This is a genomic window from Saccharomonospora cyanea NA-134, assembly GCF_000244975.1.
Classification (GTDB): Bacteria; Actinomycetota; Actinomycetes; order Mycobacteriales; family Pseudonocardiaceae; genus Saccharomonospora; species Saccharomonospora cyanea.
The window spans coordinates 3,100,374-3,156,983 of sequence record NZ_CM001440.1 but is presented as its reverse complement, the minus strand read 5'-3'; the positions used below and the strand labels follow the sequence as shown (position 1 = coordinate 3,156,983).

At 69.6% G+C, this 56,610-nt stretch carries 51 protein-coding genes and 1 pseudogene (2 of these 52 running past the window's edge); 27 read left to right on the top strand and 25 right to left on the bottom strand.

The genetic code is table 11. From position 1 onward, the window contains the following. The 11 genes from SACCYDRAFT_RS14810 to SACCYDRAFT_RS14760 form a co-directional block, all read right to left on the bottom strand. Positions 1-242: the start of an NAD(P)/FAD-dependent oxidoreductase gene (locus tag SACCYDRAFT_RS14810; RefSeq protein WP_005457291.1), read on the bottom strand. The gene continues 949 nt to the left of window position 1, outside the view; 242 of the gene's 1,191 nt are visible here — the first part of the coding sequence; the start codon lies at positions 240-242; its stop codon lies beyond the left edge, outside the window. Beyond that, positions 239-436: a ferredoxin gene (locus SACCYDRAFT_RS14805; protein ID WP_005457290.1), complete on the bottom strand. Its 198-nt coding sequence runs from the start codon at positions 434-436 to the stop codon at positions 239-241. The genes SACCYDRAFT_RS14810 and SACCYDRAFT_RS14805 overlap by 4 nt, the downstream gene beginning before the upstream one ends. 14 nt (positions 437-450) lie before the next feature. Continuing rightward, positions 451-1,119, bottom strand: a complete 669-nt coding sequence (locus SACCYDRAFT_RS14800) for a TetR/AcrR family transcriptional regulator (protein WP_005457288.1) — start codon at positions 1,117-1,119, stop codon at positions 451-453. 10 nt (positions 1,120-1,129) lie between these two features. Beyond that, positions 1,130-2,341, bottom strand: a complete 1,212-nt coding sequence (locus tag SACCYDRAFT_RS14795; protein WP_005457286.1) for a cytochrome P450 — start codon at positions 2,339-2,341, stop codon at positions 1,130-1,132. 217 nt (positions 2,342-2,558) lie between these two features. Next, positions 2,559-3,584 (bottom strand): L-glyceraldehyde 3-phosphate reductase, encoded by a 1,026-nt coding sequence (gene mgrA, locus SACCYDRAFT_RS14790; protein ID WP_005457283.1) that lies wholly within the window; start codon positions 3,582-3,584, stop codon positions 2,559-2,561. A 29-nt stretch (positions 3,585-3,613) separates the two neighbouring features. Beyond that, on the bottom strand, positions 3,614-4,645 hold the full coding sequence (locus SACCYDRAFT_RS14785; RefSeq protein WP_005457282.1) for an iron-siderophore ABC transporter substrate-binding protein: 1,032 nt from the start codon (positions 4,643-4,645) through the stop codon (positions 3,614-3,616). Positions 4,646-4,821: 176 nt separating this feature from the next. Continuing rightward, the gene (locus tag SACCYDRAFT_RS14780) at positions 4,822-5,946 is read right to left on the bottom strand and encodes an NAD(P)/FAD-dependent oxidoreductase (protein ID WP_043537307.1); all 1,125 of its coding nucleotides are present in this window, start codon (positions 5,944-5,946) and stop codon (positions 4,822-4,824) included. A gap of 29 nt (positions 5,947-5,975) precedes the next feature. Continuing rightward, positions 5,976-7,025 carry a Gfo/Idh/MocA family protein gene (locus tag SACCYDRAFT_RS14775; protein ID WP_005457280.1) on the bottom strand — a complete coding sequence of 350 codons (1,050 nt, stop codon included), beginning with the start codon at positions 7,023-7,025 and terminating at the stop codon, positions 5,976-5,978. Between the two features lie 35 nt (positions 7,026-7,060). Continuing rightward, positions 7,061-8,332, bottom strand: coding sequence for an MFS transporter (locus tag SACCYDRAFT_RS14770; protein ID WP_005457279.1), 1,272 nt, complete (start codon positions 8,330-8,332; stop codon positions 7,061-7,063). Continuing rightward, complete coding sequence (locus SACCYDRAFT_RS14765) at positions 8,329-10,035, bottom strand: hydantoinase B/oxoprolinase family protein (protein WP_005457277.1); 1,707 nt, start codon at positions 10,033-10,035, stop codon at positions 8,329-8,331. Before SACCYDRAFT_RS14765 ends, SACCYDRAFT_RS14770 begins: the two co-directional genes overlap by 4 nt. Then, positions 10,032-12,098, bottom strand: a complete 2,067-nt coding sequence (locus tag SACCYDRAFT_RS14760) for a hydantoinase/oxoprolinase family protein (RefSeq protein ID WP_005457275.1) — start codon at positions 12,096-12,098, stop codon at positions 10,032-10,034. Before SACCYDRAFT_RS14760 ends, SACCYDRAFT_RS14765 begins: the two co-directional genes overlap by 4 nt. 132 nt (positions 12,099-12,230) lie before the next feature. On the opposite strand from SACCYDRAFT_RS14760, the gene SACCYDRAFT_RS14755 reads away from it, so the two are divergent. Continuing rightward, positions 12,231-13,307, top strand: coding sequence for a LacI family DNA-binding transcriptional regulator (locus tag SACCYDRAFT_RS14755; protein ID WP_005457273.1), 1,077 nt, complete (start codon positions 12,231-12,233; stop codon positions 13,305-13,307). A gap of 132 nt (positions 13,308-13,439) precedes the next feature. On the opposite strand, the gene yjfF is transcribed toward SACCYDRAFT_RS14755, so the two are convergent. From yjfF to SACCYDRAFT_RS14735, 4 genes are all read right to left on the bottom strand, one after another. Continuing rightward, on the bottom strand, positions 13,440-14,462 hold the full coding sequence (gene yjfF, locus SACCYDRAFT_RS14750) for a galactofuranose ABC transporter, permease protein YjfF (protein ID WP_005457272.1): 1,023 nt from the start codon (positions 14,460-14,462) through the stop codon (positions 13,440-13,442). Next, positions 14,459-15,568 (bottom strand): ABC transporter permease, encoded by a 1,110-nt coding sequence (locus tag SACCYDRAFT_RS14745; RefSeq protein ID WP_005457271.1) that lies wholly within the window; start codon positions 15,566-15,568, stop codon positions 14,459-14,461. The genes yjfF and SACCYDRAFT_RS14745 overlap by 4 nt, the downstream gene beginning before the upstream one ends. Then, positions 15,565-17,139: a sugar ABC transporter ATP-binding protein gene (locus SACCYDRAFT_RS14740; protein ID WP_005457269.1), complete on the bottom strand. Its 1,575-nt coding sequence runs from the start codon at positions 17,137-17,139 to the stop codon at positions 15,565-15,567. Before SACCYDRAFT_RS14740 ends, SACCYDRAFT_RS14745 begins: the two co-directional genes overlap by 4 nt. Before the next feature lie 90 nt (positions 17,140-17,229). Beyond that, positions 17,230-18,198 (bottom strand): ABC transporter substrate-binding protein, encoded by a 969-nt coding sequence (locus SACCYDRAFT_RS14735; RefSeq protein ID WP_005457268.1) that lies wholly within the window; start codon positions 18,196-18,198, stop codon positions 17,230-17,232. Positions 18,199-18,503: 305 nt separating this feature from the next. On the opposite strand from SACCYDRAFT_RS14735, the gene SACCYDRAFT_RS14730 reads away from it, so the two are divergent. The 3 genes from SACCYDRAFT_RS14730 (at position 18,504) to SACCYDRAFT_RS14720 (ending at position 24,198) form a co-directional block, all read left to right on the top strand. Further along, complete coding sequence (locus SACCYDRAFT_RS14730; RefSeq protein ID WP_005457266.1) at positions 18,504-20,054, top strand: glycoside hydrolase family 43 protein; 1,551 nt, start codon at positions 18,504-18,506, stop codon at positions 20,052-20,054. Between the two features lie 65 nt (positions 20,055-20,119). Then, entirely contained in the window at positions 20,120-22,675 is a 2,556-nt protein-coding gene (locus SACCYDRAFT_RS14725; RefSeq protein ID WP_005457264.1) for an alpha-L-arabinofuranosidase C-terminal domain-containing protein, read from the top strand. Between the two features lie 29 nt (positions 22,676-22,704). Beyond that, the gene (locus SACCYDRAFT_RS14720; protein WP_005457262.1) at positions 22,705-24,198 is read left to right on the top strand and encodes a family 43 glycosylhydrolase; all 1,494 of its coding nucleotides are present in this window, start codon (positions 22,705-22,707) and stop codon (positions 24,196-24,198) included. A 62-nt stretch (positions 24,199-24,260) separates the two neighbouring features. Here the strand turns inward: SACCYDRAFT_RS14720 and SACCYDRAFT_RS14715 are convergent, their stop codons facing one another. Further along, on the bottom strand, positions 24,261-25,328 hold the full coding sequence (locus SACCYDRAFT_RS14715) for a LacI family DNA-binding transcriptional regulator (RefSeq protein ID WP_005457260.1): 1,068 nt from the start codon (positions 25,326-25,328) through the stop codon (positions 24,261-24,263). A 271-nt stretch (positions 25,329-25,599) separates the two neighbouring features. Between SACCYDRAFT_RS14715 and SACCYDRAFT_RS14710 the strand changes: the two genes are divergently transcribed. From SACCYDRAFT_RS14710 to SACCYDRAFT_RS14700, 3 genes are read left to right on the top strand one after another with little or no spacing between them, the layout of a single operon-like run. Next, on the top strand, positions 25,600-26,460 hold the full coding sequence (locus SACCYDRAFT_RS14710; protein WP_005457259.1) for an SMP-30/gluconolactonase/LRE family protein: 861 nt from the start codon (positions 25,600-25,602) through the stop codon (positions 26,458-26,460). Positions 26,461-26,493: 33 nt separating this feature from the next. Beyond that, positions 26,494-27,552 (top strand): zinc-dependent alcohol dehydrogenase, encoded by a 1,059-nt coding sequence (locus SACCYDRAFT_RS14705; protein WP_005457257.1) that lies wholly within the window; start codon positions 26,494-26,496, stop codon positions 27,550-27,552. A gap of 17 nt (positions 27,553-27,569) precedes the next feature. After that, positions 27,570-28,478: an aldose 1-epimerase family protein gene (locus SACCYDRAFT_RS14700; RefSeq protein ID WP_005457255.1), complete on the top strand. Its 909-nt coding sequence runs from the start codon at positions 27,570-27,572 to the stop codon at positions 28,476-28,478. A 289-nt stretch (positions 28,479-28,767) separates the two neighbouring features. Here the strand turns inward: SACCYDRAFT_RS14700 and SACCYDRAFT_RS14690 are convergent. Then, positions 28,768-29,412, bottom strand: a pseudogene (locus tag SACCYDRAFT_RS14690) (alpha/beta fold hydrolase); the annotation flags it as partial. 312 nt (positions 29,413-29,724) lie between these two features. Here SACCYDRAFT_RS14690 and SACCYDRAFT_RS14685 point away from each other — a divergent pair. From SACCYDRAFT_RS14685 to SACCYDRAFT_RS14665, 5 genes are read left to right on the top strand one after another with little or no spacing between them, the layout of a single operon-like run. After that, a complete protein-coding gene (locus SACCYDRAFT_RS14685; RefSeq protein WP_005457253.1) occupies positions 29,725-31,038 on the top strand; it encodes an ABC transporter substrate-binding protein in 1,314 nt (437 codons plus the stop codon). A gap of 56 nt (positions 31,039-31,094) precedes the next feature. Next, on the top strand, positions 31,095-32,057 hold the full coding sequence (locus SACCYDRAFT_RS14680; RefSeq protein WP_232283855.1) for a carbohydrate ABC transporter permease: 963 nt from the start codon (positions 31,095-31,097) through the stop codon (positions 32,055-32,057). Then, the gene (locus SACCYDRAFT_RS14675) at positions 32,054-32,920 is read left to right on the top strand and encodes a carbohydrate ABC transporter permease (RefSeq protein WP_005457251.1); all 867 of its coding nucleotides are present in this window, start codon (positions 32,054-32,056) and stop codon (positions 32,918-32,920) included. The genes SACCYDRAFT_RS14680 and SACCYDRAFT_RS14675 overlap by 4 nt, the downstream gene beginning before the upstream one ends. Positions 32,921-32,975: 55 nt before the next feature. Continuing rightward, positions 32,976-34,346 (top strand): GH1 family beta-glucosidase, encoded by a 1,371-nt coding sequence (locus SACCYDRAFT_RS14670; protein ID WP_005457249.1) that lies wholly within the window; start codon positions 32,976-32,978, stop codon positions 34,344-34,346. Then, positions 34,343-35,377 carry a LacI family DNA-binding transcriptional regulator gene (locus SACCYDRAFT_RS14665; RefSeq protein ID WP_005457247.1) on the top strand — a complete coding sequence of 345 codons (1,035 nt, stop codon included), beginning with the start codon at positions 34,343-34,345 and terminating at the stop codon, positions 35,375-35,377. Before SACCYDRAFT_RS14670 ends, SACCYDRAFT_RS14665 begins: the two co-directional genes overlap by 4 nt. Here SACCYDRAFT_RS14665 and SACCYDRAFT_RS14660 read toward each other — a convergent pair. Further along, on the bottom strand, positions 35,302-36,573 hold the full coding sequence (locus tag SACCYDRAFT_RS14660; protein ID WP_005457244.1) for an ROK family transcriptional regulator: 1,272 nt from the start codon (positions 36,571-36,573) through the stop codon (positions 35,302-35,304). The two genes, SACCYDRAFT_RS14665 and SACCYDRAFT_RS14660, sit on opposite strands and share 76 nt — an antisense overlap. Positions 36,574-36,692: 119 nt before the next feature. On the opposite strand from SACCYDRAFT_RS14660, the gene xylA reads away from it, so the two are divergent. Beyond that, positions 36,693-37,862: a xylose isomerase gene (gene xylA / locus SACCYDRAFT_RS14655; RefSeq protein ID WP_005457236.1), complete on the top strand. Its 1,170-nt coding sequence runs from the start codon at positions 36,693-36,695 to the stop codon at positions 37,860-37,862. A gap of 72 nt (positions 37,863-37,934) precedes the next feature. On the opposite strand, the gene SACCYDRAFT_RS14650 is transcribed toward xylA, so the two are convergent. Next, entirely contained in the window at positions 37,935-38,543 is a 609-nt protein-coding gene (locus SACCYDRAFT_RS14650; protein ID WP_005457234.1) for a TetR/AcrR family transcriptional regulator, read from the bottom strand. A 77-nt stretch (positions 38,544-38,620) separates the two neighbouring features. Then, on the bottom strand, positions 38,621-39,565 hold the full coding sequence (locus SACCYDRAFT_RS14645; protein ID WP_043536511.1) for a helix-turn-helix transcriptional regulator: 945 nt from the start codon (positions 39,563-39,565) through the stop codon (positions 38,621-38,623). 64 nt (positions 39,566-39,629) lie between these two features. Here SACCYDRAFT_RS14645 and SACCYDRAFT_RS14640 point away from each other — a divergent pair, with 64 nt between their 5' ends. The 11 genes from SACCYDRAFT_RS14640 to SACCYDRAFT_RS14590 all read left to right on the top strand — a co-directional run bounded on the left by SACCYDRAFT_RS14640 (position 39,630) and on the right by SACCYDRAFT_RS14590 (position 50,002). After that, on the top strand, positions 39,630-41,894 hold the full coding sequence (locus SACCYDRAFT_RS14640) for an excinuclease ABC subunit UvrA (protein WP_005457231.1): 2,265 nt from the start codon (positions 39,630-39,632) through the stop codon (positions 41,892-41,894). Positions 41,895-41,966: 72 nt separating this feature from the next. Beyond that, complete coding sequence (locus SACCYDRAFT_RS14635) at positions 41,967-42,377, top strand: ankyrin repeat domain-containing protein (protein WP_005457229.1); 411 nt, start codon at positions 41,967-41,969, stop codon at positions 42,375-42,377. A 76-nt stretch (positions 42,378-42,453) separates the two neighbouring features. Next, the gene (gene cobA, locus SACCYDRAFT_RS14630) at positions 42,454-43,695 is read left to right on the top strand and encodes a uroporphyrinogen-III C-methyltransferase (RefSeq protein ID WP_005457227.1); all 1,242 of its coding nucleotides are present in this window, start codon (positions 42,454-42,456) and stop codon (positions 43,693-43,695) included. A 103-nt stretch (positions 43,696-43,798) separates the two neighbouring features. After that, positions 43,799-44,647 (top strand): crotonase/enoyl-CoA hydratase family protein, encoded by an 849-nt coding sequence (locus tag SACCYDRAFT_RS14625; RefSeq protein WP_005457225.1) that lies wholly within the window; start codon positions 43,799-43,801, stop codon positions 44,645-44,647. 15 nt (positions 44,648-44,662) lie between these two features. Continuing rightward, the gene (locus SACCYDRAFT_RS14620; protein WP_005457223.1) at positions 44,663-46,399 is read left to right on the top strand and encodes an AMP-binding protein; all 1,737 of its coding nucleotides are present in this window, start codon (positions 44,663-44,665) and stop codon (positions 46,397-46,399) included. Positions 46,400-46,567: 168 nt separating this feature from the next. Then, on the top strand, positions 46,568-46,840 hold the full coding sequence (locus SACCYDRAFT_RS14615) for a hypothetical protein (RefSeq protein WP_083844762.1): 273 nt from the start codon (positions 46,568-46,570) through the stop codon (positions 46,838-46,840). 33 nt (positions 46,841-46,873) lie between these two features. After that, entirely contained in the window at positions 46,874-47,494 is a 621-nt protein-coding gene (locus SACCYDRAFT_RS14610) for a CDP-alcohol phosphatidyltransferase family protein (RefSeq protein ID WP_005457221.1), read from the top strand. Between the two features lie 96 nt (positions 47,495-47,590). Further along, positions 47,591-47,974: a glycine cleavage system protein GcvH gene (gcvH, locus tag SACCYDRAFT_RS14605; RefSeq protein WP_005457219.1), complete on the top strand. Its 384-nt coding sequence runs from the start codon at positions 47,591-47,593 to the stop codon at positions 47,972-47,974. Between the two features lie 95 nt (positions 47,975-48,069). Next, positions 48,070-48,534: a glycogen accumulation regulator GarA gene (gene garA, locus SACCYDRAFT_RS14600; protein ID WP_005457218.1), complete on the top strand. Its 465-nt coding sequence runs from the start codon at positions 48,070-48,072 to the stop codon at positions 48,532-48,534. Then, positions 48,531-49,292, top strand: coding sequence for a transcriptional regulator FtsR (ftsR, locus tag SACCYDRAFT_RS14595; protein WP_005457216.1), 762 nt, complete (start codon positions 48,531-48,533; stop codon positions 49,290-49,292). Before garA ends, ftsR begins: the two co-directional genes overlap by 4 nt. Positions 49,293-49,528: 236 nt before the next feature. After that, positions 49,529-50,002, top strand: a complete 474-nt coding sequence (locus SACCYDRAFT_RS14590) for a bifunctional nuclease family protein (RefSeq protein ID WP_005439071.1) — start codon at positions 49,529-49,531, stop codon at positions 50,000-50,002. A gap of 4 nt (positions 50,003-50,006) precedes the next feature. Here SACCYDRAFT_RS14590 and SACCYDRAFT_RS14585 read toward each other — a convergent pair whose 3' ends face one another. Further along, entirely contained in the window at positions 50,007-50,633 is a 627-nt protein-coding gene (locus tag SACCYDRAFT_RS14585) for a TetR/AcrR family transcriptional regulator (RefSeq protein ID WP_005457215.1), read from the bottom strand. A gap of 248 nt (positions 50,634-50,881) precedes the next feature. Between SACCYDRAFT_RS14585 and SACCYDRAFT_RS14580 the strand changes: the two genes are divergently transcribed. Further along, a complete protein-coding gene (locus SACCYDRAFT_RS14580; protein ID WP_005457213.1) occupies positions 50,882-51,448 on the top strand; it encodes a MerR family transcriptional regulator in 567 nt (188 codons plus the stop codon). 58 nt (positions 51,449-51,506) lie between these two features. Here SACCYDRAFT_RS14580 and SACCYDRAFT_RS14575 read toward each other — a convergent pair whose 3' ends face one another. Both SACCYDRAFT_RS14575 and SACCYDRAFT_RS14570 read right to left on the bottom strand, forming a co-directional pair. Continuing rightward, complete coding sequence (locus tag SACCYDRAFT_RS14575; RefSeq protein ID WP_005457211.1) at positions 51,507-52,667, bottom strand: FAD-dependent monooxygenase; 1,161 nt, start codon at positions 52,665-52,667, stop codon at positions 51,507-51,509. Between the two features lies 1 nt (position 52,668). Next, on the bottom strand, positions 52,669-53,289 hold the full coding sequence (locus tag SACCYDRAFT_RS14570; protein ID WP_005457210.1) for a TetR/AcrR family transcriptional regulator: 621 nt from the start codon (positions 53,287-53,289) through the stop codon (positions 52,669-52,671). Between the two features lie 289 nt (positions 53,290-53,578). Here SACCYDRAFT_RS14570 and SACCYDRAFT_RS14565 point away from each other — a divergent pair, with 289 nt between their 5' ends. Both SACCYDRAFT_RS14565 and SACCYDRAFT_RS14560 read left to right on the top strand, forming a co-directional pair. After that, positions 53,579-54,877, top strand: coding sequence for a TrkH family potassium uptake protein (locus SACCYDRAFT_RS14565; RefSeq protein WP_456300055.1), 1,299 nt, complete (start codon positions 53,579-53,581; stop codon positions 54,875-54,877). Beyond that, a complete protein-coding gene (locus tag SACCYDRAFT_RS14560; RefSeq protein ID WP_005457206.1) occupies positions 54,870-55,535 on the top strand; it encodes a potassium channel family protein in 666 nt (221 codons plus the stop codon). The genes SACCYDRAFT_RS14565 and SACCYDRAFT_RS14560 overlap by 8 nt, the downstream gene beginning before the upstream one ends. Before the next feature lie 87 nt (positions 55,536-55,622). On the opposite strand, the gene SACCYDRAFT_RS14555 is transcribed toward SACCYDRAFT_RS14560, so the two are convergent. Next, complete coding sequence (locus SACCYDRAFT_RS14555; RefSeq protein ID WP_005457205.1) at positions 55,623-56,507, bottom strand: cytochrome c biogenesis CcdA family protein; 885 nt, start codon at positions 56,505-56,507, stop codon at positions 55,623-55,625. Next, positions 56,504-56,610, bottom strand: partial view of a DsbA family protein gene (locus SACCYDRAFT_RS14550; RefSeq protein ID WP_005457204.1) — the 3' end only. 625 nt of this gene lie beyond the right edge of the window; only the last 107 of its 732 coding nucleotides appear in the window; its start codon lies beyond the right edge, outside the window; it ends in the stop codon at positions 56,504-56,506. Before SACCYDRAFT_RS14550 ends, SACCYDRAFT_RS14555 begins: the two co-directional genes overlap by 4 nt.

The following is a 56,610-nucleotide window of genomic DNA, read 5'->3' as shown; positions in this document are numbered from 1 at the left end:
TCGCCGAGTAGCAGTTCGGCATCCAATTCGGACAGTGCTTGGTCGCTTCGCAGCCTGGTCCGTTCCGGCTCCCACGTTCCGGCCAGCACCTGTTTCGACAGCGGTGGCCGGTCGTAGGGCGGGTGGGACTCGGCTCCCAGCAGGGTGAGCCGTCCGGCGAACCCCTGCCGTCGCAGTGCGTCGGCCGTCGACAGACCCGCGGCCGACGCGCCGACCACCAGAACGCTGGATGCCGCGCTCATTCCTCGCTCACGGTGATCGCGGCGGCGGGGCAGACACTGGCCGCTTCGCGGGTCACGTCATGCAGTTCCTCACCGGGCTCGGGGTCGAGGAGCACGACGATGCCGTCATCCTCACGCTGGTCGAAAACCTCCGGCGCGAGCAGTACGCACTGTCCCGCGCCGCAGCACTTGTCCTCGTCCACGCTGATCTTCATGTCAATCCTCCGGATCACCGGTTGTCCTTGGGGCGTTGTCGGGGTGTGGCCGGTGCGACCCACAGCCCCACGATGGCGTCGACCAGTCCGGTGGCGGCGTCGCACCAGCTGGCTCGGGGAGTGGTGGTCAGCTCCGCCAGCGCGCGCTCCCGTTCGGCGAACATGTGCACGATCAACTGCCGGGTCATGTCGCCGCGTTCGAGACGGACCTCGACCGGGAGTTCGGGAAGGCAGCGCTGGAGTTCCTCCAGGGTGCGCAACAGGGAGGGGGAGCTCAGCGTCTCCTCGTACATGATCGGCCGGAGCGACGGGTCGGTCATCACCTGCGCGCCGAAGCGCGCGAACCAGGTGGGACTGCCCGACTCGGCGAGGTGCTCGGCGACCGGGCGCACCAGGCACGCGACCCAGTCCCGCGGGTCGGTGGAGCCCGCGGCGTGCGCGACCATGTCGAGCCGCCGCCGCTCGATGTGCTCGTTGTGCCTGCGCACGATGGCGCGGACCAGGTCGACCTTCGTGCCGAAGTGGTACCCGACCGCGGTGTTGTTGCCCTGGCCCGCCGCCTCGCTGATCTGCCGGTTGGACACCGCGGTGACACCGTGTTCGGCGAACAGGCGTTCCGCGGTGTCCAGGATGCGTCGACGGGTGGCGTTCGCCCGTTCGCTCCGGACCGTCCTCACTGCCATGGAGGAATCATCACCAACGTACGGGGAGCGTGGCCAACCCTCCCACCGCGAGACCCTCCACACGCTCCAGGTCGGACGACTCGACGGCGAGCTCCAGCGTGGGGAGGCGGCGCAGCAGTACCTCCAGCGTGGTCTGCAGTTCCGTCCTGGCGAGTGCCTGGCCCAGGCAGGAGTGCGCGCCCGAGCCGAACGTCAGGTGCGGGTTGGGGCTGCGGGAGAGGTCCATCTCGTCCGCGTCGGTGAACGCGTTCTCGTCGCGGTTGGCGGCGCCCATGTTGCACATCACCGTGCTGCCGGTCGGCACGACGGTTCCCGAGATCTCGACGTCCTCACTGATGAAGCGGGGGAGTCCGATGCCGGGGTTGGCGTCGAACCGCAGCGACTCCTCCACCGCCGTGCGCACGAGAGCGGGGTTCGCCACCAGCTGTTCCCAGCGCCGCCGGTCGGCCAGCAGCATGCCCACCATCTTGCTGATCATGTTGGCCGTGGTCTCGTGTCCCGCGACGAGGAGCCCTCGCCCGGTGGCGACCAGTTCGGCGTCGGACATCGGGTCCTCGACGTCCTCGGTGATGAGCGAGCTCAGCAGGTCCTCGCCGGGTTCGGCGCGCCGGGCGGCCACGTGCGCGCTCATGTACTTCACGAACTCGGTCTGCGCGGCGTCGATCTCGGCCTGGCCGTACTTCGTGAGGTTCAGCAGCGTGTCGGACCAGTAGGAGAAGCGGTCGCGGTCGGAGTCGGACACGCCGAGGAGGTCGCAGATCACCCACACCGGCAGCGGGAAGCCCAGACTCGCCTTGAGGTCGGCGGGTTGGCCCCGTTCGAGCATCTCGTCGACGAGCTGGTCGGCCATCGCCTCGATACGGGGCCGCAGGGCGGCCATCCGCTTGGCGGTGAACCAGCGGCCGACCCGGGTGCGCCAGCGCCGGTGTCCCGGGCCGGACTGCGGGATGGTGGAGGCCATCGAGCTGTTGAACACGCCGCCGGACTCGTTCGCCGCGATGCGCGCGGCACCGGCCCGCGTGTCGAGCTGACGCGTGAACCGTGGGTCCGCCAGCACCTTCTTGACGTCGTCGTAGCGCGTGAGAAGCGCTGCTTCGTCCCCGCTCGGGAGTCTGACCTTGGCGACCGGGCATTCCTGTCGCAATCGCGCCCACTCGGCGGGCGGCTCCAGCGCCGTGGGGTTGGGCATCGGGTAGTCCAGCACGGATTCACTGTCAGCCACTGTGCGAGTCCTCTCCGTAGCGACCTCGATACAACGTCAGTGAACCGTGACCGCCGACTTGAGTCAAGCAGTTGACTTAATCAGTGGAGAGAATCGGTACCTCCCGTCACGGACGTCCCCGCCCCCTCACCGCGTCGGCGGTCGCCGCCGCCTCCTGGGGGAGAAGGAGGCGGCGGCTTCCACTGGGACGTGTGCCCGCGGCGGTGGGCGGGTCCGGTCAGTGTGCGCTGGAGGCCGCCCAGAGGTTGATGTCCGACTCGGTGGCGTAGCGGTCGATCTCGGCGAGCTCCTCCCGCGTGAACTCGAGTCCTCCGAGCGCGGCCACGTTGGTCTCCAACTGCTCGACACTGCTCGCGCCCAGCACGACCGACGTCATACGCGGATCCCGCAACGTCCACGCGATGGCGAGCTGTGCCAGCGACTGCCCGCGCCGTGCCGCGATCTCGTTCAGTGCCCGCACCTTCGCGAGGTTGGCATCGGAAAGGAACTCGCCCGGCAGCGAGCTGTCCCGGCTCGCGCGTGATCCCTCGGGCACCCCTCGCAGGTAGCGGTCGGTGAGCAGGCCCTGTGCCAACGGGGAGAACCCGATGCAGCCGGCTCCCTCCTGCTCCAGCACGTCCAGCAGACCGCCCTCGATCCAGCGGTTGAGCATCGAGTACGACGGCTGGTGGATGCGCAGCGGGGTGCCCAGCTCCTTCAGGATCGCCGCGGCCTCGGCCGTCTTCCGGGCGGAGTACGAGGAGATGCCGACGTAGAGCGCCTTGCCCTGCCGCACGGCGGTGTCGAGCGCACCCATGGTCTCCTCGAGCGGGGTGTCGGGGTCGAACCGGTGCGAGTAGAAGATGTCCACGTAGTCCACGCCCAGCCGCTTCAGGCTCGCGTCCAGGCTCGCCAGGAGGTACTTGCGCGAGCCCCAGTCGCCGTAGGGCCCCGGCCACATGTCGTAGCCCGCCTTCGTGGAGATGATCATCTCGTCGCGGTAGGGGCGGAAGTCGGTGGCGAGTACGCGGCCGAAGTTCTCCTCGGCGGAGCCGTAGGGCGGTCCGTAGTTGTTCGCGAGGTCGAAGTGGGTGATCCCGAGATCGAAGGCACGGCGCAGGATCGCGCGCTGGGTCTCCAGCGGCCGGTCGCCGCCGAAGTTGTGCCACAGGCCGAGAGAGATCGCGGGCAGCTTCAACCCCGAACGGCCGGAGCGCCGGTAGGGCATGGAGTCGTAACGCGTGGGGGCGGCAAGGTAGGTCATGGCCGCATCCTCGCACGCGCCGCCGGTGGTCAGCCGGTGGTCGACGGATCGCCGTCCACGGCGGCGGCCAGTCGCGGCACGAGCCGGTCGAGCACGTACGGCAGGCTGAGCACGGACACCTGCGAGAAGGCGTTGCCGAAGTCGTCGTTGTTGTCGACGAGCACCTCCCGCTTCTCCTTCGCGACCCGCAGGGTGCCGTAGAGGGGATCGCGACGCAGCTCCGCGCCCCCGTCGTCCGTGAGCCACACGACGACGTCGTTGTCGAGCACCTCGGCGTTCTCGCTGCCGACACTGGCTCCGAACCGCTCGCCCACGAGAGTGTCCAGATCGGACGGAAGCTCGAAGCCGAGGTCGGTCAGAAGGCGCGTGCGCGGGTCGTCGGCGCCGTAGAGGAAGTACCCCTCCGACAACGCCGCCACGACCGCCGTGGCGTCCTCGAACTCGGGATGCGCGTCGCGGGCCCGTGCCAGCTCCTGATCCACGCCGTCCACGAGCCGTCGTGCTTCGGCGGGCCTGCCCACGGCCTTGCCGACCGTCGTGGTGACCTCCCGCCACGGCGTGCCGAAGTCGGGCCGGTCCGGCGGGGGCGCGATCGTGGGGGCGATCTGGGACAGCACGTCGTAGTCGGCGCGCGAGAGGTCCGAGTACAGGCCGACGATGAGGTCGGGTCGCAGCTCCGCGATCCTCTCGAACTGGATGCCGCCCGTGTTGTCGAGCACCGTCGGGTTCTCCGCGTCACCGAGGGCGTCGCGCGCCCATGGGCCGACGGCACCGGGGTAGTCGCCGAACCAGCGGGTGGTCGCGACCGGCTTCACGCCGAGGGCCAGCAGCGCGTCGTGATCCGTGTAGCCGACGCTGACGACACGGCGTGGTGGGTCGGTGACGGTCGTGGAGCCGTAACGGTGCTCGATGGTGACGGGCAGGCTCCCCGGCTCCGGCTGCACCGCCGGTGGTCCCACGTCCCCGGCGGAGTCCGTGCCGCCGGAGCAGGCTGTCAGCGCCAGGAGGAGGGTGGCGAGGAGGGCACCTGCGAGGTGACGTCCACGATGCGTTACCGGCATGTTGTTAGGTTTGCCTAACCGAACTTCCGCGTCAAGTGGGAGCCGGGCGACGTCACCACCGTCACAGCGGCGTGTCCTCCTGCGTACCGGAACCGCGGACACGCGTACGTGGCCTGCGGACACGAGACGGATGTGCCGTGTCCGCAGGTTGTGCACGCGTGTCCGCGGTTCTCGCGTCAGCGCGGGCGGTGCTCGAAGCGCTCCGGGCGGAACGGCTCCAGCATGGGATGCCGCTGCCCGCTGAGGACCTCGAAGGACACCAGCTCGCCCGCCACGAGCCCCAGCGTCGCGCCGGAGTGGGTGAACGCGACGAAACATCCCGGCACTGTCGCGAGTTCCCCGAACACGGGCTCACCGTCGCCGGGGATCGGTTTGCGGCCCAACTTCCACGACGCCGCCTTCAGCGGCGGACCGTCCAGCACGGCCGACGCCTCGTCAACCAGCTCCGCGACGATGGCCTCGTCGACCCGACACGTCCCGTCGGGATCCTCGGCGATCCGAGACTCGTACCAGCTGTGGTCGAGCACGTAGGTGCCGCCCGGGTTCGGACGCAGAGCCACCCTCGGAGTGTTGAGCACGGCGGTGACGGCCGCGTCGATGGGCTCGGTGGTCACCAGCATCGACAGGGGTGACGCGTCGGGAAGGGTGACGCCCAGCTCGGCGACCACGGCCGGAGTGGCCGCGCCGCAGGCGATCACCACGGCGTCACCGCCGACCTGCCGTCCCCGTTCCGTGGTGACGCCGACGGCGACACCACCGTCCACGACCACCGACGCCCGCCCCGCACCGGTCACGACCGTGCCGCCGTCGTCCGTGAACCGCTGCACCAGGTGGTCGATGAGGTGCGGCAGGGACACCCAGCCCTCGCCCGGGTTGAACACCGCGGGCCCACGCACGGCGTCCGCCCGCACCCGTCCGGCGGCGCCCGGAACGTCCGCGGGCGCCAGCAACCGTGAGTCGTACCCGTGGGCGACCTCGTGCCGGTGACGTCGTTCGGCGCCGTCGTCGTCCGCCCAGAACAGCCCCCCGTCGAAGCGCAGCCAGTCCGCACCGGCACCGGACGCGGCGAGCGTGCGGTAACGATCGATGCCCGCCATCCGCAACGCGTGGTAGGGGGCCGAGCGGGAGCCGGCCGAGTTCAACCAGGACAGCGACCGGCCCGAGGCTCCGCTGGCCAGCTCGGACTCGGTCACCAGCACGACGGAAGCACCGTCGCGTTGCAGGTGCGCGGCGACCGACACACCGATGACGCCGCCACCCACCACGACGACGCGCTGGACGGCCTTGCTGGCTGTGGACACGTTCTCCACCTTCTCTTTCCTCGCCGCGCTCACCGGGTGCCGGACACCCGGTGGGCTTCTTCGATGATCGTGAGAACCTCCACGGCGTCGTGGGGGTCCACGGGAACGTCACCCTCGCCTGCCAGCGCGAGGGCGAGCAGTCGGTAGAACTCGGCGTAGGAGCCCCGCTCGGGCTCCACCCGGCGGACGTCGCCGCCCGCACCGAGCACCCCCCAGTTCTCCTCGGGTTCCCGCGCGTAGCCGTCGTCGGTGGGCAGCACGCCCTCTCGCAGGGCGGCCTCCTGAGGGTCGAGCCCCCACTTGGTGTAGGCCCCTTCCGAACCCAGGACGTGGAAGCGGGGACCCGGCCGCGCGGCCATCGACGACATGGACAGCTGCGACCGGGTTCCGTCGCGGTGCCGCAGCACCACGAGGGTGTCGTCGTCGGCGGCACCGACCGAGCCGGGCGTACGCCGGGTGACGTCCGCCCACACGCTCTCGACCGGACCGAACAACCGGATCGCCTGGTCGATCAGGTGGGTGCCGAGGTCGAACAGGATGCCGCCGCCCTCGGAGACGGGGGTGTCAGCCTTCCAGCTCCGCGGTCCGCCCGGTTTCCACGACTCGAACCGGGACTCGAAGGTGTGCACCCGCCCCAGTTCGCCACGTCCGACGAGCGCGCGCAGCGTCAGGAAGTCGGTGTCCCACCGCCGGTTCTGGAACACCGTCAGCAGCCGCCCGACACTCCGGGCGTGCTCGACGAGGGCCGCGCCCTCCGCGCTGGTGGGAGTGAACGGTTTGTCCACCACGACGTGCAACCCGGCGTCGAGCGCTCGGGTCGCGAGGTCGGCGTGCGTTCCCGGCGGTGTGCCGATGACCACCAGGTCGAGTTCACCGGCCCGCTCGAACACGTCGTCGGCGCTGCCCACGACGGCCACACCGGGGTGGGTGGCACGCGCCTGGGCGGCGCGGTTCGCGTCACCCGTCACGACGACGTCGAGCGAGTACGCCGGATCGCACGCGAGGAAGGGAGCGTGGAACACCCGGCCGGACACCCCGAATCCGAGTACCGCCGTGCGGATCGGCCTGGGAGAGGCCATGACTGTCACCTTTCTGCTGTGGACGTGGTCCTCACTCAAATGTCCGCCAGGTCCTTGCCTCGGGTCTCGGGAAGGCACCACAGTGCGACGTTGGCCACGACGGCCGCCGACACGGCAACCGTGATCATCGCGTTGCCGATGCCGATCGCGGCCGCGGTCTCCCCGACCACGAGCGGACCGAGAGCGCCGACGGCGCGCGAGGTGTTGTAGACGAAGCTCATTCCCGTGGCGCGGATCGGGGTGGGATACAGCTCGGAGAAGAAGGACCCGAGCAGGCCCCCGGTTCCCGCGAACACGATGCCGACCGCGAGCATGACCAGGTAGTTCAGCGCCAGGCTGTGGACCGGCACGAGGACCACCACCAGCGACATGACGATCACGCCGACGTAGTAGAGCTGGAAGGTGGGCCTGCGGCCGATGCGGTCGGCGACGAAACCGGAGACGAACGCTCCCGCGAACGACCCGAGGACGGTCAGCCAGAGGTAGAGGCTGGTGTCGCCGATGTCCAACCCCCGCTCCTCGGAGAGGTAGAGCGGGAAGAAGCTGACCACCGCGTAGTAGTACATCTGGCCGGCGCACTGCAGCACCAGCAGCGGCACCGTCCGCCGCGCGATGCGGCCCCGGAAGAGTTCCAGCAGTTTGGCGCGGTCGAAGCCCTCCGTGGTGTCGGTGGCGGGCCGGGGCGGGTCCTCCACCTTCAACCGGATCACGATCGCGACCGCCGCGGGCACCGTACCCACGACGAAGAGCACCCGCCACGCCACGTCGGGGTCGAGAAGGCTGAAGAGCGCGAAGTAACAGAGCACCGAACCCGCGTAGCCGACGTGGTAGAGGCTCTGCAGCATGGACATCGTGCGGCCCCGCCGCTCCGGCCGGGCGGCTTCCGCCATCATGGACGCGCCTATGGCCCACTCCGATCCGAAGAAGAAGCCTTCGAGGGAACGGAACAGGAGCAACTGCTCGTAGTTCTGGGCGAGCGCGGTGAGTCCCGTGAAGACGGAGAACCCGATCATCACCCAGGTCAGGAGCTTGACGCGGTCGTACCGGTCAGCGAGGACCCCGCCGATGATGCCGCCGAGAGCCGACGCCATCAGGCTGATGGTGACGATCCGGCCGCCGTCGGCGACGTCGAGGTTCAGCGAAACCAGGATCGCGCCCATGGCGAGGGAGAACATCGTGTAGTCGAACCCGTCGAGGGCCCAGCCGACCCCGCAGGCCGCGAACAACCTCCGGTACCGGGACCGCTCGCGGATCTTGCGGTCCTCGGGGGCGACGGGCGGGGACGGGCGCGGGGAGTGGGTGGTCATGGGTGCCTCCCGTCGGTGGGTGGGGTGTCGGGTGCCGCGATCGCCGAGGTGAGGCCGTAGACCTCGTGGGCCGTCTCGGCGGAGATCCGTCCCTCGGCGAGATCTCGCCGTACCTGCTCGGGATCCCGCTCCGCCGGCGGGCCGTAGCCGCCCGCGCCCGCCGTGACGATCGAGACCCGGTCACCGGGTTGGAGCAACGTGTAGCCGTGGGAGATCGGCCGGGCGCCGTCCGACAGCTCCACCCGCGCCCGGGCGCCCGGCAGGCCGTCGGAGAGTCCCCACGGCGCGGACTTCTGGCGGGAGGTGTCGAGCCAGAAGTGCACGTCCCGCTCCTCCACCCGGACCGTGCGTCGGATGCCCATTCCGCCCCGCGTACGGCCGGGGCCGCCGGAGTCGTCCACGAGTGCGTACTCCTCCACGGTCAGGGGGTACTCGGTCTCCAGCGCCTCCACCGGCAGGTTGCTGGTGTTGGTCATGTGGACCTGCACGCCGTCCATGCCGTCCTTGGTGAGGCGGGCACCGCAGCCGCCGCCGATGGTCTCGAGGTAGACGAAGTAGCGCCCCGTCGCCGAGCGCACCCCGGAGAAGTGCACCCCGGTGTTGGCGCCGTTGGACGCCGCCGTCACGGTGTCCGGCACGGCACTCGCCATGGCCCCGTGGATGAGATCGACCACCCGTTGGCAGGTCTCGCTACGACCGTTGACCGCTGCGGGCTCGACGCAGTTGAGCACCGAGCCCTCCGGCGCGGAGATCGAGACGGGCCGGTGCAGGCCGGCGTTGGGCACGATGTCCGGGTCGATGAGCGTCTTCAGCGAGTAGTACACGGCCGCGTACAACGCCGTCCACACGACGTTCACGCTCGCCCGTACCTGCCGGGGAGCGGAGAAGGCGACGTCGATCTCGTCGCCGCGCACGGTGATCCGCACGGCGAGTTCCAGCTCGTCGTCCAGTTCCGGGCAGTCGAAGAGATCGGTGAACTCGTAGACACCGTCGGGCACCTGCCGGAGCGCGGCGCGGGTCCGGCGCTCGGTGTAGTCGAGCAGCGCCTCGCCCGCCCGTAGCAGAGTCGTCGTACCGTACCGCTCGGCGAGTTCGGTGACGCGGGACTCCGCGAGCCGGTTCGCCGCGATCTGGGCCCTGAGGTCGGCCTTCCGCTCGTGCGGCACCTGGCAGTTGAGGAGGATGAGATCGAACAGGTCGGTCTGCAGTTCTCCGCAGCGCAGGAGCCGCACGGGCGGGATGCGCAGGCCCTCCTGGTAGATGTGGGCGTGCCCGCGGTCGCCGAAGTCGGCGTGGTGTGCGAGGTTGGCGACCCACGCGACGAGGTCGCCGTCCACGAACACCGGTGAGGCCAGGACGATGTCCGGGAGGTGGGAACCGCCGCCGGTGAACGGGTCGTTGCCGATGAACATGTCGCCTTCGGCGATCTCGTCGACCGGGTAACGGCGGGTGATCTCGTCCACGATGCCCATCAGCGAGCCCAGGTGCAGCGGTGAGCCGCCCTCGTCCTGGGCGAGCATGCGGCCACGGGAGTCGAAGACCGACGCCGTGCAGTCCCGCCGTTCCTTGATGTTCGTCGAGTAGGACGCCCGTACGAGCGTCTCACCCATCTCCTCGACGATCGACGACAGCGCCGACGAGAGCACCTCGATCAGCACGGGGTCGTGCACGTCGACCCCAGATCGTCCATTAGGCACAGTCACTGGTCCACCTCCACCACGAGGTTGCGAAGTTCGTCCACTGTCGCCACGTCTCCCGGGAGCAGCAGGGTCGTGGCGTCGACCTGCTCGACCACGGCCGGGCCCTCGATGCGGTGACCGGGGCGCAGCAGTGCCCTGTCGTACACCGGGCAGTCCGTGAAGCCGCCGCACTCGGGCAGGTAGACCTCGCGCGTCGTGGCGACGGCCGCGCCGGCGTCGGGCTCGCCCCGTGGCGAACGCACGAGCTCGGCCCTGGCCACCTCGCCGATCGCGCGCATCCGGAAGGTGATCGCCTGCACGGCGTCCTCGTGCGCCGCGTAGCCGTACAGCCGCTCGTGCTCGGCAGCGAACCGTTTCCTCACCTGTACGACGGTGTCGACCGTGAGGTCGGCGTCCGGGACCTCGACCGGGATCTCGTAGTTCTGCCCGGAGTAGCGCATCTCCACCGAGCGTTCCAGGCGCCTGCGGTCCTCGGGCACGTTCTCCGCGTCGAGCCACTCGCGCGCGGCGTCGGCCAGCTCGGAGTAGACCTCGGCGATCGCGGTGGCGGCCCGATCCGCCGTGCCGTCGGTGATGTCGACCGTCCGCGACCGCAGGAAGTCCGCCCTGATGTCGGTCATGAGCAGTCCGGCCGCGCACTGAGTTCCCGGAGTCTCCGGCACGAGGATCGTGCGCATGCCGAGTTCCCGCGCCAACCGAGCCGCGTGCAGTGGTCCGGCACCGCCGAACGGCACCAGTACGTAGTCACGCGGGTCGTAGCCGCGCTGCACCGAGATGACGCGGATGGCGCGGGCCATGTTGGCCGTGACCACCCGTACGATGCCCTGTGCCGCGTCGAGGACGTCCAGGCCGAGAGGTCCGGCCACGCTCGCGACCGCCCGCCGTGCCGCCTCGGCGTCGATGGGCATGCTCCCCCCGAGCAGGTGCTCGGGATTGAGAATGCGCAGCACCACGTTCGCATCGGTGACCGTGGGCTCGTCGCCGCGCCCGTAACAGGCGGGCCCGGGGTCCGCCCCGGCGCTACGCGGTCCGACCTTCAGGGCGCCGCCGGGGTCGATCCAGGCGATCGAACCACCTCCGGCCCCGACGGTGTGGATGTCCAGCATCGGTGCGCGGACGGGCCTGCCACCGATCTCGGTTCCGCTCGTGACCTTCGGCACGCCGTCGCGTACCAGCGACACGTCGGAGGAAGTGCCGCCGACGTCGAACGTGATGATGTCACCGAACCCTGCCGCGCGGGCGATCTCGGCGGCTCCCACGACGCCGGTGCTCGGTCCGGACAGGACCATGCGGGAGGGTGTGCGCTCGGCCGCCTCGAACGGGATGATGCCCCCGTTGGACTGGGTGACATGGGGGACCGCGGTCAACCCGAGCTCGGACAGCCGGGTGCGCAGCCGGGCCAGGTAGCGGGCGACGGCCGGACCGACGTAGGCGTTCACCACCACGGTCGACAGCCGTTCGAACTCGCGGAACTCCGGCAGGACGTCGGAGGACAGGGACACGTAGGCGTCCGGTAGTTCCTCGGCGAGGATCTTTGCCACCTGCTGCTCGTGCTCCGGGTGCACGAAGCTGTACAGCAGGCACACCGCCACGGCCTCGACGCCCTCCGCGGCCAGCCGCCGCGCGAGGACGCGCACCTGGTCCGGGTCCACGGGCCGCTCGACCCGGCCGTCGTGGCGGACACGCTCGGCCACCTCCAGCCGGTGGTTTCGCCGGACGAGGGCCGCGGGTTTGTCGGCCTGCAGGTCGTACAGGCTCGGCCGCCGTCCGCGTCCGAGTTCGAGTAGGTCGCGGAATCCCGCGGTGGTGAGCAGACCGGTGCGGGCGCCGGACTCGGTGAGCAGGGTGTTGGTGCCCACGGTGGTGCCGTGTGCGAAGTAGCCGACCTCCTCCAGCGAGCGGCCGCCTATGTCGTCGAGGATGCGGGTCACTCCCTCGACGATGGCTCTGCCCGGGTCGTCCGGCGTGCTGGGCACCTTGCGGATGTGGAACCGACCGGTGCGCTCGTCCAGTGCGCAGACGTCGGTGAACGTGCCACCGGTGTCGACGCCGATTCGAAGTGTCATGGTTGCTCCGCCTACGTCGCCTCGTGGACTGAGAACCTTCTCAGTGCTCGATGGCTGAGAACCTTCTCAATCGGTGCTAGGCTGAGTCAAGACGTTGCGCGCGAAAACTTCCGCCGCGAAGGGGGACGGCAGGTGACGACGGAGCGGACGGGATCGCCCTCGCTGATCGACGTGGCACGCGCGGCGGAGGTGTCGACGGCCACCGCGGGCCGCGCGCTCGGCGGCTACGGGCAGGTCAGCGAGCGGGCCCGGGAACGGGTGCTGCGGGCGGCGGCCGAGCTCGGCTACCGGACCAACAGCCTCGCGCGAAGCATGATCACCGGCAGTACTCACACGATCGGAGTGATCGTCACCGACGTCGCGAACCCGTTCTTCGCCATGGCCCTGCGCGGTATCACCGACGTCGCCCACCCGGCGGGGTTCGAGGTACTGCTCGTCAACACCGGCAGGAACGTCGAGGCCGAGCAGCGCGCGGTCACGGTGATGTCCGAGAAGCGGGTCGACGGGATCATCGTGGCCGCCGCGCGACCGTCACGGGGCAGGCATCTGAAGCAGACCATCGACGCGGGTGTCCCCGTGGTGTTGCTCGACCGCGAGGTCAGCGGCGTCAGCGAGGCCGACACCGTCACGATCGACAACGAGCACGCGGCGGGGGAGGCGACTCGGCACCTGCTGGAACTCGGGCACCGCAGGATCGGGCTCGTCACGGAGGCCGGCGACGAGTTCGACCGGTTGCGGCGGCCGGGCAACCGGAGGAAGGGGTTGTTGCCGAGCGCCCTCCGGCTGCGCGGGTACCTGCGGGCTCTCGAGGACGCCGGGTTGCCGGTGGAGGAATCGCTCGTGGCGACGGCCCGGTACGACCGGGAGTCCGCCTACGAGGCGGCCGGGCGCCTGCTGGCGCTTCCGGAACCGCCCAGCGCGGTGCTCTGCACCGACAACGTCCTGGCTTCCGGCGCCTACCGGGCCGTTCAGGACAGCGGGCTGCGCATCCCGGAGGAGATCTCGGTGGTCGGTTTCGACGACGAGCCGTGGACCACACTCGTCCGCCCGGCGCTGACGGTCGTGGAGCAGCCCGACTACGAACTCGGCCTGCGGGCGGGCAGACAGCTGCTCCATCGGCTCGACGGCGGCTCCGGCTCGGCGAAACCCCAGAGCGTCCGGTTGCGTGCGACGCTCGTGGTGCGCGACTCGACGGCCTGCCGTCGTTGATTTCGGGGAGCCGGTGCCGGAGGGAACACCGTCTTCGCCCCCGCCGGTCCGTGCGCCGGGCGACGAGCCGGACTGTCTTGTGTGGACGGTTCGGGTGGTCCCGGCCGGTTCCGTGAATGTCGATCGGACCGCTCAGGAGCGTCGCCGCACGATGGCGCGCTGCATGACGATGAACACCAGCAGCAGCGCACCCACGACGATCTTCGTCCACCAGGAACTGAGGGTGCCCTCGAACGAGATGATGGTCTGGATGGTGCCGAGCATGAGCACGCCCAGCACCGACCCGACGACGTAGCCTGCGCCACCGGACAGCACGGTTCCGCCGATCACCACCGCGGCGATCGCGTCGAGTTCCATGCCCACGGCGTGCAGGCCGTATCCGGACAGCATGTAGAGCGCGAACAGCAGTCCGCCCAGCGCGGAGCAGAGCCCGCTGATCACGTACACGCCCACCTTCACGCGCCCCGTCGCGAGGCCCATGAGCATCGCCGAGTGTTCGCTGCCGCCCACGGCGTACACCGTGCGGCCGAACCGCGTGCGGTGCAGCACGTACACCGCGACGGCCACTACGAGGAGGGCCACCACGACGCCGTAGGTGATCCGGATGTCGCCGGGCAGTTCGATGACGCCGGTGGCGAGGTCGCGGAACGTGTCGTCCTTGATGGAGATCGACTCGACGTCGATGAGGAAGCACAGTCCACGCGCGAGGAACATGCCCGCCAGCGTCGCGATGAACGGCTGGACGTCGAAGTGGTGGATCACCAGCCCCGTCAGCAACCCGAACCCCGCGCCCAGCACGAGCACGGCGACGATCACGAGCGGGGCGGGCCAGCCCGCCTGCAACGTCGACGCCGCGACCATGGTGGACAGCGCCACGACCGAACCCACGGACAGGTCGATGCCGCCGGTCAGGATCACGAACGTCATCCCCACCGCGAGCACGATGAGGAAGGCGTTGTCGACGAACAGGTTCGCCACCACCTGGCCGGAGGCGAACCCGTCGTAGCGCACGGCACCGACACCGAAGGTGGCGAGGAACAGCGCGAACGTGGTGAGGATCGGCACGAAGCGGGGTGGGACCGCGAAGCTCCGGCGCTTCGGGGTCGGTGCGCCGGCGTCCTCCGGTGAGGTGCGGGTGGGTGATTCTGTCGTCAACGTTGCCCCACTTTCGAACTCGGGACGTCCTCGGTGACCGTCGCGCCGCGCGGTTCGGGCGCGTCGCCGATGTCCGCCTGCGCAACGGCGGGCGTTCGGTTTCGCCGCAGCAGCGCCCTCGCCTTCGGCGACTGGAGCAGGCACACGGCGATCACGACGAGAGCCTTGAACACGAGAGTGACCTCGGACGGGATGCCGATCGTGTAGACGGTGGTGGTCAGGGTCTGGATCAGCAGCGCCCCGACGAGGGTGCCGGTGAGGGAGTAGCGGCCGCCCGACAACGCGGTGCCGCCGATGACGACCGCCAGGATGGCGTCGAGTTCGATCCACAGTCCCGCGTTGTTGGCGTCCGCCGCGCTCACGTTCGCGCTGATCATCAGTCCGGCCACACCCGCGCACAGGGCGGCGAAGACGTACACCGTCCACACGATGGTGCGGGAGCGCACTCCGGCGAGTCTGCTGGCAGTGGGATTGACGCCGACCGCCTCGATGAGCATGCCGAGCGCCGTCTTCCGGGTCAGCACCGCCACGAGGACGAACACGCCGAGGCTGATGAGGATCGCCACGGGGAGTACGAGGAACCCCGCGCCCACGGCGGCGTAGGTGCCGTTGTTGACGGTCACGATCTGGCCGTCGGTGATCAGCATGGCGATTCCGCGGCCCGCCGTCATGAGCACGAGGGTGGCGATGATGGGCTGGATGCCGAGTACGGACACGAGGAACCCGTTCCACGCGCCGAGCAGCAGGCAGAGGGCGAGGGCGAGGGTCATCGCGAGGAACGCGGCGGACGCACCGCCCGGGTCGTTCGCCCCGGCGATGGAGGTGCACGCGACCGCGCCCGCGATGGCGACCACCGCTCCCACCGACAGGTCGATGCCCCGGGTGGCGATGACGAGTGTCATGCCGAGTGCGATCAGCAGCGTCGGCGCGCCGTTCTTGAGGATGTCGATCAGGCTGCCGTAGAGGTGCCCGTCCTGCAGCCGGATGTCGAAGAACGACGGTGTGACGACGACGTTCACCACGAGCAGTGCCGCCAGCGCCAGTACCGGCCACACGAGAGTGCTCTGTCTGATCCGGGCCGTGACGCCCGTGGTACGGCCTGTCATGAGGCCACCCTCTCCTCACGCTCACCGGCGCCGCGGGCGATCAGCTCCATGACCTCGTCCACGGTGACGTTCGGATGGTCCAGTTCGGCGATCTTGCGGCGGTCGCGCAACACCACCACGCGGTCGCTGATACGGACGACTTCGTCCAGTTCCGCCGAGATGAACAGGATCGCGAGTCCCTCGGCGGCGAGTTCGGTGACGAGCTTCTGGATCTGGGCCTTGGCGCCCACGTCGATCCCCCGGGTGGGCTCGTCGAGGATCAGCAGGCGGGGCTTCGTGACCAGCCAGCGAGCGAGGAGCACCTTCTGCTGGTTGCCCCCGGAGAGGTTGCCGATCAACGCTTCCGGATCGGCCGGGCGGATGTCGAGCATCTCGACGTAGCGCTCGACGAGTTCGTCGGCGGTGCGGCGCGGAACGGGCCTCGCCCAGCCGCGGGCGGCCTGCATGGCGAGCACGAGGTTGTCCCTGACGCTCAGGTCGGCCACCAGGCCCTCGCCCTTGCGGTCCTCGGAGCTGAAACCGATACCCTTCGCGATCGCCACCCGCGGGTTGCGCAGGCTGACCGGCTTCCCGTCGATCTCGACGCGGCCCGAGTCCGCGCGGTCGGCGCCGAACAGCAGCCGGGCGAGCTCGGTGCGCCCCGAGCCCAGCAGCCCGGCCAACCCCACCACCTCGCCCGCCCTGATCTCCAGGTCGAACGGCTCGATGGAGCCCTTCCGCCCGAAGTTCGTCGCGCGCAGCAGCGGTGGCGTGGCGGGGTCGCCCTGCGCCCGGTGCCCCGAAACCTGGTGTTCGAGGCGTTCCAGGGTGCCGAGTTCCCGCCCGAGCATCGCGGACACGAGGCCGATCCGGTCGAGCTCACGGGTCGAGTACTCGCCCACCAGTGTGCCGTTGCGCAGCACGGTCATCCGGTCGGAGATCTCGTAGACCTGGTCGAGGAAGTGCGACACGAACAGGATCGCCACCCCCTCGTCCCGCAGCAGGCGGATGATGCGGAACAGTTCGGCGACCTCGTCGGCGTCGAGGCTCGACGTCGGTTCGTCGAGGACCAGCACCCGCACGTCCACCGCGACGGCCCGGGCGATGGCCACGAGTTGCTGCACGGCGATGGGATGGCTCGCCAGGACCGAGTCGGGGTCGATGTGCAGGCCCATGCGACGCAGCAGGTCCCTCGCGCGGGCGCGGGTGGCACGCGTGTCGATCGCACCGTGTTTGCGGGGCTCCCGACCGAGGAGGATGTTCTCGGCCACCGTCAGGTTCGGGCACAGGTTGACCTCCTGGTACACGGTGCCGATGCCCGCGTCCTGTGCCTCGGCGGGGCCCGAGAACGACATCCGCGTTCCGTCGATCCGGATCTCGCCCGCGTCGACGGAGTACACCCCTGTCAGCGCCTTGATCAGGGTGGACTTGCCCGCGCCGTTCTCGCCCATCAGGGCGTGAACCTCGCCGCCGAACAGGCGGAAGTCGACGCCCTGGAGCGCCTTCACACCGGGGAACTCCACGGTGATGCCGAGCATGTCGACGACCGGGTCGGCGGACGGTTCACCCGCCGCGTTCGGGGTCTCGGTCATGGGTCTGCCTTCGTCTTTCGTGGATGCGTGGAGCGCTGTCCCCGCCGGTGAGGTGGCGGGGACAGCGGATCGAAACCGGGCGGTTCCGCGTCAGTACTGCCGGTCGGGCAGCGCCTCGGCGGCCTGCTCCTGGGTGAAGGTGGTCTCCTCGACGACGACGCGCTGGGGCACCTCCTCGCCCGCGACGACCTTCTTCGCCAGGTCCATGAGCTGGTCACCGAGCAGTGGGTTGCACTCCACAATGAAGTTGATCTTCCCGTCCGCCAGTGCCTGCATGCCGTCCTTCACGGCGTCCACGGTGATGATCTTGATGTCCTTGCCGGGTTCCTTGCCCGCGGCCTCGATGGCCTCGATCGCGCCGAGACCCATGTCGTCGTTGTGGGCGTAGACCACGTCGATGTCGTCGTGCGACTTGAGGAACGCCTCCATCACCTGCTTGCCGCCGGACCGCGTGAAGTCGCCCGTCTGCGACGCGATGATCTCGATGTTGGTTCCGGCGATCGCCTCGGCGAAACCGGTGTGCCGGTCGATGGCGGGTGCGGCACCCGTGGTTCCCTCCAGCTCCACGACGTTGACCTCGGGCTCGCCCTCGGACTCCGCGACGAGCCATTCGCCCGCCTTGCGACCCTCCTCCACGAAGTCCGAGCCGAGGAACGTCTCGTACAGCGACTCGTCCTCGGAGTCGATGGCCCGGTCGGTGAGGATCACCGGGATGTCCGCACGCTGGGCTTCCAGCAGCACCGTGTCCCAGCCGGTCTCGACCACCGGGCTGAACGCGATCACGTCGACCCGCTGTTGGATGAACGACCGGATGGCCTTGATCTGGTTCTCCTGTTTCTGCTGGGCGTCGGAGAACTTCAGTTCGATGCCGGCCTTCTTCGCCGCTTCCTGGACCGACTTCGTGTTCGCGGTCCGCCAGCCGCTCTCCGCGCCGACCTGGGCGAATCCCATGGTGATGCCATCGTCGCCACCGCCGCCGGACGAACCACCGGAACCGCAGGCCGTGAGCGCGCCGAACAGGGTCACGGCGGCCGCCGCGGTCACCAACTTCCTGAGCACTGGTCCTCCTCCTGGATTGCCTCTCGGGCCGGGCACATGGCGCTCTTCCCGACGCCCGCCGCCTCGGTGACCCGCGTCACCTGATCGATCAGTGTGAACGCTCACATAAGGCTCGTCAAGGGGGACGATCAGAAAAGTTCACATCCTTGACACGAACTGAGACCAGCCATATGTTAGCGCTCACTTTGCCGTTCCGCCCGCGTCAAGAGCTCGCCGACCACGGGCGGCATGTCACTCCCGCCCGGCACTCCCTGTTCACCTCGCGCGCGCCAGCCCAGCCGCGCCCGACGCGAGAGGCGACACCGATGTCGACACCACCGCAGGCCCACGGACGTCGTTGGAAACCGGTCCGTGGTGGGCTCACCCTCGTTCTCACACTCGCGGGCGCCCTGCTCGCCCCCGTTCCCGCCGCCGCCACTGCCACTGCCACTGCCACCGAGCTTCCCGGCCCGAGCGCTTACGAGACCACCGTTCACGGGACGTCCAGCGAGCCCGGAGTCGTGTCCGGGAGCGGCCACGGCGCCGGATCCACGCCGGGACGGCGATCCGCCGAGGCCACGGAGCGGGCGGCGGCCACGACGCGCGAGTCCGACGTGGCCGTGGGGCCGCGCCTCACCGACCGCGAGAAGGCGACGCGGGCCGCCGAGGCGCTCGTCGTGCCCGACGCCGACGACGTGCGCGGAAACCTGACCCTGCCCACCTCGGGCGCGTACGACACCCGCGTCACCTGGAAATCCACCCGCAAGCACGTCGTGACACCCACCGGAGAGGTCACCCGGCCGGCCCCGGGGCGGAAGCCCGTTGCGGTCACACTCACCGCCACCGTGCGCTCGGGCAAAGCCACGGTCAAGCGCCGGTTCCACCTCACCGTGCCGCCACTGCCCGAGCGCGAGCCGTACGCGGGTTACGCGTTCACCTACTTCACCGGAGAGGGGCTGCCCGACGGTGAGCAGGTGTACTTCGCCGCGAGCCGGGGCAACGACCCGTTGCGCTGGGACGAGCTCGCGGGCGGTGAGCCCGTGCTCCGCTCCCACGAGGGCGAGCTCGGCGTGCGGGACCCGTTCCTCATCCGATCACCCGAGGGCGACACCTTCTACCTCATCGCCACCGATCTGAGGATGCACGGCGACGGCGACTGGGACCGCGCCCAACGGCACGGCAGCAAGCACATCGAGGTGTGGGAGTCGCACGACCTCGTGCACTGGTCGCCGCAGCGGCACGTGCGGGTCGCGCCCGACACGGCGGGCAACGTGTGGGCGCCGGAGGCGTACTACGACCACTCGATCGGCGCCTACGTCGTCTTCTGGGCGTCCAAGTTGTACGCCGAGGACGACCCCGACCACACCGGTGACACCTACAACCGCATGATGTACGCCACCACGCGTGACTTCCGGACGTTCTCCGAACCCCGGGTGTGGGTGGACCCGGGCCACTCGGTGATCGATTCGACGGTCATCGAGCACGACGGGTACTTCTACCGGTTCACCAAGGACGAGCGGAGCAACACCGCCGACGCACCGTGCGGCAAGTTCATCGTCGCGGAACGGTCGCGGGAACTCCGCGCCCTCGACTACGAGTTCGTCGCCGAGTGCATCGGCAAGGGCGACGACGAGAACCCCGGCATCAGCCGGGGGGAGGGGCCCACGGTGTTCAGGTCCAACACCGAGGACCGCTGGTACGCGTTCATCGACGAGTTCGGCGGTCGCGGTTACGTGCCGTTCGAGACGACCGACCTCGACTCCGGCGAATGGCGGATGTCGACGACCTACGAACTGCCCGGCCGTCCTCGGCACGGCACCGTCCTGCCCGTGACACAACGAGAACTCGACCGAATCCGCGCCGCCTACGGCGGTTGACCGGAGGCGTACCGACCGAACCCCTGACCGTCTGAAAGTCCGTTGTGGAATCGATCGGAGAGCCCATGCCGACCCTTCTGCGCAAACCCGGCCTCGTGGCCGGTGCCGCCGTGCTCGTCACGGCCGCCCTCGCCGGGCCGACGGTGCCGACCGGCGCCGCCAGGGCCGAGACCCCCGTCACCGACTACACGATGACCGTCGAGACGAGTGGCGCGGGGCCGGAGATCGCCGACACCATGTACGGCATCTTCTACGAGGACATCAACTTCGCCGCCGACGGCGGTCTCTACGCCGAACTCGTCCGCAACCGCTCGTTCGAGTTCGGTCCGGTGGACAACCCCTCCTACACGCCGATGACGGCGTGGACCACCGCCGCCACGGGCGGCGCGAGCGGCTCGGCCGAGGTGGTGAACGACGCCGGCAGGCTGCACGAGAACAACCGCAACTACCTGCGCCTCGACGTGGACGCCGACCGGCGCGGCTCGGCCTACGGCCTCACCAACAGCGGGTACAACACCGGCATCGCCGTCGAACGCGGTGAGCGGTACGACTTCTCGGTGTGGGCGCGCACCGACGCCGGAGAAACCCCGCTTGTGATCACACTGCACGACGACTCGGGTTCGCTCACCTCCCGGCCGCTGCGCCGCATCGTGCGGGGTGACGGGTGGGCGCGGTACACCGGCACCCTCACCGCGACCCGTACCAGCGCCACGGGCAGGCTCACCGTGTCGGCGCAGGGCACGGGCACGGTGAGCCTCGACATGGTGTCGCTGTTCCCGCGGGACACGTTCAAGGGCAGGAAGAACGGTCTTCGCAAGGACCTCGCCGAGAAGATCGCCGCGCTGGAACCCGGCTTCCTGCGTTTTCCCGGAGGCTGCCTGGTCAACACCGGCAGCCACGAGGCCTACGAGGCGCCGGACTGGGAACGCAGGCGGTCCTACCAGTGGAAGGACACCATCGGTCCGGTCCACGAACGCCCGGCGAACGCCAACTTCTGGGGCTACAACCAGACCCTCGGCCTGGGCTACTACGAGTACTTCCTCTTCGCCGAGGACATCGGCGCGACGCCGGTGCCCGTGGTGCCCGCGCTGGTCACCGGGTGCGGCGAGAACCGCGCCACCGACGACCCGGAACTCCTGCGGCGGCACATCCAGGACACCCTCGACCTCATCGAGTTCGCCAACGGTCCGGTGACGTCGGAGTGGGGTGCGGTGCGGGCCGAGATGGGGCATCCGGAGCCGTTCGGGCTGACGCACCTCGCGGTGGGCAACGAGGAGAACCTGCCGGACGAGTTCTTCGAGCGGTTCGAGCGGTTCCGCGCGGCCATCGAGGCCGAGTACCCCGACATCACGGTCATCAGCAACTCGGGGCCGGACGACACGGGAGCCGTGTTCGACCGCGCGTGGGAGCTGAACCGGCAGGCCGGTGTCGACATGGTCGACGAGCACTACTACAACGACCCCGCGTGGTTCCTCGAGAACAACGACCGCTACGACTCCTACGACCGGCAGGGCCCCGCCGTCTTCGTCGGTGAGTACGCCTCGCGCGGCAACCGCTTCCGCAACGCGCTGGCCGAGGCCGCCTACATGACAGGCCTCGAACGCAACGCCGACATCGTGCGCATGGCGTCCTACGCGCCGTTGCTGGCCAACGTTGACCACGTCCAGTGGGAACCGGATCTCATCTGGTTCGACAACGACTCCTCCTGGGGTTCGGCGAACTACGAGGTGCAGAAACTCTTCATGACCAACGTCGGTGACCGGGTCGTGCCCAGCACGGCGTCGTCGACGCCACAGGTGAGCGGGCCGATCGGTGGTGCGGTGGGGCTGTCCACCTGGCGGACCGCCGTGGCCTACGACGACGTGCGCGTCACCACGCCCGAAGGCGAGGTGCTGCTGTCCGACGACTTCGCAGGCGATGCGGGGCAGTGGTCGCCGCTGACCGGCAGCGGTTCCTGGGCCGTCGAGGACGGCGCCTACGTGCAGCGCGACGTGAACGCCGAGAACACCATGGTCACGGCGGGATCGGCCGACTGGAGCGACTACGACCTGGAGGTCACGGCCACGAAGCGGGACGGCAGCGAGGGTTTCCTCGTGGCGTTCGGTGTCAAGGACACCGGCAACTACTACTGGTGGAACCTCGGCGGCTGGAACAACACCCAGTCGGCGGTCGAGAAGGCGAGTTCGGGCGCCAAGAACGTGCTCGTCGCCGACGACACGACCATCGAGCCCGGTCGCGCCTACGACCTGCGCGTCGAGGTGCGAGGCCGGCAGGTCACGTTGTTCCTCGACGGCAAGGAGTGGGGCAGCTTCACCGACGACGCGGTGGCCGAGCCGTTCCGCCAGGTCGTCACACGCGACGAGCGCAGAGGTGAACTCGTCGTCAAGGTCGTCAACGCGCAGGACGCCGCGGCCCGGACCCGGATCGATCTCGGGGACGTGCGGGTGCGCCCCACCGCCCGCATGACGATGTTGTCGGGCGACCCCGACGCCGTCAACACCGCGACCTCGCGGCCGATCCGGCCGCGGACCTCGGTGCTGCACGGTGTCGACGCCACGTTCACCCACACCTTCCCGCCGCACTCCGTGACGGTGTTGCGCATCGCCACGCAGGGTCGTTGACCGGACGCCGAGCAGACCGAGGAGACATCATGGTCCGAGAAGGACTGAACCGGAGAAGAATGCTGCAGCTCGGTGGGGGCCTGGCCACCGCGGGGACACTCGGCGTGCTGTCGGGGTCCACCGCGTCGGCGCTGCCGGACGACCGGAGCGCCTCGGCCGTCGGCCGTACCGACCCGGACGTAATCACCACCCGCAACCCGCTCGTCGAACAGCGGGCCGACCCGTTCATCACCCGGCCGGTCGACGGCATGTACTACCTGACCGGTTCCGTTCCCGAGTACGACCGCATCGTGGTGCGTGGCGCGCCGACACTCGACGGGCTCGCGAGCACCCGCGAACGCACCATCTGGCGCAGGCCGTCGTCCGGCCGCATGGGCGGCTACATCTGGGCGCCGGAACTGCACCGCATCGACGACCGCTGGTACGTCTACTTCGCGGCGGGCGACTCCCACGACCCCTTCCGCATCCGCATGTACGTGTTGGAGTCCGCCGCGGCGGACCCACGGGAGGACGCGTGGACCCTACGGGGCCAGGTCACCACGGCGTGGGACACCTTCGCGCTCGACGCCACCACGTTCGAGCACCGGGGCCGCCGCTACTACGTGTGGGCCCAGCACGAACCCGGCATCGACACCAACAGCAACCTCTACATCGCCGAGATGGCCTCCCCGGTGGCGATCAAGGGCGATCCGGTGCGCATCGCGGTGCCGACGCTCGACTGGGAGGTCCAGGGATTCCGGGTCAACGAGGGCGCGGCGGCGATCATCCGCAACGGCCGCGTCTTCCTGACGTTCTCCGCCAGCGCCACCGACCATCGCTACTGCATGGGACTGCTCACCGCCGACGCCAGAGCCGACCTGCTCGACCCGGCGTCGTGGACGAAGTCGGGAGAGCCCGTGCTGCGCACGGACGAACGCACACGCCGTTACGGGCCGGGCCACAACTCCTTCACCGTGGCCGAGGACGGCGAGACCGACGTGCTCGTGTACCACGCGCGGGACTATCGCGACATCGAGGGTGATCCGCTGTTCGACCCGAACCGGCACACCCGGGTGCAGCGGCTGTACTGGAACGAGGACGGAACACCGGCGTTCGGGGTACCGGTGGGTGAGGGCGGACCCATCGTCCGGCTGTCACCGATGGACGCTCCCCGGGCGTACGTGCGGCACTACGCCTACCGGGTGCGGGTGGACACCGACGTCCGTCAGGTCGCCGACAGCCAGTTCCGCGTCGTGCCGGGCTTCCTGGGAGCCGGGCGGGTCGCGCTACGGTCGGTGAACTTCCCCGACCGGTACCTCCGGGTGGACGGGACCGAGCTGAGGATCGACCCGTACACCGACACCGACGACTACGGCCACGATTCGGGTTTCGTCCTCGAAGCCGGCCTCGCTGACCACCGGGCCGTGTCGCTGCGTCTCTCGGCCGACCGGCAAGCCTACGTGCTTCACCGTGACGGGCGGCTCACCGTGGGCCGACCGCGCGGCCGGGCCGACCGGGAGCGGGCGACATTCCGGCTGGGCTGAGCCGATCCGGTGCCGGGCGGAACGTGCGGAGCGTTTCGCCCGGCACCTCGTCACGCCACGGCTCACGAACGGGGACGGCGGCGCCTGCCCACGGTGCTCTGCCGTACGACCAGCTCCGGGGGCACGATGGCCGCGGCCGTCCCGACGGCTTCCGTGCTCTCCGCCGGGCCGCCGTTGATGAGTTCGAGCAACAGCTCGATGCTGCGCCTGCCCACGGCGTCGAAGTCCTGTCGCACGGTGGTCAGCGGTGGCGTGAAGTAGGCCGACTCCGGGATGTCGTCGAACCCAGCCACGAGTACGTCGTCGGGCACGGACACCCCGCGTTCGTGGAAGGCGCGCAGCACACCGAGCGCCATCTGGTCGTTGGCCACGAACACGGCACGTACGTCGGAGCGCTCGGCGAGCAGTTGCCCGGCCGAGTAGCCCGACGCGGGACTCCAGTCGCCGCGCAGTGGCTCAGGGGGCTCGACGCCCGCGTCCCGCAGTGCCCTGCGCCACCCCTCGACCCGGCTCTGCGCCTCCAGCCACTCCGTCGGTCCCGCGACGTGCCACACGGTGGGCGCGCCCTGGTCGAGCAGATGCCGGGTCACCAGGCGCGCACCCTCTACCTGGTCCACGCACACCACCGGCCTGCCGTTGCCGTCGCCGCCCTCCACGACCACGAGCGGCAGGTCGGCGGGCGCGTTCGCGAGGGCCTCGACGGTCGCCCGCTGCGGCGCGATGACCACGACGCCCTCCACCGACTGGCCGGTGAGCCGCTGCAGCGCCTGCTCCACGGCCTCACCGTCCGGGGTCCGGACACTGGCCACGCTGACGAAGTAACCCGCGGAGCGCGCCGCCTGCTCCAGGCCCAGAAGTGTGCTGGCGGGTCCGTAGAGCGAGGTGTCGAAACCGACCACGCCGATGACCTTGGTGCGTTTGGTGACGAGTGCTCTCGCGGCGGAGTTGGGGCGATAGCCGAGTTCCTGGATGGCGGCCATGACCCGGGTGCGGGTACCGGGGGAGACGGAAGGGTGGTGATTGAGCACGCGCGACACCGTCTGCTGGGACACCCCGGCCAGCCGGGCGACGTCGGCCATCACCGCGGGCCGTTGCCTCGGCGACCGCCGCGGGGGCGCGTTCCTCGCCATTCCTACCTCCGGAAACTTGGTTTCACACCGACGGTACCGCCGGGCGTACGCGGCCACGCCGCGCAGGCGCCGATCGGCGACCTGAGCTGCACCGATCATAGTGAGCGATCACATTCACCCGCGCACGGCGGGGGCGGAAGCTCTTTTCTTCAGTGGGATTGACCTTGACGGGATATATGTTAGCGCTAACAATAGTGGAGTCTCTCGGTGTTGGCACGTACGGGATGGAGCCTTCGATGATCATCGATCCGCCGGCGTGCGGGGCGCGTTGATGCCGCGCGCGGACCAGGTGACCGACGTCTGCGCCCAGCACGGTGAGGGACCCGTGTGGGACAGCGGCGTGGCCCGACTGCGGTGGGTGGACATGCTGCGCGGGGACGTGCTCGGGTGGGCGCCGGGTGAGGCGGACATCTCGCGCGTGCACGTGTCCAGGGTGGCCGCCGCCGTCCGGCCCCGGTCCCGGGGCGGACTCGTCGTGGCGGTGGAACGCGGATTCGCGCTCACCGATCCGGACACCGGCGACGTCACCACGCTGAGTCCGTTGTGGAGCGACGAGTCGGTGCGGATGAACGACGGAGGCTGTGACCGCCAGGGACGCTTCTACTGCGGATCGATGGCCTACGACGAGGCTCCCGGTCGCGGTGGCCTGTACCGGCTCGATCCCGACGGCACCACGCGCACCGTGCTCACGGGCGTCACCATCTCCAACGGCATCGTCTGGAGCGCCGAGGGTGACACCGTGTACTACGTCGACTCGCCCACGCAGCGGATCGACGCCTTCGACTTCGACCCTGACACCGCCGGCTTCTCCGAACGTCGCACGGTGGTGGAGATCCCGCCCGAGCTCGGCATGCCCGACGGATTGGCCCTCGACGCCGACGGCGGGCTGTGGGTCGCCCTGTGGGGCGGTGGCGCCGTGCACCGCTACACCACCGACGGAACGCTGGACGAGGTGATCGAGGTCGGGCCGCGACAGGTGACCTCCTGCGCCTTCGGCGGAGCCGACCTCACGGATCTCTACATCACCACCTCACGGCAGGGAGTGCCCGACGACGAGCAACCGGACGCGGGCGCGTTGTTCCGCTGCCGTCCCGGTGTTCGCGGGCTGCCCGCCCCCACCTTCGCCGGCTGATACGACCCGCGTCCGCCAGACCAGGGAGAGCGCATGGAAATCACGGAGAGCACCGCGGGACCGCCCACGGGAGCGACGGGCACGATGGCCCGTGCCGTCCGGATCGAACGGCCGGGCAGCCTGCGGGTCGTCACGACACCCAGGCCGGAGCCCGGCCGGGGAGAGGCTCTCGTCCGCGTCGCGTACACCGGGATCTGCGGCTCCGACGTGGAGTTGTTCGAGGGCGGACGACCCGCCGCGTTCTCGCGTTACCCGATCGTGCCGGGGCACGAGTGGTCCGGCACCGTGGAGGCGGTGGGTGACGACGTGGACGGCGCCCTCGTCGGCATGCCGGTGGTGGGGGAGGGGTTCCGGTCATGCCAGGTGTGCGCGGCCTGCCGCCGCGGCGAGCCGACCGTGTGCCATGCCCCCTACGACGAGACGGGTTTCACCCAGGACGGCGCGTGGGCGGAGTGGCTGCGGGTACCGGCCAGGCTGTTGCACGTGCTGCCCACCGGCGCGGACCTACGGTCGGCCGCGGGCCTGGAACCCGCCGCCTGCGTCGCGGAGGCGTGCCTGCGGGCCGATGTGCGGCAGGGCGAACGCGTCGCCGTGGTCGGTGGCGGAACGCTCGGGCTGCTCGCCACGCAGTTGCTGCACGCGCACAGTCCCGCCGAGCTCGTGGTCGTGCACCCGAACCCCTCGCGGACCGAACTGGCCGCCGCGTGTGGAGCGAGCGGACTCGTCTCTCCCGACGAGGTCGAAACACTTGCCGGGACGTTCGACGCCGTGGTGGAAGCGGCCGGGCACCGGGGCACCGCCGCGGCGGCGGTCCGGCTCACCCGGCGTGGCGGACGCGTCGTGCTCACCGGCATTCCCGACGAGCACGACACCCTCGGCACCCGCGAGCTCGTGGTCAACCAGATCGCCGTGCACACCGTGTTCGGCGCGCCGCCGCGAGCGTGGGTCCACGCCGTGCGGGCGTTCGGCGCCGGAACACTCGACCCCGCACGCATCGTCACCCACGAGTTCGGGCTGGAGGAGGCCGAACAGGCCCTGCGCACGGTCGGCGACCGCCGCGCGGGCGCGGTGAAGGTACTGCTGCGGCCATGAGCGGGGAGGGATGTCGGATGCGACCGTCGGGTGAGCAGTTCGAACTCCGGGCTGGTGACTACGCGGCCACGGTGACGGAGGTGGGCGCGGCACTGCGCACGCTCACACACCGGGCCAGGCCGTTGGTGCGGAGTTTCGCCGAGGACGAGATCATGCCCGGTTACTCGGGCGCGGTGCTGGCGCCGTGGCCCAACCGCGTGGCCGACGGGCGGTACGTCCACGAGGGACGAACCAGGCAGCTACCGGTCACGGAGCCGGAACGCGGTACGGCCCTGCACGGCCTCGTCGTCTGGGTGCCGTGGCGGCCGTTGAGTCGTACCGCCTCCCGGCTGGAGCTGGAGTGTCCGTTGTGGCCGACACCCGGCTATCCGTTCCGGCTGGAGCTACGCGTGACGTACGACCTCACCGAGGTCGGGTTGACGGTCCGGTTGTCGGCCCGCAACGTCGGCGGCGGCACGGCGCCCTACGGCTGCTCGCTCCACCCCTACCTCGTGGCGGGCGAGGGCCGGGTGGACGACTGGACCCTGCGACTGCCCGCGCGCCGCGTGTTGGACGTGGACCCCGAACGGTTACTGCCCACCGGGGAGCGCGCTGTCGCAGGCTCGGCGTTCGACTTCCGTGAGGGAACGACGATCGGCGGTGTCGAGATCGACCACGCCTACGGGGACGTGGAGTTCGACGGCACCGGTGAGGCCGAGGCGCTGTTGCTGGCCGCCGACGGGCACGGCGTGCGAATGCGTTGGGACCGCGCCTGCCCGTGGGTTCAGGTGCACACCGCCGACCGGCCGGAACCGCACCTTCACCGTACGGGCCTGGCACTGGAGCCGATGACGTGCCCGCCCGACGCGTTCAACAGCGGCCGCGACGTCGTGCACCTCGATCCCGGTGCGACACACGACGTCGCGTGGACGATCTCCGCCGTGTGAGGCGTCAGTCGATCGCGTCGTAGGCGGCGGGCGGCGTCTCCGGGTACCGGTCCGGGTAGCCGTGACCGTGCAGTGTGAGCATCGCCCAGTGCCAGGTCGTCTCGTGGGACTCGACGCCCCGGTGGACGTACTCCGGTGGCTCGTACGGGTACGCCTGGCGGGCCTCGGCCTCCGCCTGCCCGGCCGACCGGCCACCGTAGACGCGCATGACCCACGTGAAGCGGCGGCGCTCGGAGTGCAGGAGCTCCAGGTACTCGCTCTCCGGAAAGCCCGGCCCTGTCAGGGGACCGCGCAGGAACGACTCCAGGCTCGTCGCGAGTGCGACGGGCGTCTCGTCGACGCCGTAGTGGCCGCAGTTGGTGAGGACGTCCACGGTGCAGTTCGGATACCACCGGGTGAACGTCTGCCGCATGGTCTCCTCACCGAGGGCGGGGTCGTGTTCCCCGACGATCACCTTCACCGGCACCGGGTTTCCCTCGATCTCGGTGTGGAAGTCCGTCTTGGCCCACGCGAGCAGGTAGTCGGCGAAGGCGCTCGTCGGAGTGCTCCAGGGAGTGCCGCACCATCGAGTCGAGCCAGACCCTGGTGAGCCGGTTGCCGATGGTGAGGTCGATGATCGCGCGTCGCTTCTCCGGGTCGGCTGCGGCGCCTGAGAACAGTGCCCAGCCCTCTCCGTCGAACGGCACACCGGACGCGGGCACGGGCGAGATGCCGACCCGCGCGCGCACGCGGTCGGGCGCGCCGGCGAGAACTCGCTGTATCACGGTGCCGCCCATCGATTGGCCGACGAGCGAGAACCGGTCGGCCGACAGCGTGTCGGCCACGGCGAGCACGTCGGACGCGGCTTCGGCGAGAGTGTGCTCGCCCGGCTCGTCCCAGCGGTCGCCGTAGCCGCGCAGGTTCACGAAGACGTACCGGAACGTCGTCCGTGCACGGCGACGACCGTGTGTTCTCCGTTGCCGAGGACGTCGAATCCAGGGGCGACGTCGCCTCCTTCGCTCCGGGAGCGTGGTTCTTGGACGCGCACCGTACCCGGCCCCCTCGGCTGGACGGCAGTCCTGGAAGTGCGGACACGAATTTTGGGAGCGCTCCCGAATATGGGTGGCAAATTGTCCGGATTATGCATGGGTGGTTTGGTAACAAGCTGGTCATCGAGCATTGACACCCGGATGGGTGAGGGTGCAGGCTGCTCACTCGACTGGGAGCGCTCCCAGTTTTCGTGTAGCCAACCCAACGAGGGGTGACCGTGCGACACCACATCCGAGGAGCCAGACGCGCCAGCCGCGCCGGCCGCGCCATCGCCGCGGCCTCCGCCGTGGCCGTGGCCGGCCTGGTGACCGTGGCCTGCGGCGGCGACGCCGCCGACTCCGACGGCAGGCTCCAGATCAGCATCTCGACGTTCAACGAGTTCGGGTACGAGGAGCTGTACGCCGAGTACGAGCGCCTGCATCCGGACATCGACATCGTTCCCCACACCACGGGCCAGGGCGGTCCGTACCACCAGGCCCTCTTCACCAAGCTCGGCGCAGGATCGGGCCTCGACGACGTCGTCGCCATCGAGGAGGCGCACCTCCCCGAGGCGCTGGACAAGTCCAGTCGCTTCCACGACCTGCGTGAGATCGGCCCCGCCGAGGCGGGTCCCGAGCGCTGGCTCGACTGGAAGTACCAGGCCGCCCAGGACTCCGACGGCAAGCTCATCGGGTACGGCACCGACATCGGCCCGCTGGCGATGTGTTACCGCAAGGACCTCTTCGAGCAGGCCGGCCTGCCGTCGGAGCCGGACGAGGTGGGCGAGATCTTCGCCACCTGGGACAGCTACTTCGAAGCAGGTGACGAGTTCATCGCGAAGGTCGACGACGTCGCGTGGTTCGACTCGTCGGCGCAGATCTTCAACGCGATGCAGAACCAGTTGGACGTCGGTTACTTCGACCGGCGGAACCGGCTGACCATCGAGTCGAACCCCGAGATCAGGAAGAACTGGGACCAGGTCACCGCCGCGGCGAAGCGCGGCCAGTCGGCGGGGCTGGTGGCGTTCTCCAACGAGTGGAACAGCGGGTTCACGCAGTCGGCGTTCGCCACGAAGACGTGCCCGTCCTGGATGCTCGGGGTGATCGAGGAGCAGGCGGGTGAGGAACTCGCGGGCAAGTGGGCCGTCACCGACACCTTCCCGGGCGGGCCGCGCAACTGGGGCGGCTCCTACCTCGCGGTACCGACACAGAGCGAGCACGCCGAGGAGGCCGCGGCGTTCGCGGCATGGCTGACTGCTCCCGAGCAGCAGATCAAGGCCTTCAAGGCCGCGGGGGTGTTCCCGAGCCAGGTCGAGGCGTTGGAGTCGCCGGAGCTGCTCTCGGCCACCAACGACTACTTCGGTGGGGCGGAGATCGGTGAACTGTTCTCGAAGCAGGCGAAGGAGATCGGCGAGGCCCAGTACAAGGGACCGGGTGACGGCAAGATCCAGGAGAACGCGCTGACACCGGCGTTGCAGTCGGTGGAGCAGGGCGCCTCGGCCGACGAGGGATGGCAGCAGTTCGTCACCTCCGCCAAGCAGATCGCGTCCTGACGGGAGCGGACGTGACTCAGTCGAGCCCCGCCCAGGCGGCCGTCGAGGACGAGGCAGTGGCGCACGAGCCCACGGGCTCGCCACCGCACCCGTCGCGCCCGAGCTGGCGCGACCGGTTGAGCCGGTGGGACGTGCGCTACTCGCCGTACCTCTACGTGGCGCCCTTCTTCGTCATCTTCGGAATCGTCGGTCTGTTCCCCCTGCTGTACACGGGGTACGTGTCGTTCTTCGACTGGGAGCTGATCGACGACGACCCCACGTTCCTGGGGCTGGACAACTACGTCCAGCTCTTCGGTGACGCGCAGTTCTGGAAGACGTTGACCAACACGGTGAGCATCTTCCTGCTCTCCAGCGTCCCGCAGATCATCATCGCGGTGCTGCTCGCCGCGCTGCTCAACACGCGGGTGCGGTTCTCCACCGGCTGGCGGGTCGGTGTGCTGATGCCGTACGTCGCGAGCCTGGTGGCTCTGGGGATCATCTTCGCCAACCTGTTCGGCCCACAGTACGGGCTCGTCAACGGGATCCTGGAACTGGTGGGGCTCGACCGGGTGGACTGGCAGGCCGATCGCTTCGCCAGCCATGTCGCGATCGCCATCATGGTGAACTGGCGCTGGACGGGCTACAACGCCCTCATCGTGCTGGCCGCGATGCAGGCCATTCCACGGGAGGTCCACGAGGCCGCCGTCGTGGACGGGGCCGGTGCGGTGCGCCGGTTCCTCAGTGTCACCCTGCCGATGCTGCGTCCCACGCTGATCTTCGTGGTGATCACGTCGACGATCGGCGGGCTCCAGATCTTCACCGAGCCCAAGTTGTTCGACGCCATGCCCGGCTCGAACAACGGTGGGTCCACCAACCAGTTCCAGACGGTCACGTTGTACATGTACCAGGCCGCGTTCGAGCGCGAGGACCTCGGTTACGCGTCCGCCATCGCGTGGGTTCTGTTCGTGCTCGTCATCGGCATCGCGCTGATCAACTTCTTCCTGACCCGGCGCATCGCCTCGACCGGGGAGGACCGATGAGCACCTTTCCCCTCGCCCGCACCAGGAGACGGCCTCGGATCTCCGGACCGGGCCGCCCCAACTTCTGGGTCTACGGCCTGCTCACCGCCTTCGTGCTCGGTTCGGTCTTCCCGTTCTACTGGTCGTTCCTGGTGGCCAGCCGGGACAACTCGATGCTCACCGAGCAGATCCCACCGCTGGTTCCGGGCGGTAACTTCTTCGCCAACGCGGCGCGGGTCTTCGACACCGTGCCGTTCTGGAAGGCGCTGGGCAACAGCATCATCGTGGCGGGCTCCGTGACGATCTCGACGGTGCTGTTCTCTAGCCTCGCGGGTTTCGCCTTCGCCAAGCTGCGGTTCAAGGGTCGCAACGCGCTGTTCCTGTTCGTCGTGGCGACGTTGGCGGTGCCGACCCAGCTCGGCATCATCCCGCTGTACATGGCGATGGCGGAGCTGGGCTGGGCGAACGAGCTCCAGGCCGTGATCGTGCCGAACCTGGTCACCGCGATCGGCGTGTTCTGGATGCGCCAGTACACCGTCAGCGCGGTGCCGTACGAGCTGATCGAGGCCGCGCGGATGGACGGTTGTTCGATGATCCGCGTGTTCTGGCACGTGTGCCTGCCCGCCGTCCGGCCCGCGGCGGCGTTCCTCGCGATGTTCACGTTCATGACGTCGTGGAACGACTTCCTGTGGCCGCTGGTGGCTCTGGGACCGGACAACCCGACCGTCCAGGTGGCACTGGAGAAGTTGCAGAGCGGGTACTACGTGGACTACTCGCTGGTGCTCGCGGGCACCACGCTGGCCACCGTCCCGATTCTCGTCGTGTTCTTCCTGCTCGGCCGTCAGATCGTGGCCGGGATCATGCAAGGCGCTGTGAAGGGGTAAGTTGGTGTCGACGATTCACGAGCAAGAGAGCTCCGCTGTGGACTCGAGGGAACCCGTGACGTTTCCCGCCGGTTTTCTGTGGGGAGTGGCCACCGCGGCGTTCCAGGTCGAGGGATCGACCACCGCCGACGGACGTTCACCGTCCATCTGGGACGCCTTCTGCGCGAAAGAGGGCGCGGTCGTGGGCGGTGACACGGGCGATCCGGCCACCGACCACTACCGGAGGATGCCTTCCGACGTCGCGCTGATGCGCGATCTCGGGGTGCGGGCTTACCGGTTCTCACTGGCGTGGCCACGGGTGCGCCCCGACGGGGGTGAAGTCAACCCCGCAGGCCTCGACTTCTACGAGCGGCTGGTGGACACGCTGCTGGATGCGGGCATCAGGCCCTGGCCGACGCTGTACCACTGGGATCTGCCCCAGGCGCTGGAGGAGCGGGGTGGCTGGACCTCGCGTGAGGTGGCCTACCGCTTCGCCGACTACGCCGAGGCCGTGGTGGACCGGCTGGGTGACCGGGTGTCGACGTGGACCACGCTGAACGAACCGTGGTGCTCGGCCTTCCTCGGGTACGGCTCGGGCAGGCACGCGCCGGGCCGCACGGAACCGAGGGCGGCGGTCGCCGCCGCACACCACCTGCTGCTGGCACACGGGCTCGGTACGGCCGCCGTCCGGGCACGGGTGCCCGGAGCCGAGGTCGGGGTGACACTCAACCTGTTCCCGGTCAACGTGGCCGATCCCGGCAACGCACAGGATCTCGAAACGGCCCGCCGCGTGGACGGACTGCAGAACCGGCTGTTCCTCGACCCGGTGCTGCGTGCCCGCTATCCCGAGGACGTCCGCGCGGACCTGGAACCGTTCGGGTTCTCCGGGGTCGTGCGAGAGGGCGACGAGACCGTCATCGGCGCGGGCGTGGACTTCCTCGGCGTCAACTACTACCGTGACCTGCACGTGTCGTCGGTGCCGGGCGAGAACTCCGGACCACCGTCCGAATGGGTCGGTGTCGACCACGTCAGCTTCCCTGGGCGTGGACTGCCACAGACGGCTTCCGGATGGGACATCAACGCGGGCGAGCTGACCGGGCTGCTGCTGCGGCTTCACACCGAGTACCCGCGGCTGCCGCTCTACATCACCGAGAACGGAGCGGCTTTCCCCGACGACCGCCAGGTCGATGGTCGCATCGACGACACCGACCGCATCGCCTTCGTGGAGGGGCACCTCCGGGCCGCGCACAGCGCCGTCCAGCAGGGCGTCGATCTGCGTGGATACTTCTACTGGTCGCTGCTCGACAACTTCGAGTGGGCCGAGGGCTACGCCAAGCGCTTCGGACTGGTGCACGTGGACTACGACACCCAGCGCAGGACGCCCAAGGCGAGTGCTGCATGGTATTCGCGAGTGATGGCGGACAACGGTTTGGCAGGACGACGATGATCGAGCCCGGGGACGCGGCGGTCGAGCACCGTGGCGCACCCACGCTGGAGGAAGTGGCGAGGGTGGCGGGCGTGTCCCGCTCGACCGTCTCCCGGGTGATCAACGACTCGCCGGGGGTGAGCGGGCGTTCCCGGCAGGCCGTGACGCGAGCCATCGAGGCGCTCGGGTACGTACCCAACGAGGCCGCCCGCAGTCTCGTGACACGCAGGACGAACTCGGTGGCCCTGGTGGTGTCCGAGCCGGGTGAACGGGTTTTCGGCGATCCGTTCTTCGCCGGAGTGCTGCGCGGAGTGCATGCCGGACTGTCCGGCAGCAACCGGCAGCTCGTGCTCATGATGCTCGCCGAGGACGACGACGGGGCGCGGTTGGAGAAGTATCTGTGCAGCGGCCACGTCGACGGTGCGCTGGTGGTGAGCATGCACGGCGACGACCCGCTGCCGCAGCGTCTCGCGGAGGCGGGGCTGCCGGTGGTGGCGGGCGGGCGCCCGCTCAGCGGAGGCGACGTGCCGTACGTGGACGCCGACAACTTCACCGGCGCGCTGACCGCCGCTCGGCACCTGGTCTCCAGCGGCCGCCGCCGCATCGGCACGCTGGCCGGGCCCACCGACATGGCGGTGGGCATCGACCGGCTGGCGGGGTGGCGACGCGGACTGTCGGAGGCCCGGCTCGGCACCGACGCCGTGGTGCACAGCGACTTCACCGTCGACGCGGGCGCGGCGGCCATGGCGGAGCTGCTGGACCGGCATCCGGAACTCGACGCCGTGTTCGCCGCCGCGGACATCATCGCGGTGGGGGCGCTGCGGGAACTGGCGGCACGGGGTCGCAGCGTGCCCGGCGACGTCGCCGTGGTGGGTTTCGACGACTCCGTCCTGGCCACGACGGTGACGCCGGCACTCACCACGGTGCGCCAGCCGGTGGAGGAACTCGGCCGGACGATGACGTGGCGGCTGCTCGCTCAACTGGCCGGAGAGGAACCGCTGCCGCCCTCGATCCTGTTGCCCACCGAGTTGGTGGTGCGTTCCTCCGCCTGAGTGAAGCGGGCGATGTAGGTGTCGGGGTCGGTCAGCACCGTTCGCAGAGCGGAGGCTGCGGCTCCCCGAACCGCCGCCTCGGCGCCGAGCACCGACCGGCGCACCTCCACCGGCCGCCACGGTGAACCCATGACCCGGTCGGTCAGTTCGGCGGTGAGCGGGTCCGCCAGCCAGGGGTGCAGCCGCGCGTAGGTTCCTCCGAGCACGATCGTGGGCACGTCAAGGAGGTTGACCACGGCGGACAGCGCCGAGCCCAGCATCCGGCCCGCCGAGCGGACGGCGGCGGTGGCCGTGCGCTCGCCCGCGTCGAGCAGGCTCACCAGCGTCTCGACGTCGTCGGCGCGAGCGCGTTCGAGTATGGCGTCCTGTCCCGCGAGCCGTTCGAGACAGCCGCGTGCCCCGCACGGACACCGCGGACCGCGCGCCTGCACGGGAAAGTGGCCGAGTTCGCCACCGAATCCGTGGCTGCCGTCGAACAGCACGCCGCCCAGCACGATGCCCGCTCCGATACCGACTTCGCCGGACACGTGCACGAAGCTGTCGAGCACGCTCTCGTCGCGGTGCCGCAGGGCGTCCAGTTCGGCGACGGCGGCGAGGTTCGCCTCGTTGCCGACCACGAGGTCACCGGGCAGCACGGGCACCCGCCTGCGAAGCTCGGCGGCGAGGTCGACGTCCTGCCAGCCGAGGTTCGGCGCGACGATCACGCGGCCACTCGGCGCCTCGACCAGCCCGGGCACGGCGACGCCCACGCCGCCGACGGTGATCCGCTCGCCCTCGGCGCGCGCGAGTGCCCGGCCGAGTTCCTGGGCCACCCGGGCCAGCACGCGGCCCGGCGGCCGGTCCCGGTTGTCGACCCGCCGCACCCGCTCGTCGCGCACCTCGCCGGTGAGGCCGACCACGCAGGTGGCGAGGTAGTCGACCCCGATCTCCACACCGAGACCACACGGACCGTCGGGGGACAGGGACAGCGAGGTCCCGCGCCTGCCCGGACCACTGCGATGCTGACGACCCTCCTCCCGCACCAGCGACGCGGTGACGAGCCGGTCGACGAGGGTCGACACCGTGGCCTTGGTGAGCCCGGTGCGCGCGGCGACTCCGGCCCGGGACACGCCGGGGGAGGAAGCGATCGCGCCCAGCACGAGGGCGCAGTTGTGGCGCCGGACGGTGTGCTGGCCCGCGGGGCCACTGTCGGTCACCCGGTCATCGTATTCGTTCAGGCGTTGAACGAAAACCTTGACCCTGTGGCGAGGGACGCATAAGTTCAGTGATCGAACTATTGCGGCGCCAACGACGCACAAGGAAGCGGGAGGACACCGTGGTCGGCAAACCCGTGGCGGAGGACAAGTTCAGTTTCGGACTGTGGACGGTGGGCTGGCAGGCGAGAGACCCGTTCGGCGACGCCACCCGTCCGGCGCTCGACGCCGTCGAGGCCGTGCACCGGCTCGCCGAACTCGGCGCGTGGGGTGTGACGTTCCACGACGACGACCTGATCCCGTTCGGCAGCGACGACGGTGAACGTTCCAAGCGCATCAGCCGGTTCCGCGCCGCACTCGACGAGACGGGTCTCGTGGTGCCGATGGCCACCACCAACCTGTTCACCCACCCGGTGTTCAAGGACGGCGGCCTGACCAACAACGACCGGGACATCCGCCGGTTCGCCCTGCGCAAGGTCATGCGCAACATGGACCTCGCCGCCGAGCTCGGGGCCACGACGTACGTGCTGTGGGGCGGTCGCGAGGGCAGCGAGACCGACGCGGCGAAGGACGTGCGGGCCGCGATGGACCGCTACCGCGAGGGCATCGACACGCTCGCGCAGTACGTGATCGACCAGGGCTACGGCCTGCGGCTGGCACTGGAGCCGAAGCCCAACGAGCCGCGAGGGGACATCCTGCTGCCCACCATCGGGCACGCGCTGGCGTTCATCTCCACGCTGGAGCACCACGAGCTGGTGGGCGTGAACCCCGAGGTCGGGCACGAGCAGATGGCGGGCCTGAACTTCGTGCACGGCATCGGCCAGGCGTTGTGGCAGGGCAAGCTGTTCCACATCGACCTCAACGGTCAGCACGGTCCGCGCTACGACCAGGACCTCGTGTTCGGGCACGGCGACGTGCTGTCGGCGTTCTTCCTCGTGGACCTGCTGGAACACGGCGGCTACGACGGGCCCCGCCACTTCGACTACAAGCCGCCGCGCACCGAGGACCTCGACGGGGTGTGGGCGAGCGCGGAGGCCTGCATGCGGTCGTACCTGCTGCTGCGCGAGCGCGCCAGGGCCTTCCGCGCCGACCCCAGGGTGGCCGAGGCGCTCGAGAGCTCCCGGGTGCCGGAGCTGTCGCAGCCGACGCTGGGCGAGGGGGAGACCATCGCCGATCTCAAGGCCGACCGCACGGCGTTCGAGGACTTCGACGCCGAGGCCGCGGCCGCGCGAGGCTACGCCTACGCGCAACTGTCCCAGCTGGCCTTCGAACACCTGCTGGGCGCCGCCTGACGACAGGCGCAGTGCGCCGTGTTCACAGTTCGTGTACGTCCCCGTCGCGCCGTGCCCTCCGCGGCGGGGACGTCACGAGTGCAACGCCTCCGCGCCGAGCACCAGCCGGACACAGTGGGCGGTGAGCCGTTCGCGGGTGACGTCGAGTGTGCCGCTCAGATAGGCGATGAACAGGTTCGCCAGCCCTCCCACCAACGCGGTCGCCGTCATGGTCCGGTCCTCGTCGTCGACGCGGTCGGAAAGCTGTTCGGACACCAGATCGGCGAACATGGGCAGCCGCTGCGCGCCGATGCGCCGCAGCGCCGGGTCGGCAAGCGGCGCGAGCAGGAGCACCCGGCCCCTGCGCGGGTCGTCGAGGACGAGTGTCACGAACGCCGACACCGCTGCCTCGGCACGGTCACGTGGTTCGGGGCCCGCGAGCTCGACGGCATCGACGAGTACCTGGTGGGCGAGGGTGGCGACATGGTCGTAGACGGCGACGACGAGTTCGTCGCGATCGGCGAAACTCTCGTAGAAGTACCGTTCGGTGAGCTGCGCGTTCCGGCAGACCGCCCGCACGCTCACGGCCGTTCCGCCGGACGTGCCGAGCAGGTCCAGACCCGCGTCGAGAAGCTGTCGCCGGCGCGTGGCTCTGCGATCGGCCAGCGTGGTGCCCGCCCAGGTGCGATCGGTGTCCGTCATGGTCCGGTTCCGTGATTGACTACACGTGTTGTCAATCCTAACCCGGCCGGCGTGGCCGCTGCTCCACCGAGGGGTGATCAGCCGCCCGCCGCGGCGGCGATCCGCTCGGCCAGCCGCCGGGACTGGGCGACGAGTTCGGGAGGGCCCTCGACGATGTAGGGCACCCCGACCGTGGCGATGGCGACGGCGAGCCACTCCCAGCTGTCCGGCACCGTGACGTAGCGGCAGGTGTCCTCGTCGACAGCCTCCAGGTAGCCCACCTCGGCGACAAGCCGCTCGGAGACGACGGCGAGCGGTGCCGAGAACCGCACGATGCCTTGTTCCCCGACGGAGGGAGCACCGGTGCCACTCGGGAACGGGACGGAGCTCTCCGGCAGCGCGCGTGGGGTGAACGTCGTCCCGGGCACGCTCAACTCGCTGATCCGGTCCAGGCGGAAGGTGCGCCAGGCGCCGCGATCACGGTCCCACCCGAGGACGTACCAGCCTCGACTCAGTTGCACCAACCGGTACGGCTCCACCCGCCTTCGGGTGACCACGCCCGCCTTGCCCTCGTACCGGAAGCGCACGTCCTGGTGCGTGTGCGCGGCGGTGCCAAGCGTCTGGAGTACCCGCAGATCCGCTGCCACCGGTGTGCGCCGGGAACCCGGCTCGATCGAGGCGGCGACGGCCTGCACCCGATGCCGCAACCGCGAAGGAAGCACCTGCCCGAGTTTGCGCAGGGCGCCTTCCGCTGCTCCGGTGGGATCGGCCGGAGCGGCCAACCGCAGCCCCACCACGGTGGCGACCGCCTCCTCGTCGGTGAGGAGCAGCGGCGGGAGAGCACGCCCGGCGACGAGCCGGTAGTGCCCACCCGGGCCCCGTGACGACGACACCGGATAGCCGAGGTCACGGAGCCGGTCGAGATCACGTCGCAGGGTGCGGGACGAGACACCGAGCCGGTCGGCCAGCTCCGCGGCGGGCCACGACCTGCCGTCCTGCAACAACGACAGCAGTTCCAGCATGCGCGACCCTGGCGTCCCCATCGAGCGGAACGATACCGCGGATTGTGGCCAGGATCCGACCACAACCGTTCCTAGGGTCGATCTCATGTCAGACGTACGGATTCGACTCATCGGGGCTCGCCAGCACAACCTGAAGAACCTCGACCTGACGATCCCCCGTCGAGCGATCACCGCGTTCACCGGTGTGTCGGGCTCGGGCAAGACCTCACTGGTGTTCGACACGATCGCCGCGGAAGCGCAACGCCAGCTGAACGAGACGTTCCCCGCCTTCGTCCGGCACCGCCTGCCGAGTTACGGCAGGCCGGCGGTCGATCTGGTCGAGAACCTCTCTCCGGTCGTGGTGATCGACCAGCGCAGGCTCGGCGGCAACGCACGCTCCACAGTGGGCACGATCACCGACAGCTACACTCTGCTGCGCCTGCTGTTCTCCCGCGTCGGCGAGCCGTGGGTGGGCGAGTCGACGCTGTTCTCGTTCAACGACCCGACCGGCATGTGCCCGCGGTGCAGCGGGCTGGGCCGGATCGTCACCGCCGACACCGACCGGTTCGTCGACCTCGACCGGTCGCTGGAGGAGGGCGCGATCCTGTTGCCGGGGTTCGGCGCCACGCGCGGTCAGGAGAAGTACTGGTACCGGCAGTACGCCGACACCGGCCTGTTCCCGCTCAGCACCCCGTTGCGGGAGTGGTCGCCGGAGCAGCGCGCGGCACTGATCCACGGCGGCGAGGCGGTCCGGCGGCTCGGCAGGCCGGTGCCGAAGGACTACGAGGGGCTCGCCGAGCACTTCACGCGCATCTACCTGCACGCCGAGGGTGAGGTCTCCGCCCGCAAGCAGGCCGTGGTCGACGCGTTCACGAGGTCGGCGGTCTGCCCCGACTGCCATGGCGAACGCCTGAACGAGGTCGCGCGGTCCGTGCGGGTGGCCGGACGCACCATCAGCGAGTGCACGACGATGGAGATCGGTGATCTCGTGGACGTCGTCCGCGCCGTGGAAGACCCGACGGCCGGGCCGGTGGTGGAGAGTCTCGTCGAACGTCTGGAGGCGCTCGTCGGGATCGGGCTCGGTTACCTCAGTCTCGCCAGGCCGACGAACACGCTGTCCGGAGGCGAGTCGCAGCGAATCAAGATGGTGCGTCACCTCACCAGCAGCCTGACCGAGATGCTCTACGTCTTCGACGAGCCCTCCGTGGGGCTGCACCCGCGCGACATCGACCGGCTCACCCAACTGCTGCGGCGGTTGCGGGACAAGGGCAACACGGTCCTCGTCGTGGAGCACGACCTCGACGTGGTGGCGATCGCGGACCACGTGATCGACCTCGGTCCGGCGGCAGGTACGGGTGGCGGTGAGGTCGTCTACAGCGGACCGGTGTCGGGCCTGGGACAAGCCGACACCCCGACCGGCCGGGTGTTCGGCCGTGGGCTCACCCTCCGCGCCGGGTCGCGGACACCCATCGGAAGTCTTCCGGTCCGGGGCGCCACGCGGAACAACCTCCGCGGCGTGGACGTCGACCTGCCCACGGGGGTGCTCACCGCCGTCACCGGTGTCGCGGGGTCGGGCAAGAGCAGCCTCGTCGACGTGGTGCTCGAACAGCACCCGGATTGCGTGGTGGTCGACCAGAGCGCGGTGCCGGCGAACCGGCGGTCGAGCCTGGCCACCTACTGCGGCCTGGCCGGTACGCTCCGCGGCGTCTTCGCCAGGGCCCACGGCGTCAGCCCCTCCCTGTTCAGCCCCAACTCGGAAGGCGCATGTCCCGAGTGCAGGGGGCTCGGCGTGATCTTCACCGACCTCGCCTTCCTCGAAGGGGTCACGTCCGTGTGCGCAACGTGCCGGGGCGGGCGGTTCACCGAGGACGTCCTCAAGTACACCGTGGACGGCAGGTCGATCGCCGACGTGCTCGACCTCACCGTCGACCGGGCTCGCGTGGTGCTCGACGCGGCGGCACTGCGGCCGACGCTGGAAGCACTCGCGGACGTGGGGCTGGGTTACCTCCGGCTCGGACAACCCCTGAGCACCCTCTCCGGCGGGGAGTGCCAGCGGTTGAAGTTGGCGACCGAACTGCGCCGCGACGGCCGGCGCGGCCTGTACGTGCTCGACGAGCCGACGACCGGGCTGCACCCCGCCGACGTCGGGCGACTCGTGACGATCTTCGATCGGCTGGTCGACGCGGGCAACACGGTCGTCGTGGTGGAGCACAACCTCGATCTCGTCGCGCGCGCCGACTGGGTGATCGACCTCGGGCCGGGAGCGGGGCACCACGGTGGGCAGGTGGTGTTCACCGGACCGCCCTCCAGGCTGCTGGACGACCCGCGGTCGGTGACCGCCGAGTACCTGCGCCGCTCCCTGCGCCGATGACCACGCCGGTCGCCCCGGACGAGGCCCGGCTCGGGGACTGAGAGCCGCCCGCGTTCGTGGCACGCTGGAGGTATGACCGACAGCGCCTCGCCGGAACCGGACGACGCGGAGCTGCTCGACCTCTGGGCGAGGGTGTTCGGCTTCGCCAGGGAGGGCAGTGCCGAGACGCTCGCGGCGTACGTCGACGCGGGCATCTCGCCCAATCTGACGAACGACAAGGGCGACACCCTGGTGATGCTCGCCGCCTACCACGGTCACGCCGACACCGTTCGCGCGCTGTTGCAGCGGGGCGCCGACCCCAACCGGCTGAACGACCGGGGCCAGAGCCCGATCGCGGGCGCGGTGTTCAAGAACGAGGCGGAGGTCGTGCGAGCACTCCTCGACGGCGGTGCCGACCCGGAACTGGGGCAGCCGTCGGCGCTGGACACGGCGCGGATGTTCGACAACGCCGAGATGCTCTCGCTGCTGCGTCCCGAAGGCTGAGACGCCCGCGCACGCGGAATGAGACGACCGCCACGGGACCCGCCGTCCGCCCCCACACGGCGGCAAGCTGATCCGCATGCCGCAGGAGCAGCACTACCTGGCGGGACTCGACCTCACGGGTCGCAAGGTCGTCGTCGTGGGCGGCGGCACCGTCGCCCAGCGCCGTCTGCCCCGCCTTCTCGCCGCGGGCGCGTCGGTGGAAGTCGTCGCCCCGCACACGACGCCGTCGGTGCAGGCGTCGGTCGACGCGGGCGAGTGCGTCTGGCACTCCCGCCCGTACCGCGACGGTGATCTCGACGGCGCCTGGTACGCGCTCGCGTGCACCGACGACGCCGACGTGAACGCGGCCGTCGTGGCCGAGGCCGAGCGCCGCAGGGTGTTCTGTGTGCGCGCGGACGCCGCCGCGTCCGGCAGCGCGGTCACTCCCGCCGTCGGCGAGCACGACGGCCTGCTGGTGGGTGTGCTGTCCGGCGGCACGCCACGGCGTTCCTCCGCCGTGCGCGAGGCGGTGCTCGATGGACTGCGGACGGGCACGGTGGCCGACCCCGGTAGCCGTGGTGAGGACGTGCCGCGGGCCGGGGGCGTGGCCCTCGTGGGCGGCGGGCCGGGCGATCCCGAACTCGTCACGGTGCGCGGGCGGCGGCTACTCTCGCGCGCCGATGTCGTGGTGGTCGACCGGCTCGCTCCGCGCGAGCTGCTGGACGAGTTGCCCGAGCACGTGATCCTCGTCGACGCGGCGAAGCTCCCGTACGGTCGCGCCGCCGCGCAGGAGGCCATCAACCGCGTGCTGATCGAGCACGCCCGCGCCGGCCGGTTCGTGGTGCGGCTCAAGGGTGGTGATCCCTACGTCTTCGGCCGGGGTTTCGAGGAACTCCAGGCCTGCGCGGAGGCCGGTGTCCCGGTCACCGTGGTGCCCGGGGTGACGAGCGCGTTCTCGGTACCGGCGGCGGCGGACGTCCCGGTGACCCACCGCGGGGTGGCCCACGAGGTCGTCGTCGTGTCGGGACACGTTCCGCCGGGTGACGATCGGTCGCTCGTGAACTGGGAGGCGCTCGGCGGGATGCGCGGCACCGTCGTGCTGCTGATGGGAGTCGAACGGCTCGGCGCCGTCGCCGACGCGCTGGTCGCGGCGGGCCGCCCGGCGGACACACCGGTGGCCGTCGTGCAGGAGGGCACGCTGCGGACGCAGCGCGTGGTGCGTTCGACGCTCGCCGGGGTGGCCGAGGCCGTGGCGGAGGCGGGCGTCCGGCCTCCGGCGGTGACCGTCATCGGTCCCGTCGCCGGGCTGTCCGCAGGCGACACCGACCCGGCCCGCTGAGAGCCTCGCCGGGGCGATGCCGGGGCGAGGTCGTGGCGACGTCGCTCTCACTCTCCGCCACACCACTGCCGCCACGGACGGACGGTGGGTGAGGATGACGGCCATGAGTGGCAGCGAACCGAACAACCCGACCGGCGAGTACGTGTCCCTGAGCGTGGAGCGCGGCGGGCACGTCGCCGAGGTGACCCTGCTGGGACCGGGCAAGGGCAACGCGATGGGGCCGGACTTCTGGCGCGAACTCCCCCTCGCCTTCGCCGAACTCGACACCGACCCCGACGTGCGGGCCATCGTGCTCACCGGCAGCGGCCGGAACTTCTCCTACGGTCTCGACCTCGCCGCGATGCTGCCGTCATGGGCCGGGTACCTCAGCGGCGACGCGCTGGCCCGCCCACGCCGCGAGTTCCTCGACGAGATCCGCCGGATGCAGGACTCCATCACGGCCGTGGCACGCACCCGCAAGCCCGTCATCGCCGCCGTGTCCGGCTGGTGCATCGGGGGAGGAGTGGATCTCGTCGCCGCCGCCGACATCCGCCTGGCCAGTGCCGACGCCCGGTTCAGCGTCCGCGAGGTCCGGGTCGCCATCGTCGCCGACATGGGCAGCCTGCAGCGGCTCGCCTCGATCATCGGTGAGGGACACCTTCGGGAACTCGCGTTCACCGGCAAGGACATCGACGCCGCCCGGGCCGAGAAGATCGGTCTGGTCAACGACGTGCACCCCGACCGCGACGCCACACTCGAGGCGGCGCGGAGCATGGCCGCCGACATCGCGGCGAACCCACCCCTGGTGGTCCAGGGGGCCAAGGACGTACTCTCCGTCAACACCGAACAGCGGATCGACGCCGGGTTGCGGTACGTGGCGACGTGGAACGCCGCGTTCCTGCCCAGCCACGATCTGAACGAGGCGGTGCAGGCGTTCCTGCAGCGCCGGGAACCCGAGTTCCGGGGCGAGTGAGGGAGGCAGGCAGGAGTGGGCAACGACGCCATCACAGGCGCCAGCACAGGCGGCACCGAGGCGTACCGGAGGTTCCGGCAGGCACGGGATCTGCTGCTGGCGCACCGCGAGGACTACGCGGCGGCGCGGGCGGAGTTCGCGTGGCCGGAGTTCACCGAGTTCAACTGGGCGCTCGACTGGTTCGACCGGATCGCCGCCGAGGAGGGCAACGCCACCCGGCCCGCGCTGTGGATCGTCGAGGAGGACGGCTCGGAGAACAGCTGGACGTTCCCCGAGCTCGCACGTCGCTCGAACCAGGTGGCCAACTGGCTGCGCGCGCTGGGCGTGCGGCGAGGTGACCGGCTGATCCTCATGCTCGGCAACCAGGTCGAGTTGTGGGAGACCATCCTCGCGTGCATCAAGCTGGGCGCGGTGATCATCCCCGCCTCGACGCTGCTGGGACCCGCCGACCTGCGCGACCGCGTGGAGCGTGGCGACGCGCGGCACGTGGTGGTCCGCGCCGCCGACACCGGCAAGTTCGCCGACGTGACCGGTGACTACACCCGCATCGCCGTGGGGCAGCCCGCGGAGGGCTGGGAGTCGTTCACCGACGCCTACACGGCCGACACGGTGTTCTCACCGGATGGCGCCACGCGCGCCGACGAGGAGTTGCTGCTGTACTTCACCTCGGGCACGACGGCGAAGCCGAAGCTCGTGCGGCACACCCATGTCTCGTACCCGGTGGGCCACCTGTCCACGATGTACTGGATCGGCCTCGAACCGGGCGACGTCCACCTCAACATCTCGTCGCCGGGCTGGGCCAAGCACGCGTGGAGCAACGTGTTCGCCCCGTGGAACGCCGAGGCCACGGTGTTTCTGTACAACTACGGGCGCTTCGACGCGGCCAGGTTGATGGAGCAGATCGACCGCTGCGGCGTCACGAGTTTCTGCGCCCCGCCCACAGTCTGGCGCATGCTCATCCAGGCCGACCTGACCGCGTTGCGGAATCCGCCGCGCAAGGTCGTGGGCGCGGGGGAGCCGCTGAACCCCGAGGTCATCGACCAGGTGAAGCAGGCGTGGGGAGTGACCATCCGCGACGGTTTCGGCCAGACGGAGACGAGCGTCCAGATCGCCAACACGCCCGGGCAGCCGGTCAAGCCCGGGTCCATGGGCCGCGCCGTCCCGGGCTTCACGGTGACACTCGTCGATCCGGTCACCGGGAAGCCGGCGCGCGAGGGCGAGATCTGTCTCGACCTGAACTCCCGCCCCGTCGGCCTGATGACGGGGTACGCGGGCGACGACGAGCGCACCGAAACCGCCTTCGCGGGCGGCTACTACCACACCGGTGACGTCGGCACCGTCGACGAGGACGGCTACATCACCTACGTGGGTCGTACCGACGACGTGTTCAAGGCGTCGGACTACCGCATCTCGCCGTTCGAGTTGGAAAGCGTCCTGCTCGAGCACGAGGCGGTGGCCGAGGCTGCCGTCGTGCCGGCGCCCGACGAGATCCGGCTTTCGGTGCCCAAGGCGTACGTGGTGCTCGCGAGCGGGTACGAGCCCGACGCGGCCACGGCGGAGAGCATCCTCGCCTTCGCCCGTGAGCATCTCGCGCCGTACAAGCGCGTCCGGCGCCTGGAGTTCGCCGAACTGCCGAAGACGATCTCCGGGAAGATCCGCCGGGTCGAGCTCCGCGGCCAGGAGAACGCCAGGGGCGACGCACGCGGCGAGCGGGAGTTCCGCGAGGAGGACTTCCCCTCGCTCAAAGGCTGACACGGGAGAAGACCACCCGAATCAGCGACACGAAGCGCGAACGGATCGCTAACGATTCGGTTCACCGTGCCGATGGGATGTGTGAGCGGCGTCTCGCGAGAAAGTGTGAGACGCCACTCACAGGTTATCCACCGGGTGATGATTCACGGTAAGCGAGCGCAGAGTGCGATGAGTACCGACCACGACAGCGGAACCGACGTTCCTTCCAGCGACTCCTCCGACCCGTCCACGGCCGCGGTGACGGCTGCACCGACCTCCGACACGCCGCCGTCGCCACCCACGACCCCGTGCACCGTGGTGTGGAGCCGTGGCAGGCCCTACGTGCTGGAGAGCGGGGCGGGAAGGCCGCGGTGGATGGGCGTCGACCACCACGGTCGGCCGCAGGCGCTCACCGGCGAGGAGCTGCGTCGGCAGGGCTGGAGTTATCGGCGCTCCTCCTGACCGGACGCCGCGTCTCCCCGATACGGTGAGCGGATGACGAAAGCCCGGTCCGTCGGCACCACGGATGGTGAGCTGTCGCTGGCACGGCAGCTCACGACGGTGCCGAATCTCCTCTCCCTCCTGCGCCTCGCCGGCGTTCCGGTGTTCCTGTGGCTCCTTCTCGGCCCGGAAGAGGACGGCTGGGCGTTCGCGCTGCTAGCCCTCAGCGGCGTCACCGACTGGCTCGATGGCAAACTCGCCAGACTTCTCAACCAGACGACGAGGCTCGGTCAGTTGCTCGATCCGGCGGCCGACCGCCTCTACATCGCGGCGGCCCTGCTGGCGTTCCTGTTGCGCGGGATCGTGCCGTGGTGGATCGTCGCCCTGCTCGTCGGCAGGGAACTCGTGGTCGGGTTGGCGCTGGTGGTGTTGCGGCGCCACGGCTTCGCTCCGCCCGAGGTGACCTATGTCGGCAAGGCGGCGACGTTCAACCTCATGTACGCACTGCCGCTGATGCTCGTGACCCACGACCCGGCGACGACGTTCGCCGAGGTGGCCCAGCCGTTCGCCTATGCCTTCACGGCGTGGGGCGCGGTGCTCTACCTCTGGTCCGGTGCCCTCTACGTGTGGCAGATCGCGAGGGCGGTGTCCCGGCACTCGTACCGGCCTGCCTGACCGCACGGTCGTTTCGTACGTTCCCGGAGCGGATCCGGCGTTGTGCCGGTGGCCGCCCGAGGTGGATCATGGTGGGAAGTGGGAAAGGAGACTCACGTGTCGACTCCTGAGGAACTGCGGTACACCGAGGAACACGAGTGGGTCCTGGCGGTGGACGGAGGCCGGGCACGCGTCGGGATCACGGAGTACGCGCAGGACCAGCTCGGCGACGTGGTGTTCGTGGAACTGCCGGAGGTCGGCGCCCGCCTCGACGCGGGCGAGCCGTTCGGCGAGATCGAGTCGACGAAGAGCGTTTCCGAGCTGTTCGCCCCGGTGGACGGTGAGGTGGTGGCGGCGAACGAGGCCGTCGTCTCGTCGCCGGAGCTGGTCAATTCCGATCCCTACGGGGAGGGGTGGCTCGTCGAGGTGGCCCTGGACGACGCCGGAGCCGTGGACGCCCTCCTCGACGCCGAGGCCTACCAACGTGTGATCGACAACTGATCCGGGAGCCCCGGCACTGTTGACGGCCCAGACACGGTACGTTGACCACACTACGTTTACGAAAAAGACACCCCAGTGCGTAAGGAGAGCTTGCGGTGAGCACGAACGACGGGCCCGGTGTTCCCCCGGAGCAGTCTCCGGAGCGGACCTCCGTTTTCCGGGCCGACTTCCTGTCGGAGGCAGAGGGCCGGGAGGCGCCGGCGGTGGAGCCGCAGGACGCCGGCGTCGATGCGTTGCCCGCGGGCTCCGCGTTGCTGGTGGTGAAGCGGGGGCCCAACGCGGGTTCCCGGTTCCTGCTCGACCGTGACACGACGAGCGCGGGCCGCCACCCCGACAGCGACATCTTCCTCGACGACGTCACGGTGTCCCGCCGTCACGCCGAGTTCCGGCGTGAGGGTGGTGAATTCGTGGTGATCGACGTGGGCAGCCTCAACGGCACGTACGTCAACCGTGAGCCCGTCGACCAGGCCGTGCTGTCCGGCGGTGACGAGGTGCAGATCGGTAAGTTCCGCCTCGTCTTCCTGACCGGTCCCGGGCACGGGGGTCAGGGGGCACGGTGACGGCTGCCGGGCGGCCACAGCGAGAGGGGTTGAGTATCGGGGCCGTGCTGGCGCAGCTGCGCCCCGACTTCCCTGACGTGACGATCTCCAAGATCCGGTTTCTCGAATCGGAGGGGCTCGTCCGGCCTGCCCGAACGCCGTCCGGCTACCGCCAGTTCGGCCCTGCCGACGTGGAGCGCCTGCGGTTCGTCCTCGCCGCCCAGCGGGACCACTACCTCCCGCTGAAGGTCATCAAGGAGCAGCTCGACGCGGCCGACCGCGGGGACTCCAACGCCTCCGTCGTCCCGAGGCTGCCTCGCAAACTGGTGGCGATCACGTCGGTGGACGACGACGGTCAGGTTCCGGGCGTTCCCGGGCCGGACGAGTTCGCCGCGGACCCCGACGCCGCCGCGCGGTTGACCGAGGACGACCTGCTCCGCGAGGCGGGTATCGACGAGCTCATGCTGGACGAACTGCGCCAGTACGGGCTCGTCAGGCCGAGTGCCGCCGGTTTCTACGACACCGACGCGGTGCGGATCGCCCGCACCGTGAAGGCCATGAGTGACTACGGCATCGAACCGCGGCATCTGCGGGCGTTCCGGGCGTCGGCCGATCGCGAGGTGGGCCTCGTGGAACAGATCGTCGCTCCGGTGTACCGCCAGCGGGACACGGACGCGAAGGCCAGGGGAGACGAGCTTGTCAAGGAGCTGGCCGCGTTGTCGGTCACGCTGCACACCTTGCTCGTCAAAACCGGGATTCGTGGTGTGACCGGTGGGTAGACTCGGGTGAGTGATGGACAGGGCCGATGTGTCGTGTTGATGACGCTCCAGGACGACGGGTCCACGCGGCCCCTCGATTGCCGTACCGTAGACGAACCGGTTCGCGAAGAGCCGTGGAGGACAACAAGTTTCGCGACGAGCACAGCGCCCTGATGACGGGTAGCGTCGAGTAGAGTCGACGCGGGATCGTCGTTGACAGCGCTGCGGCCCGCGCGCAGAGAGGGAGGCGAAGCCCGATGAGCGAAATGCGCGTCGTCGGCGTCCGGGTCGAGTTGCCCGCGAACCAGCCGATCTTGCTGCTGCGGGAGACCGACGGTGAGCGATACCTGCCGATCTGGATCGGCTCGGTGGAGGCGACGGCCATCGCCTTGGAACAGCAGGGTGTCCGCCCGGCCAGACCGCTGACTCATGACTTGCTCAAGGACATTATCGGCGCGTTGGGGCGAGAACTTCAGCAGGTCGTCATCACCGATCTGAGCGAAGGTACGTTCTTCGCCGAGCTGGTGTTCGACGGTGACGTCCGGGTTTCGGCGCGGCCGAGTGACTCGGTGGCGCTCGCGTTGCGTGTCGGGGTGCCCATCCACGCCGAGGACTCGGTGCTGGAGGAAGCCGGGCTGATCATCCCCGACGAGCAGGAGGACGAGGTCGAGAAGTTCCGCGAGTTCCTCGACTCCGTCTCCCCGGAGGACTTCAGGGGCGCCGACACCTGATCGGTCAGGTCGCTTTCGTGGCCCGGGTGAACAACGCGGTGAGTTCGTCCGCGTAGTGCCGTAGGTCCAGGTCGGGGTCGGCGAGAAGTTGCTGCGCCAGTCCCTCCAACGCGCTCCGGATCGCCCTCGCCATGATCTCGGGGTCGAAGTCCGTGAAGTGCCCTTCCCGTTGCCCTTGTGTGAGTTGCCGGGCGAGTCTGCCGATCCGCAGATCGTGCACGACGAGCTCGAACAGCGGTGAGCCGTCGGAGTCCCTGCCGTTGGTGGCGATCTCGGTCACCGCGTGTGCATGCCGTGGGTGCGCGGCGAGGTAGGCGATCTCGGTTTCCAGTAACGATCGCAGCAGGGCGGTTCTGCCCTCGGCGGTCACCGTGTGCTCGGCGACGAACCGGTCATGGTGATCGATGAGCGTCATCAGTGTCGCGGTCATCAGCTCGTTCTTGTCCGCGAAGTGGTAGGAGATCATTCGCGTGCTGCTGAGCCCCGCCTTGTCGATGATGCGGGAGAAGGACGTCTTGCCGTAGCCGAACTCGGCGACGACGTCGATGGTCGCCTCGATGATCTGTGCGCGTCGGGTCGCTTCGGCCGGAGTCAGTCCCAGGCCGGCGGCGAAATCATCTTTTACTTGCATGAGTAAAAACTAACTCGGCTGAGTAAACATGTCAAGTCGGTCACGGCTGTACACAGCTGGCCCGGTGGCCCGCGCGTCGCGTTGACCGGCCCGGCGGGCGGGCTTACCGTCGAAAGGACGTTAATCGCGCCGATGTGATTACGCTGGTAAAGCGGTTATTGGCGAGATTGTCGTAACCGGTCGGTTCCGACCCGGGATCGGCGGTCTTGTTTCGCTGCCGGCGCCACGCCGGGCGAGAGGAGGCATGGGTGGTCGACGAAAGTCCGGTGAGCGCTGCCGGCGGTGAGCAAGGGGAGTTGTTCCCCGACAACTCATTGCCGGACGAACTGGTTGGCTATCGCGGTCCGGCCGCCTGTCAGATCGCCGGGATCACGTACCGGCAGCTCGATTACTGGGCGCGTACGAAACTGGTGACACCGAGTATTCGCACCGCTCACGGTTCTGGTTCGCAGCGCCTGTATTCCTTCAAGGACCTGCTGGTTCTCAAGATCGTCAAACGACTGCTGGACACCGGTGTCTCCCTGCAGAACATTCGCGTTGCCGTGGACCATCTCCGGGCCAGGGGAGTGAGGGACCTCGCGCGGGTCACGTTGTTCTCGGACGGCGCGACGGTGTACGAATGCACGTCGCCGGAGGAGATCGTCGATCTGCTCCAGGGCGGGCAGGGCGTGTTCGGCATCGCGGTGAGTAACGCGATGCAGGAGATTTCCGGAACGTTGCACGAGTTTCCCGCCGAGCGCGCCGACGGCGGGCAGATCGACCCGGGTGTGCCGGACGAGCTCTCCGAGCGCCGTAACGCCCGCCGCACCGGCTGAGGAGGTTTGTGCTCGTCGATGCCCGTATCCGGCGGACACAAGCTCCTCAACCGGCCCGTCACGCTCCGAGCTGGAGACGGCGCTGGAGCAGGGCGGACACCGGCCGGTACGAGGCGAATCGCAGTGGCAGGTCACGCAACCACAACCGGAGCGGGTCGGCGGGTGCGTAGAGGCCCTTGACCCGGCGGCCGAGCCTCTGCTTCCTCTCAGCTTCCGGACGGAGCTGTCTCTCCCAGTCACGCAGCGCCGCGAGCACGTCGCCGCGGTGCCGGTCGAGTGTGGTGCCGAGGAGGTCGGCTCCGGCGACGGCGAGGGAGGAGCCGAAGCCGGCGAACAGGGTGACGCACCACGCGGCGTCGCCGAGCAGGACCACACGGCCACGGCTCCAACGGTCGACGACCATCTGGCTGATCGTGTCGAAGTACACCGACGGCGCGTGCGGGAGTTGGTCGAGCACGTCGGGCGCCGCCCACCCCATGGTGCCGTAGACCCGGGGCAGAACGGTGACGGGTCCTTCGGCCAGTTCGGCCGTCGGACGGTCGGTGCGGTAGCCGAAGAACGCGGCCGACCTGCCCTGTCCGAGGGCGATGATCGCGAGAGTGCGCCCGGTGTCGGTCAGTGTCGAGGTCGTGCCCTCCTCGACACAGGACGGAAGTCGGTCGAGCAGGAACGCACCGGCCATGTGGCCGAGGTCGAGTCGGAACCCGTCTTCGGGGCCGAACACCAGGTGTCGCGTGGTCGAGTGCAGTCCGTCCGCACCCACCAGCAGGTGGGCTCGCTCGACGGTGCCGTCGTTCAACGTCACGTCCACTCCGTCGGTGTCCTGGGAGATCGCCGTGACCGTGGTGCCGAAGCGGATCTCGACGGTGTCGCGGACGGCGGTGTGGAGTACGTCCTCGATGTCACCGCGCAGGATGTTCAACGCACGTTCACCGAGCAGCGCGCGCACGGTCGGGCCGGGCACGGCGAACCGGGTGCCGCCGTCGGGTTTGACGTACACCATCCGGTCCGGGGTGATGTGCCGCTCCGCGAGGGCGGGCAGGACTCCCATGCGTTCCGCGGCGTCGTAGCCGATGCCGGAGAAGGTCACGGCGTAGCCACCGGAACGCCGGGTCGCGGCCCGTTCGAGGACCAGGGGCTCCCAGCCGATCCGGTGCAGCCGCAGAGCGGTGGCGAGTCCGGCGATGCCGGCGCCGACGATGATGGCCTTGTTTCTCATGTCAGTTCCTCTCCCGTGTGAGGGTCAGGCCGGCTGTCACGATGTCGATCAGAAGGTCGAGGACCCGGTCGCGATGGGCCGGATCGCCGAGGTGGTCGGCGTGCAGCGGCACGAGCAGTACTGCCTGGAGTACACCCACCACGACGGCGGGGTCGGCGTCGATCAGTCCGCCGTCGCGTTGTCTTTCGGTGACGAACTCGGCCAGTGCGGTGGCGGGGTTGTCCCCGATCGCGGCGGCTCGCTCGGGGTCGAGCTTGCGCGCCACGGCGTGCATTTCCTCGGGATGCGTCGTCAACCGGCGCCACAGTGTGTTGGTCGTCAGTTCGTCGAGCGTGGCGCGCAGAAACCGGCGCAGTGCCTCGCGCGTGTCGTCGGTGGTGCGCAGGGCCTGGTCGATGACCCGCCGTTTGACGGAGCCCGCTTCCCGCAGCATCAGCTCCAGGTAGAGCGCCTCCTTCGAGTCGAAGAACTGGTAGAAGCTGCTCTTGGCGATCCCCGCCGGGCCGACGAGTTCCTCCAGCGACGCCTTGCGGAGCCCTTGAGTGCTGAAGAGTTCGTATCCCGCCGCCAGCAGGGCCTCGGTGATCCGCGCCCGTTCCTGGGCCGTGAACGCTGCGGGCATCCCGCCCTCCTTCCCTCCTAAGACCATGAAAACATAGCAGATTTTTGTTTTCAGGTTGAGGGGGTGTGGAGTCACGTATTCGTCCGGGTTCAGCAGCCCGGCCCGGTCGGGAGCCGTCCTCGGGCGCCGGTCATCCGCATCACACGAGGCAACGCCACACCGTCCCGGGGAGTACTGTTGCCGTCGTTTTCCCTCGGTGAGTGTGAATGGAGCTGTGGGATTGGTCCTGCGGGCGAGAAGGGCGCCGCGTCGCCCCCTTGCGGGGCTTCGCTATCCAGCCAGGGCCGTGGTGGTCGCGTTCGCGTCCGCCGTGGCCGTGGGGACGGTTCTGCTCACGCTCCCGGTGGCGAGCGAGTCGGGAGAGCCGACCGACCTGGTGACAGCCCTTTTCACGGCGACCTCTGCGGTGTGTGTCACCGGCCTCATCGTCGTGGACACCCCGGGACACTGGTCGACCTTCGGGGAACTGGTGATCCTCGGACTGATCCAGGTGGGCGGGCTCGGCATCATGACGCTGGCCTCGCTGCTCGGCCTGTTGATCACGCGGCGGCTCGGCCTGCGGATGCGGTTGACCGCTCAGACCGAGACGAAGGCGCTCGGGTTGGGTGACGTGCGCCGGGTCGTCGTCGGTGTGGCGCTGGTGAGTTTCGCCTTCGAGACCGTCATCGCGGCCGTGCTCGTGGCCCGGTTCCTCACCGGCTACGACTACGAGCTGGGAACGGCGCTCTACCACGGCGTGTTCCATGCGGTCTCGGCGTTCAACAACGCCGGTTTCGCGCTCTACCCGGATAACCTGATGAGTTTCGTCACCGACGCGTGGGTTTGCGTGCCCATTGCCGTGGCCGTGATCGCGGGCGGGCTCGGGTTTCCGGTGTGGATCGAGGTCTGGCGGCACGCCCGGGGCTCGCTGCGGCGGTGGTCCCTGCACGTCAGGCTGACGGTCCTGACGACCGCGGTACTGCTGGTGGTGGGTGCGGTGGCGATCACGGCAGCCGAGTGGAACAACCCCGACACGCTCGGCCGGTTCGGCGTGGGAGGGCGGATCCTCGCCGGGCTGTTCCATGCCGTGATGCCGAGGACGGCGGGCTTCAACTCACTCGACCTGGCCGAGTTCGAGGCGGGAACGTTGCTCGTCAACGACATCCTGATGTTCATCGGCGGTGGTAGCGCGGGCACGGCCGGTGGCATCAAGGTGACCACGTTCGCATTGCTGGCCTTCGTCATCGTCGCCGAGGTGAGGGCCCAACCCACCGTGCACCTGATGGGACGCAAGGTCCCGTCGACCGTCCAACGGCAGGCGCTGGCGGTGGTGTTGCTCAGCGTCGGGACCGTGGTGACGGCCACGCTGACCCTGCTGGCTCTGACACCGTTCACACTCGACGAGGTGCTGTTCGAGTCGGTGTCCGCCTTCGCGACGGTCGGGCTGTCCACGGGCATCACGACGGAACTGCCGCCCGCCGGGGAGCTGGTGCTGACTGTGTTGATGTTCGCGGGTCGGATCGGCCCCATCACGTTCGCCTCGGCGCTCGCGTTGCGCGAGCGGACCCGCAGGTACGAACTTCCTGAAGAAAGGCCCATCATTGGCTGACACGAAACGCGACCGCCGGGTCGTGGTCATCGGCCTCGGCAGGTTCGGAGGCTCGCTCGCGGTCGAGCTCACCAGGTTGGGCTGCGAGGTGCTCGGACTCGACCAGAACCCGAAGCGGGTGCAGCGCTACGCCGACGAACTCACCTACGCCGCCGTCGCCGACAGCACCGACAGCGACGCGCTGGCCCAGCTCGACGTGCCCACCTTCGACCGTGCCGTGGTGGGCATCGGCAGCGATATCGAAGCGAGCATCCTCACCACCTCGCTGCTGTCGGAGTCCGGGATCAAGCAGATCTGGGCGAAGGCGGTGAGCCGCCAGCACGGCCGCATCCTGGAACGGGTCGGGGCGCAGCGGGTGGTCCTGCCGGAGTACGACATGGGTGAACGGGTCGCCCACCTCGTCACCGGCCGCATCCTCGACTACATCGAGTTCGAGGACGACTACGCTCTCGTCAAGACCACGCCGCCGACCGAAGCCGTCGGCAAGCCGCTGGGGGAGACCAAGCTGCGGCTGCGCTACGGGGTCACCGTGGTCGGCATCAAGCGGCCCGGCAGCGGATTCACCTACGCCACGCCCGACAGCGTCGTCCACGCCGACGACGTGCTCGTCGTGGCGGGCAGGCGCGACGACGTGGAGCGCTTCGCCGACATCGTCTGAACCGCCGCACTGCCCGCGACCTCGCTCCCGCCGCACGCCGTGGCGCTTCTCGGACGGCTCGGCGGACTGTCCCCGGTGCTCAGCCGTTCACCGGCGTGAGTCCGACTTCGCGGAACTCCCTCTGCTGCGCGGGTTCGAGCAGGAACTTCGCTGCCGTCGCCTAGCCCGCACCAGCCGGGCCACCAGCACCAGAATCGCGGCCAGCACCACGCCCAGCAGCACGGCGGCGTTCGAGACCGCGCTGACCCTTTCCTGCAGCCACACCTGCAACGAGAACTGGGTGTCGACGCTGGTGAGCCCGCCGAGGTTGGCCGTGCCGTCGGTCAGCAGGAACAGCAGGCCGACGCCGATGAACAGCAGGCCGGACACCAGACTGGTGGAGTGGGTGGCGAGCGGACCGATCCTCACCGGACGCCCGCGCAGCCAGCTCTTGCGGCCGAGGTCGAAGCGGTCCCACGCCAGTGCCAGAACGAACAGGGGCGTCGCCATGCCCAGCGCGTACAGCGCCATGAGCGTCCCGCCGTACACCGGGTCACCGCCGGCCGCGGAGACGGTGAGCACGCTGCCCAGCAGCGGGCCGGAACAGAAACCGGCCAGCGCGTACACGGTGCCCAGCGCGAACACCGAAGTGTTGGAGGAGATCCTGATGCGTGCCGTGGCTCGCTGGGCTGCCGCCGAGCCGAAGCCCAGGCCGAGGGCCATCGCGATCCCGAGCAGCACGAGGACGGTCCCACCCACCATGGTGGCGATCCCGCGGTAGCGCGTGAGTAGCGCGCCGATCGCGCCCACGCCGGCGCCGAGCGGCACCAGCACGACGAGCAGTCCCGCGTAGAAGACCGCCGTTCGCCGTGCCAGCGTCCCGAGCCGGTCGAACGCGTAGGCGAAGAACGACGGCAGCAGCAACGCGGAGCAGGGACTGAGCAGGCTCAGCACGCCGCCCAGGAAGGCGCCGAGAAGTCCGACCTCGATCATGAACGGGCCTTCGCCGCGTCGATGACGGACACGAACGTGTCGAGTGGCTGGGCGCCGAGGACGGGGCGGCCGTTGACGATGAAGGTCGGGGTGCTGGACACCC

Excerpts from the sequence above, each read along its gene's own strand:
- SACCYDRAFT_RS14705 (WP_005457257.1), top strand. The coding sequence starts at position 26,494 with ATGGAAATCACGGAGAGCACCGCGGGACCGCCCACGGGAGCGACGGGC.
- SACCYDRAFT_RS14590 (WP_005439071.1), top strand. The coding sequence starts at position 49,529 with ATGAGCGAAATGCGCGTCGTCGGCGTCCGGGTCGAGTTGCCCGCGAAC.
- SACCYDRAFT_RS14640 (WP_005457231.1), top strand. The coding sequence starts at position 39,630 with ATGTCAGACGTACGGATTCGACTCATCGGGGCTCGCCAGCACAACCTG.
- SACCYDRAFT_RS14570 (WP_005457210.1), bottom strand. The coding sequence starts at position 53,289 with ATGCCCGCAGCGTTCACGGCCCAGGAACGGGCGCGGATCACCGAGGCC.
- SACCYDRAFT_RS14610 (WP_005457221.1), top strand. The coding sequence starts at position 46,874 with ATGACGAAAGCCCGGTCCGTCGGCACCACGGATGGTGAGCTGTCGCTG.
- SACCYDRAFT_RS14650 (WP_005457234.1), bottom strand. The coding sequence starts at position 38,543 with ATGACGGACACCGATCGCACCTGGGCGGGCACCACGCTGGCCGATCGC.
- SACCYDRAFT_RS14575 (WP_005457211.1), bottom strand. The coding sequence starts at position 52,667 with ATGAGAAACAAGGCCATCATCGTCGGCGCCGGCATCGCCGGACTCGCC.
- SACCYDRAFT_RS14635 (WP_005457229.1), top strand. The coding sequence starts at position 41,967 with ATGACCGACAGCGCCTCGCCGGAACCGGACGACGCGGAGCTGCTCGAC.
- SACCYDRAFT_RS14775 (WP_005457280.1), bottom strand. The coding sequence starts at position 7,025 with ATGGCCTCTCCCAGGCCGATCCGCACGGCGGTACTCGGATTCGGGGTG.
- SACCYDRAFT_RS14700 (WP_005457255.1), top strand. The coding sequence starts at position 27,570 with ATGCGACCGTCGGGTGAGCAGTTCGAACTCCGGGCTGGTGACTACGCG.
- SACCYDRAFT_RS14665 (WP_005457247.1), top strand. The coding sequence starts at position 34,343 with ATGATCGAGCCCGGGGACGCGGCGGTCGAGCACCGTGGCGCACCCACG.
- SACCYDRAFT_RS14585 (WP_005457215.1), bottom strand. The coding sequence starts at position 50,633 with ATGCAAGTAAAAGATGATTTCGCCGCCGGCCTGGGACTGACTCCGGCC.
- mgrA (WP_005457283.1), bottom strand. The coding sequence starts at position 3,584 with ATGACCTACCTTGCCGCCCCCACGCGTTACGACTCCATGCCCTACCGG.
- SACCYDRAFT_RS14745 (WP_005457271.1), bottom strand. The coding sequence starts at position 15,568 with ATGACAGGCCGTACCACGGGCGTCACGGCCCGGATCAGACAGAGCACT.
- SACCYDRAFT_RS14720 (WP_005457262.1), top strand. The coding sequence starts at position 22,705 with ATGGTCCGAGAAGGACTGAACCGGAGAAGAATGCTGCAGCTCGGTGGG.
- SACCYDRAFT_RS14800 (WP_005457288.1), bottom strand. The coding sequence starts at position 1,119 with ATGGCAGTGAGGACGGTCCGGAGCGAACGGGCGAACGCCACCCGTCGA.
- SACCYDRAFT_RS14805 (WP_005457290.1), bottom strand. The coding sequence starts at position 436 with ATGAAGATCAGCGTGGACGAGGACAAGTGCTGCGGCGCGGGACAGTGC.
- cobA (WP_005457227.1), top strand. The coding sequence starts at position 42,454 with ATGCCGCAGGAGCAGCACTACCTGGCGGGACTCGACCTCACGGGTCGC.
- SACCYDRAFT_RS14760 (WP_005457275.1), bottom strand. The coding sequence starts at position 12,098 with ATGACACTTCGAATCGGCGTCGACACCGGTGGCACGTTCACCGACGTC.
- SACCYDRAFT_RS14725 (WP_005457264.1), top strand. The coding sequence starts at position 20,120 with ATGCCGACCCTTCTGCGCAAACCCGGCCTCGTGGCCGGTGCCGCCGTG.
- SACCYDRAFT_RS14675 (WP_005457251.1), top strand. The coding sequence starts at position 32,054 with ATGAGCACCTTTCCCCTCGCCCGCACCAGGAGACGGCCTCGGATCTCC.
- SACCYDRAFT_RS14740 (WP_005457269.1), bottom strand. The coding sequence starts at position 17,139 with ATGACCGAGACCCCGAACGCGGCGGGTGAACCGTCCGCCGACCCGGTC.
- SACCYDRAFT_RS14645 (WP_043536511.1), bottom strand. The coding sequence starts at position 39,565 with ATGGGGACGCCAGGGTCGCGCATGCTGGAACTGCTGTCGTTGTTGCAG.
- SACCYDRAFT_RS14770 (WP_005457279.1), bottom strand. The coding sequence starts at position 8,332 with ATGACCACCCACTCCCCGCGCCCGTCCCCGCCCGTCGCCCCCGAGGAC.
- SACCYDRAFT_RS14785 (WP_005457282.1), bottom strand. The coding sequence starts at position 4,645 with ATGCCGGTAACGCATCGTGGACGTCACCTCGCAGGTGCCCTCCTCGCC.
- SACCYDRAFT_RS14730 (WP_005457266.1), top strand. The coding sequence starts at position 18,504 with ATGTCGACACCACCGCAGGCCCACGGACGTCGTTGGAAACCGGTCCGT.
- SACCYDRAFT_RS14625 (WP_005457225.1), top strand. The coding sequence starts at position 43,799 with ATGAGTGGCAGCGAACCGAACAACCCGACCGGCGAGTACGTGTCCCTG.
- SACCYDRAFT_RS14710 (WP_005457259.1), top strand. The coding sequence starts at position 25,600 with ATGCCGCGCGCGGACCAGGTGACCGACGTCTGCGCCCAGCACGGTGAG.
- SACCYDRAFT_RS14615 (WP_083844762.1), top strand. The coding sequence starts at position 46,568 with ATGAGTACCGACCACGACAGCGGAACCGACGTTCCTTCCAGCGACTCC.
- SACCYDRAFT_RS14715 (WP_005457260.1), bottom strand. The coding sequence starts at position 25,328 with ATGGCGAGGAACGCGCCCCCGCGGCGGTCGCCGAGGCAACGGCCCGCG.
- SACCYDRAFT_RS14555 (WP_005457205.1), bottom strand. The coding sequence starts at position 56,507 with ATGATCGAGGTCGGACTTCTCGGCGCCTTCCTGGGCGGCGTGCTGAGC.